The 51,184-nt window shown below is 59.9% G+C and carries 57 protein-coding genes and 2 tRNA genes; 21 read left to right on the top strand and 38 right to left on the bottom strand.

Going from position 1 to position 51,184, the window contains the following annotated elements; genetic code table 11:
- Nucleotides 1-149: 149 nt before the first annotated feature.
- Both ODQ19_RS26365 and ODQ19_RS26360 read right to left on the bottom strand, forming a co-directional pair.
- Entirely contained in the window at nt 150-386 is a 237-nt protein-coding gene (locus ODQ19_RS26365; RefSeq protein ID WP_186608458.1) for a hypothetical protein, read from the bottom strand.
- A gap of 449 nt (nt 387-835) precedes the next feature.
- A complete protein-coding gene (locus tag ODQ19_RS26360) occupies nt 836-1,645 on the bottom strand; it encodes an AraC family transcriptional regulator (RefSeq protein WP_116668069.1) in 810 nt (269 codons plus the stop codon).
- A 136-nt stretch (nt 1,646-1,781) separates the two neighbouring features.
- On the opposite strand from ODQ19_RS26360, the gene ODQ19_RS26355 reads away from it, so the two are divergent.
- Together ODQ19_RS26355 and ddlA are read left to right on the top strand one after the other, a co-directional pair.
- The gene (locus tag ODQ19_RS26355) at nt 1,782-2,420 is read left to right on the top strand and encodes a LysE family translocator (RefSeq protein WP_116668068.1); all 639 of its coding nucleotides are present in this window, start codon (nt 1,782-1,784) and stop codon (nt 2,418-2,420) included.
- 44 nt (nt 2,421-2,464) lie between these two features.
- On the top strand, nt 2,465-3,559 hold the full coding sequence (ddlA, locus tag ODQ19_RS26350; RefSeq protein WP_330211640.1) for a D-alanine--D-alanine ligase: 1,095 nt from the start codon (nt 2,465-2,467) through the stop codon (nt 3,557-3,559).
- A 158-nt stretch (nt 3,560-3,717) separates the two neighbouring features.
- Here the strand turns inward: ddlA and ODQ19_RS26345 are convergent, their stop codons facing one another.
- The 5 genes from ODQ19_RS26345 to ODQ19_RS26325 form a co-directional block, all read right to left on the bottom strand.
- Complete coding sequence (locus tag ODQ19_RS26345) at nt 3,718-4,434, bottom strand: polyphenol oxidase family protein (RefSeq protein ID WP_330211639.1); 717 nt, start codon at nt 4,432-4,434, stop codon at nt 3,718-3,720.
- 27 nt (nt 4,435-4,461) lie between these two features.
- On the bottom strand, nt 4,462-6,291 hold the full coding sequence (ggt, locus tag ODQ19_RS26340; protein WP_330211638.1) for a gamma-glutamyltransferase: 1,830 nt from the start codon (nt 6,289-6,291) through the stop codon (nt 4,462-4,464).
- Between the two features lie 36 nt (nt 6,292-6,327).
- Entirely contained in the window at nt 6,328-7,107 is a 780-nt protein-coding gene (locus ODQ19_RS26335; RefSeq protein ID WP_330211637.1) for a PhzF family phenazine biosynthesis protein, read from the bottom strand.
- A gap of 128 nt (nt 7,108-7,235) precedes the next feature.
- A tRNA-Met gene (locus tag ODQ19_RS26330) sits at nt 7,236-7,312 on the bottom strand.
- Between the two features lie 235 nt (nt 7,313-7,547).
- The gene (locus ODQ19_RS26325; RefSeq protein ID WP_116668063.1) at nt 7,548-8,099 is read right to left on the bottom strand and encodes an RNA polymerase sigma factor; all 552 of its coding nucleotides are present in this window, start codon (nt 8,097-8,099) and stop codon (nt 7,548-7,550) included.
- Between the two features lie 265 nt (nt 8,100-8,364).
- Here ODQ19_RS26325 and ODQ19_RS26320 point away from each other — a divergent pair, with 265 nt between their 5' ends.
- Genes ODQ19_RS26320 through sctU form a run of 11 tightly spaced genes read left to right on the top strand, consistent with a single transcriptional unit; the run spans nt 8,365 to nt 18,505 of the window.
- On the top strand, nt 8,365-9,426 hold the full coding sequence (locus ODQ19_RS26320; RefSeq protein WP_330211636.1) for a TyeA family type III secretion system gatekeeper subunit: 1,062 nt from the start codon (nt 8,365-8,367) through the stop codon (nt 9,424-9,426).
- Complete coding sequence (gene sctV, locus ODQ19_RS26315) at nt 9,423-11,516, top strand: type III secretion system export apparatus subunit SctV (protein ID WP_330211635.1); 2,094 nt, start codon at nt 9,423-9,425, stop codon at nt 11,514-11,516. The genes ODQ19_RS26320 and sctV overlap by 4 nt, the downstream gene beginning before the upstream one ends.
- A gap of 37 nt (nt 11,517-11,553) precedes the next feature.
- The gene (locus tag ODQ19_RS26310) at nt 11,554-12,453 is read left to right on the top strand and encodes an FHA domain-containing protein (RefSeq protein ID WP_330211642.1); all 900 of its coding nucleotides are present in this window, start codon (nt 11,554-11,556) and stop codon (nt 12,451-12,453) included.
- The gene (locus tag ODQ19_RS26305) at nt 12,450-13,808 is read left to right on the top strand and encodes a FliI/YscN family ATPase (RefSeq protein ID WP_330211634.1); all 1,359 of its coding nucleotides are present in this window, start codon (nt 12,450-12,452) and stop codon (nt 13,806-13,808) included. Before ODQ19_RS26310 ends, ODQ19_RS26305 begins: the two co-directional genes overlap by 4 nt.
- Nucleotides 13,795-14,223: a type III secretion system stalk subunit SctO gene (gene sctO / locus ODQ19_RS26300; RefSeq protein ID WP_116668059.1), complete on the top strand. Its 429-nt coding sequence runs from the start codon at nt 13,795-13,797 to the stop codon at nt 14,221-14,223. Before ODQ19_RS26305 ends, sctO begins: the two co-directional genes overlap by 14 nt.
- Nucleotides 14,220-14,678 carry a type III secretion system HrpP C-terminal domain-containing protein gene (locus tag ODQ19_RS26295; protein ID WP_116668058.1) on the top strand — a complete coding sequence of 153 codons (459 nt, stop codon included), beginning with the start codon at nt 14,220-14,222 and terminating at the stop codon, nt 14,676-14,678. Before sctO ends, ODQ19_RS26295 begins: the two co-directional genes overlap by 4 nt.
- Nucleotides 14,675-15,691 (top strand): FliM/FliN family flagellar motor switch protein, encoded by a 1,017-nt coding sequence (locus ODQ19_RS26290; RefSeq protein WP_116668057.1) that lies wholly within the window; start codon nt 14,675-14,677, stop codon nt 15,689-15,691. The genes ODQ19_RS26295 and ODQ19_RS26290 overlap by 4 nt, the downstream gene beginning before the upstream one ends.
- The gene (gene sctR / locus ODQ19_RS26285) at nt 15,688-16,341 is read left to right on the top strand and encodes a type III secretion system export apparatus subunit SctR (RefSeq protein ID WP_116668056.1); all 654 of its coding nucleotides are present in this window, start codon (nt 15,688-15,690) and stop codon (nt 16,339-16,341) included. Before ODQ19_RS26290 ends, sctR begins: the two co-directional genes overlap by 4 nt.
- A 7-nt stretch (nt 16,342-16,348) precedes the next feature.
- The gene (gene sctS, locus ODQ19_RS26280) at nt 16,349-16,612 is read left to right on the top strand and encodes a type III secretion system export apparatus subunit SctS (protein ID WP_116668055.1); all 264 of its coding nucleotides are present in this window, start codon (nt 16,349-16,351) and stop codon (nt 16,610-16,612) included.
- Nucleotides 16,613-16,622: 10 nt separating this feature from the next.
- Entirely contained in the window at nt 16,623-17,411 is a 789-nt protein-coding gene (gene sctT / locus ODQ19_RS26275; protein ID WP_116668054.1) for a type III secretion system export apparatus subunit SctT, read from the top strand.
- A complete protein-coding gene (gene sctU, locus ODQ19_RS26270; protein ID WP_330211633.1) occupies nt 17,408-18,505 on the top strand; it encodes a type III secretion system export apparatus subunit SctU in 1,098 nt (365 codons plus the stop codon). The genes sctT and sctU overlap by 4 nt, the downstream gene beginning before the upstream one ends.
- Here sctU and ODQ19_RS26265 read toward each other — a convergent pair whose 3' ends face one another.
- The 19 genes from ODQ19_RS26265 to ODQ19_RS26175 all read right to left on the bottom strand — a co-directional run bounded on the left by ODQ19_RS26265 (nt 18,506) and on the right by ODQ19_RS26175 (nt 32,890).
- Entirely contained in the window at nt 18,506-18,859 is a 354-nt protein-coding gene (locus tag ODQ19_RS26265; RefSeq protein ID WP_330211632.1) for a transcriptional regulator, read from the bottom strand.
- The gene (gene hrpT / locus ODQ19_RS26260) at nt 18,856-19,059 is read right to left on the bottom strand and encodes an HrpT family type III secretion system protein (RefSeq protein WP_116668052.1); all 204 of its coding nucleotides are present in this window, start codon (nt 19,057-19,059) and stop codon (nt 18,856-18,858) included. The genes ODQ19_RS26265 and hrpT overlap by 4 nt, the downstream gene beginning before the upstream one ends.
- On the bottom strand, nt 19,056-21,197 hold the full coding sequence (gene sctC / locus ODQ19_RS26255) for a type III secretion system outer membrane ring subunit SctC (RefSeq protein WP_330211631.1): 2,142 nt from the start codon (nt 21,195-21,197) through the stop codon (nt 19,056-19,058). Before sctC ends, hrpT begins: the two co-directional genes overlap by 4 nt.
- Nucleotides 21,198-21,211: 14 nt before the next feature.
- Nucleotides 21,212-21,604 (bottom strand): type III secretion protein, encoded by a 393-nt coding sequence (locus ODQ19_RS26250; RefSeq protein WP_330211630.1) that lies wholly within the window; start codon nt 21,602-21,604, stop codon nt 21,212-21,214.
- Entirely contained in the window at nt 21,605-21,820 is a 216-nt protein-coding gene (locus ODQ19_RS26245; RefSeq protein ID WP_330211629.1) for a hypothetical protein, read from the bottom strand. It lies immediately after the preceding gene.
- A gap of 62 nt (nt 21,821-21,882) precedes the next feature.
- Entirely contained in the window at nt 21,883-22,476 is a 594-nt protein-coding gene (sctL, locus tag ODQ19_RS26240) for a type III secretion system stator protein SctL (protein WP_330211628.1), read from the bottom strand.
- Nucleotides 22,477-22,487: 11 nt separating this feature from the next.
- The gene (locus ODQ19_RS26235; protein ID WP_116668093.1) at nt 22,488-23,036 is read right to left on the bottom strand and encodes a type III secretion protein; all 549 of its coding nucleotides are present in this window, start codon (nt 23,034-23,036) and stop codon (nt 22,488-22,490) included.
- Between the two features lie 13 nt (nt 23,037-23,049).
- Nucleotides 23,050-23,850, bottom strand: coding sequence for a type III secretion system inner membrane ring lipoprotein SctJ (sctJ, locus tag ODQ19_RS26230; protein WP_330211627.1), 801 nt, complete (start codon nt 23,848-23,850; stop codon nt 23,050-23,052).
- A gap of 5 nt (nt 23,851-23,855) precedes the next feature.
- Nucleotides 23,856-24,221 carry an EscI/YscI/HrpB family type III secretion system inner rod protein gene (locus ODQ19_RS26225; protein WP_330211626.1) on the bottom strand — a complete coding sequence of 122 codons (366 nt, stop codon included), beginning with the start codon at nt 24,219-24,221 and terminating at the stop codon, nt 23,856-23,858.
- A 113-nt stretch (nt 24,222-24,334) separates the two neighbouring features.
- Nucleotides 24,335-24,532, bottom strand: coding sequence for a hypothetical protein (locus tag ODQ19_RS26220; protein ID WP_330211625.1), 198 nt, complete (start codon nt 24,530-24,532; stop codon nt 24,335-24,337).
- A 184-nt stretch (nt 24,533-24,716) separates the two neighbouring features.
- The gene (locus ODQ19_RS26215) at nt 24,717-25,661 is read right to left on the bottom strand and encodes a sigma 54-interacting transcriptional regulator (RefSeq protein ID WP_330211624.1); all 945 of its coding nucleotides are present in this window, start codon (nt 25,659-25,661) and stop codon (nt 24,717-24,719) included.
- Nucleotides 25,662-25,981: 320 nt separating this feature from the next.
- Nucleotides 25,982-27,082 (bottom strand): redox-regulated ATPase YchF, encoded by a 1,101-nt coding sequence (gene ychF, locus ODQ19_RS26210; protein WP_014716830.1) that lies wholly within the window; start codon nt 27,080-27,082, stop codon nt 25,982-25,984.
- Nucleotides 27,083-27,104: 22 nt separating this feature from the next.
- Complete coding sequence (gene pth, locus ODQ19_RS26205) at nt 27,105-27,689, bottom strand: aminoacyl-tRNA hydrolase (RefSeq protein WP_330211623.1); 585 nt, start codon at nt 27,687-27,689, stop codon at nt 27,105-27,107.
- Nucleotides 27,690-27,856: 167 nt separating this feature from the next.
- Nucleotides 27,857-28,453, bottom strand: a complete 597-nt coding sequence (locus ODQ19_RS26200) for a 50S ribosomal protein L25/general stress protein Ctc (RefSeq protein WP_116668044.1) — start codon at nt 28,451-28,453, stop codon at nt 27,857-27,859.
- 137 nt (nt 28,454-28,590) lie between these two features.
- On the bottom strand, nt 28,591-29,532 hold the full coding sequence (locus tag ODQ19_RS26195) for a ribose-phosphate pyrophosphokinase (RefSeq protein WP_003171603.1): 942 nt from the start codon (nt 29,530-29,532) through the stop codon (nt 28,591-28,593).
- A gap of 46 nt (nt 29,533-29,578) precedes the next feature.
- A tRNA-Gln gene (locus tag ODQ19_RS26190) sits at nt 29,579-29,653 on the bottom strand.
- 37 nt (nt 29,654-29,690) lie between these two features.
- On the bottom strand, nt 29,691-30,494 hold the full coding sequence (gene ispE, locus ODQ19_RS26185; protein WP_330211641.1) for a 4-(cytidine 5'-diphospho)-2-C-methyl-D-erythritol kinase: 804 nt from the start codon (nt 30,492-30,494) through the stop codon (nt 29,691-29,693).
- Nucleotides 30,495-30,543: 49 nt separating this feature from the next.
- Nucleotides 30,544-31,161 (bottom strand): lipoprotein insertase outer membrane protein LolB, encoded by a 618-nt coding sequence (lolB, locus tag ODQ19_RS26180; RefSeq protein WP_032893661.1) that lies wholly within the window; start codon nt 31,159-31,161, stop codon nt 30,544-30,546.
- Nucleotides 31,162-31,165: 4 nt separating this feature from the next.
- On the bottom strand, nt 31,166-32,890 hold the full coding sequence (locus ODQ19_RS26175) for a tetratricopeptide repeat protein (RefSeq protein WP_330211622.1): 1,725 nt from the start codon (nt 32,888-32,890) through the stop codon (nt 31,166-31,168).
- A 316-nt stretch (nt 32,891-33,206) separates the two neighbouring features.
- Between ODQ19_RS26175 and hemA the strand changes: the two genes are divergently transcribed.
- The 6 genes from hemA to ODQ19_RS26140 all read left to right on the top strand — a co-directional run bounded on the left by hemA (nt 33,207) and on the right by ODQ19_RS26140 (nt 38,572).
- On the top strand, nt 33,207-34,496 hold the full coding sequence (hemA, locus tag ODQ19_RS26165) for a glutamyl-tRNA reductase (protein WP_003188356.1): 1,290 nt from the start codon (nt 33,207-33,209) through the stop codon (nt 34,494-34,496).
- On the top strand, nt 34,493-35,575 hold the full coding sequence (gene prfA / locus ODQ19_RS26160; protein ID WP_116668041.1) for a peptide chain release factor 1: 1,083 nt from the start codon (nt 34,493-34,495) through the stop codon (nt 35,573-35,575). The genes hemA and prfA overlap by 4 nt, the downstream gene beginning before the upstream one ends.
- On the top strand, nt 35,576-36,406 hold the full coding sequence (prmC, locus tag ODQ19_RS26155) for a peptide chain release factor N(5)-glutamine methyltransferase (protein ID WP_116668040.1): 831 nt from the start codon (nt 35,576-35,578) through the stop codon (nt 36,404-36,406).
- On the top strand, nt 36,400-37,155 hold the full coding sequence (locus tag ODQ19_RS26150; protein WP_116668039.1) for a molybdopterin-synthase adenylyltransferase MoeB: 756 nt from the start codon (nt 36,400-36,402) through the stop codon (nt 37,153-37,155). Before prmC ends, ODQ19_RS26150 begins: the two co-directional genes overlap by 7 nt.
- Entirely contained in the window at nt 37,148-37,942 is a 795-nt protein-coding gene (murI, locus tag ODQ19_RS26145; protein WP_330211621.1) for a glutamate racemase, read from the top strand. The genes ODQ19_RS26150 and murI overlap by 8 nt, the downstream gene beginning before the upstream one ends.
- Nucleotides 37,943-38,053: 111 nt before the next feature.
- The gene (locus ODQ19_RS26140; RefSeq protein ID WP_014716838.1) at nt 38,054-38,572 is read left to right on the top strand and encodes an acyloxyacyl hydrolase; all 519 of its coding nucleotides are present in this window, start codon (nt 38,054-38,056) and stop codon (nt 38,570-38,572) included.
- 141 nt (nt 38,573-38,713) lie between these two features.
- On the opposite strand, the gene ODQ19_RS26135 is transcribed toward ODQ19_RS26140, so the two are convergent.
- The 12 genes from ODQ19_RS26135 to ODQ19_RS26080 all read right to left on the bottom strand — a co-directional run bounded on the left by ODQ19_RS26135 (nt 38,714) and on the right by ODQ19_RS26080 (nt 48,703).
- Nucleotides 38,714-39,016 (bottom strand): YkgJ family cysteine cluster protein, encoded by a 303-nt coding sequence (locus ODQ19_RS26135; protein WP_003188364.1) that lies wholly within the window; start codon nt 39,014-39,016, stop codon nt 38,714-38,716.
- A gap of 54 nt (nt 39,017-39,070) precedes the next feature.
- Nucleotides 39,071-39,562 (bottom strand): DUF2878 domain-containing protein, encoded by a 492-nt coding sequence (locus ODQ19_RS26130; RefSeq protein ID WP_330211620.1) that lies wholly within the window; start codon nt 39,560-39,562, stop codon nt 39,071-39,073.
- Entirely contained in the window at nt 39,555-40,826 is a 1,272-nt protein-coding gene (locus ODQ19_RS26125; protein WP_116668035.1) for an SAM-dependent methyltransferase, read from the bottom strand. Before ODQ19_RS26125 ends, ODQ19_RS26130 begins: the two co-directional genes overlap by 8 nt.
- Complete coding sequence (locus ODQ19_RS26120; protein WP_330211619.1) at nt 40,813-41,622, bottom strand: DUF1365 domain-containing protein; 810 nt, start codon at nt 41,620-41,622, stop codon at nt 40,813-40,815. The genes ODQ19_RS26125 and ODQ19_RS26120 overlap by 14 nt, the downstream gene beginning before the upstream one ends.
- Complete coding sequence (locus tag ODQ19_RS26115) at nt 41,619-42,866, bottom strand: NAD(P)/FAD-dependent oxidoreductase (RefSeq protein ID WP_330211618.1); 1,248 nt, start codon at nt 42,864-42,866, stop codon at nt 41,619-41,621. Before ODQ19_RS26115 ends, ODQ19_RS26120 begins: the two co-directional genes overlap by 4 nt.
- Nucleotides 42,863-43,645 (bottom strand): SDR family NAD(P)-dependent oxidoreductase, encoded by a 783-nt coding sequence (locus ODQ19_RS26110; RefSeq protein ID WP_116668032.1) that lies wholly within the window; start codon nt 43,643-43,645, stop codon nt 42,863-42,865. Before ODQ19_RS26110 ends, ODQ19_RS26115 begins: the two co-directional genes overlap by 4 nt.
- The gene (locus tag ODQ19_RS26105; protein ID WP_330211617.1) at nt 43,642-44,064 is read right to left on the bottom strand and encodes a nuclear transport factor 2 family protein; all 423 of its coding nucleotides are present in this window, start codon (nt 44,062-44,064) and stop codon (nt 43,642-43,644) included. The genes ODQ19_RS26110 and ODQ19_RS26105 overlap by 4 nt, the downstream gene beginning before the upstream one ends.
- The gene (gene phrB / locus ODQ19_RS26100) at nt 44,057-45,499 is read right to left on the bottom strand and encodes a deoxyribodipyrimidine photo-lyase (protein WP_330211616.1); all 1,443 of its coding nucleotides are present in this window, start codon (nt 45,497-45,499) and stop codon (nt 44,057-44,059) included. The genes ODQ19_RS26105 and phrB overlap by 8 nt, the downstream gene beginning before the upstream one ends.
- A complete protein-coding gene (locus ODQ19_RS26095; RefSeq protein ID WP_116668029.1) occupies nt 45,500-46,429 on the bottom strand; it encodes a MerR family transcriptional regulator in 930 nt (309 codons plus the stop codon).
- Nucleotides 46,430-46,432: 3 nt separating this feature from the next.
- Nucleotides 46,433-47,392 carry a YbgA family protein gene (locus ODQ19_RS26090; RefSeq protein WP_330211615.1) on the bottom strand — a complete coding sequence of 320 codons (960 nt, stop codon included), beginning with the start codon at nt 47,390-47,392 and terminating at the stop codon, nt 46,433-46,435.
- Nucleotides 47,393-47,504: 112 nt separating this feature from the next.
- A complete protein-coding gene (locus ODQ19_RS26085) occupies nt 47,505-47,720 on the bottom strand; it encodes a TIGR02450 family Trp-rich protein (protein ID WP_116668027.1) in 216 nt (71 codons plus the stop codon).
- A complete protein-coding gene (locus tag ODQ19_RS26080) occupies nt 47,717-48,703 on the bottom strand; it encodes an NAD(P)/FAD-dependent oxidoreductase (RefSeq protein WP_330211614.1) in 987 nt (328 codons plus the stop codon). The genes ODQ19_RS26085 and ODQ19_RS26080 overlap by 4 nt, the downstream gene beginning before the upstream one ends.
- Nucleotides 48,704-48,915: 212 nt before the next feature.
- On the opposite strand from ODQ19_RS26080, the gene ODQ19_RS26075 reads away from it, so the two are divergent.
- Together ODQ19_RS26075 and hemH are read left to right on the top strand one after the other, a co-directional pair.
- Entirely contained in the window at nt 48,916-49,815 is a 900-nt protein-coding gene (locus ODQ19_RS26075) for a TIGR01777 family oxidoreductase (protein WP_014716850.1), read from the top strand.
- 14 nt (nt 49,816-49,829) lie between these two features.
- A complete protein-coding gene (gene hemH / locus ODQ19_RS26070; RefSeq protein WP_116668025.1) occupies nt 49,830-50,855 on the top strand; it encodes a ferrochelatase in 1,026 nt (341 codons plus the stop codon).
- The last annotated feature ends 329 nt before the right edge of the window (nt 50,856-51,184 follow it).

Raw genomic sequence — 51,184 nt, 5'->3', positions numbered from 1 at the left:
TTGAGATCAAGAGCAGATCAAGAGCGGCTCGCTTCGCATCGTGGTTACTGTTGACGGCTACAGTGCGACGGCATCAACGGGGTGTGTCTGATACACCGCGGTGTCTGCATCGCAGGCAAGCCAGCTCCCACATGGGTTTTGTAGTGTCTTCAGGTTCGTGGCATGCACTCGATGGTGCGGTTTACCACGGTCTTGGCCATCTCCAGCAAGTGCCATGCGGCATGGATTCGGGCGCGGTCGTGGGGTTGCAGGTGATCGCAACAGTCCCACACCGTGGCTGATGCGCTGTTGATCAGATGGGAAATATAGAGTTGAGCGTCTTCGAAGCTGAGCTCTTCGTTGACGACTAGGCAATCCATGAGGGGATCGGGAAGTGCTTTGGTCATGGTGTAACTCCTATTGAGCAAGGGAGCGACCACCTACGCTGCTAAACGTAAGGTGGCAGCTGTACGCGGGTTAGCAGACCGGTCAATAGGAAAACCGGCGCACCCGAAAGTGCCCCGCGCACAGCTACCATAAACGTATAGGTGAACCTGTGCCTATTGAGTTCGGGCTGCTAAACCCGATCACTGAAATCCAGTGACGGACCGAAGACTAGCCATCGATTCCAACAGGCACAAGGCGGCAGGGATTGTCTCGGAAACGTCCTGCAATTTAAAGGGATACGGCTTGCTGGCCCTTTACAAACCATGACCAAATGCCAGCAACACGACCTCATCCAACTGTGGGAGCTGGCTTGCCTGCGATGGCATCAATAGGGTGTGCCTGATACACCGAGGTGTCTGCATCGCAGGCAAGCCAGCTCCCACAGTTTGAACGTATTCCAACCCAGCACTCAGCGTCCGAGCATCTTCACCCAACGCGACGGCGGCATGCCGTAGGTGCTGCGAAATTGGCGGGTCATGTGGCTTTGGTCGGTGAAGCCTGCGGTCATCGCCGCATCCACCAACGATTGGCCCTGGGCTAACAAGTGGCGCACCAGGTCCAGCCGGCGCATGGTCAGGTAGCGGTAGGGGCTGGTGCCGAACAACAAACGAAAGTCCCGCGATAAGGCCCAGCGGTCACGGTCGGCGTGGTCGGCTATTTCATCCAGGGTGATGCTACGGCCCAGGGCGCTGTGGATGAATTCACGGGCGCGTTCGGCGGCCACGTAGTCGAAGGATTTACGGCTGACGATGGCACCGGATGCCTCGCTCAGCGCCTGGGCCAGGTCGAACATGGCGTCTTGCTCTTGCATCGGGTCAATCGGGCAATCCAGGCTTTGCAGCAGCACTTCGCTGGCGCGGTGTAGCCGTGGGTCGGTGGACAAACCGCCGGGAATGAAAGGCAAGGGTTTGCCGCCGAGGATCTGCTGGATCAGCGCCGGCTCCACATAAATCATCCGGTACTTGAAGCCTTCATCGCTGCCGGCGCGGCCGTCATGGGTTTCATCCGGGTGGATCACCATGGTGGTGCCGGGCAGGCTATGGGTCGTGCCGCCACGATAATGAAAACTCTGCACGCCGAACAACGTGCGCCCGATGGCGTAGGTGTCATGGCGATGGGGGTCGAAGGCAAAGCCGGCGAAGTACGCCTCGATACGGTCCAAGCCGCTGGCGTGCGGGGCGCGGTGCAGCCAGTCGAGGGAGTGGGTGGGTTTGCCCATGGTGACTTGTCACAGAAGGAGGTGGAAACACGTTAACCGAGTCTGCCGCGGTTGTCTGCCTGGGGTCTTGTACGATTGTGCAGGCGTCTGCCGGGGCCTATGATCGCTGTTCGTCTACTGCGCTGGTGAACCCTCCATGGATGTTTTCAACCCTGCCTATGTGGCGCCGCTGGTCTCGCTCGCCCTGCTGTGGACGGTTGCCGTGGTGACCCCCGGCCCCAACTTCTTCAATACGGCGCAGTTGGCCGCCCGTTGTTCGCGGCGCCACGGCGTGGTGGCGTCGGCGGGTGTGGCGACGGGCACGATTATCTGGGGGCTGGCGGGTGGCCTGGGCATCAAGTCGCTGTTTACCGCCGCGCCCATGCTGTACCTGGCGTTCAAGATCATCGGCGGCTGTTACCTGATCTATCTTGGGCTGAAACTGTTCAAGCGCTCGGCGCCGACCACAGGGCAGACGGTGTTGCCCGATGAGCCGCGACGTTCATTGTTTTCCGCGTGGCGTTTCGGTTTATTGGGCAACTTGTCCAACCCCAAGGCCGCTCTGTTCGTCGCCACAGCCTTCGCCTCGACCATGCCGCCGTCACCATCGCCAGCGCTGCTGACCCTGGCGGTCATCACCATGGCAACCTTGTCGTTCAGTTGGTACTCCAGCGTAGCCCTGGTGTTTTCCAGCGAGCGCATGGCCAACCTGTACAGCCGTTCGCGCAAGTGGCTCGACCGCTTTGCCGGAAGCTGCTACCTGTTATTCGGTGCACATCTGGTAGCGAATCGCTGACCGCACGTGGTAAGAAGCCTTACTTTCAACAGTGAGGCCGGGTCATGAGCAAGGTGCGGGTAGGTATTATTTTTGGTGGCCGTTCGGCTGAGCATGAGGTCTCGCTGCAATCGGCACGCAACATTGTCGATGCCCTTGATCGTTCACGCTTCGAGCCGGTTTTGATCGGTATCGACAAGGCCGGTCACTGGCACCTCAATGACACCTCGAACTTCCTGCTCAACCAGGAAAACCCGGCACTCATCGCCCTCAACCAGTCCAACCGTGAATTGGCGGTGGTGCCCGGCAAGGCCAGCCAGCAAGTGGTGGAAACCTCCGGCCAGGGCGTGCTGGAACACATCGACGTAATCTTCCCGATTGTCCACGGCACCCTCGGTGAAGACGGTTGCCTGCAAGGCTTGCTGCGCATGGCGGACTTGCCCTTCGTCGGCTCCGACGTGCTCGGCTCGGCAGTGTGCATGGACAAAGACATCAGCAAGCGCCTGCTGCGCGACGCGGGTATTGCTGTCACTCCGTTCATCACCCTTACACGTCGCAACGCCGTGCGCACCTCCTTTGAAACGGCAGCGAACAAGCTAGGTTTGCCGATGTTCGTCAAACCCGCGAACCAGGGTTCCTCTGTGGGCGTGAGCAAAGTCGGCAACGAAGCCGAGTACCGCGCCGCGGTTGAACTGGCGCTGGGCTTTGATGAAAAAGTGCTGCTGGAGTCCGCCGTCCAGGGCCGTGAAATCGAATGCGCCGTTCTGGGTAATGACCAGCCCATCGCCAGCGGTTGTGGCGAGATCGTGGTGAGCAGTGGCTTCTATTCCTACGACAGCAAATACATCGATGCCCAGGCCGCCCAGGTGGTGGTGCCGGCGGATATCAGCCATGAAGCCAGCGAGCGCATTCGCCGCCTGGCCATCGAAGCGTTTGAGGTGTTGGGCTGCGCCGGGCTGGCGCGGGTGGATGTGTTCCTGACGCAGGACGGCGAAGTGCTGATCAACGAGATCAACTCCCTGCCCGGTTTTACTCGCATCAGCATGTACCCCAAGCTGTGGCAGGCGACGGGCATGAGCTACAGCGAGCTTGTCAGCCGGTTGATCGAGCTGGCGCTGGAGCGGCATGCGGGGCGCAAGGGGTTGAAGATCAGTCGCTGATTGTTGGGTGCGCTCGACTCAACGGCCGGTGAGCAACTGTGGCGAGGGAGCTTGCTCCCGTTGGGGCGCCAAGCGTCCCCAGTCATATTGAGGCGATGCTTTAGTTCAAAGATGGGGATGCTGCGCAGCCCAGCGGGAGCAAGAGTAAGGTCTGATCGTTAGTTTGTACGAGCAATCCACGAATAGATCAATGTCTTCGGCTCTTCCGAGTGATGCGTCCTCCTGCGATAGCTGGCAAACGTCGGCGAGGTACAGTAGGTACACACGTCACTCACCTCGATATACTCGCGCTTGACCCCTGCCGCGTGCAGCAACAGCAGCCCATACCCACTCAGATCAAACCAGGCACTTCCCGTTTGCCTGGCGTGGGGCGGTGTGATGAACGGGGGCTGTAGAGGCGCCGGCTGCTCGACGCTCCAGGGCGCTTGGCCGTGCTGCCACATATGGCCTTGATCGGTCTGGAGCTCGGCTATAAACGTTGCGCTCACTTCATAGCAGCAAGGCTTGATCGAAGGCCCAATCGCCACCCGCAACTGCTCTGCAGCAATGCCTTTGTCGATAAAGCGCTGCACGGCATTACCGATAATTCCGCGTTGTAAGCCCTTCCAGCCGCCATGAATGGCGGCCACCCGATCACCGCCTGCAATCAGGATGGGCAAACAATCGGCCGTAATGACTGCAATCGGTTGCCGGCTCCGGGTGAACACCCCGTCCGCCTCAACCGTATTGGCCACCTGGCCCGCCTCCCACTCAATCACCGACGCGCTATGCACCTGTTTGCAGATGAACACATCCTGGGGGAGCAGCGGGTCATCAATTGAGCAAAAACCGTGGTCGACTCCGGCGAGGGCGTCGAGGTGATGAGCTTTATGCACTGTGCATCCTCCGTTAATCAAAACACCTCAGTCACCCAACGCCTCACCTTCACGCCGAGGGTCAGCACCGCCACTGAGCGTCACCTTGCCCTGGGCATTCCGTGTGCGCACGATGGCCTGCACGCCGCTGGTCATCTCGATCTCGCTCAGGGCGTGGCCCTTGTCCTTGAGCGCCTGTTTCAGCGCCGGGCTGAACAGCCCTGCTTCCAACTCGGTAGCACCATTGCGGCTGCCGAAGTTGGGCAGGCTGATGGCTGCCTGCGGGTCGAGCTTCCAGTCGAGCATGGCCACCAGGGATTTACTCACGTACTCGATGATTTGCGAGCCGCCGGGGGAGCCGACGGTGGCCAGCAGTTCGCCCGTGTTGCGGTCGAACACTAAGGTCGGGGCCATGGCCGAGCGTGGGCGTTTGCCCGGTTGTACGCGGTTGGCTACCGGCTGGCCGTTTTCTTCGGGGATGAATGAGAAGTCGGTCATCTGGTTGTTGAGCAAAAAGCCCTGGACCATCACGTGGGAGCCGAACGCTGCTTCCACCGTGGTGGTCATCGACACGGCGCCGCCCTGGTCGTCCACCGCCACCACCTGTGAAGTGGAGATGCGCAGGGGCGAGCGGTCTGGCGCATACGCCACCCGAATACCGGCGGGTTGGCCGGGCTTGGCGACGCCCATGCTGCGCTCGCCGATCAGCGTGGCGCGCTGCGCCAGGTAACCGGGTGCGACGAGACCGGCGACCGGGACGGGGGTGAAGTCTGCATCGGCCACGTAGAGCGCGCGGTCGGCAAAGGCCAGGCGCCCGGCTTCGGCGAGCAGGTGCACCGCCTCGGGTGTCGGCTCAAGCCCGGCCGGTGAGACACTCTTGAGCGGTGTCATGGGGGCGATGGCCAGGCGCGGGTCGCGGGTTTCCAGCGCCTGCAGTGTCCCCAGGATCTGCGCCACGGCAATCCCGCCCGAGGAGGGCGGTGGCATGCCGCAGACCTTCCATTGTTTGTAGTCGGTGCACAGCGGTGCGCGTTGCTTGGCGGTGTAGCCCTTGAGGTCGGCCTGGGACAGGCTGCCGGCATTGCGATGGCCCTGTACCTTGCGTGCGATCTCGTCGGCAATCGGGCCTTGGTATAGCGCATCCGGCCCTTCCTTGGCGATGCGCTTGAACACTGCGGCCAGTGGCGGGTTTCTCAATAGTGTACCGGTGGCTTTTGGCGAGCCATCGGCATTCAGGAAGTACGCCGCCATGTCGGGCGATTGCGCGATAAAGCGGTCAGCCGCGATCAAGCTGTGCAAGCGCGGGGAAATGGCGAAGCCTTGCTCCGACAGGCGAATCGCCGGCTCGAACAGCTTGGCCCATTGCAGGTGGCCACTCTTTTTGTGCGCCATCTCCAAGGCGCGCAGTACGCCCGGCGTGCCCACCGAGCGCCCGCCAATCTGCGCATCCGTGAACGCCATCGGCTTACCGTCGGCCGTCAGGAACAGACGCTCTGTCGCCCCGGCCGGTGCTGTTTCGCGGCCGTCATAAGCCTGCACCTGTTGTCCATCCCATAGCATGATGAATGCACCGCCGCCAATGCCGGACGACTGTGGTTCCACCAAGGTCAATACCGCTTGCATGGCGATCGCCGCATCAATGGCCGAACCGCCCTGGCGCAGTATTTCACGCCCGGCTTCAGCGGCCAGTGGGTTGGCGGCCGCCGCCATATGGCGCTCGGCGTGGCGGGTGCTGAGGTCGGTGCGATAGCCCGAACCCAGCTCTGGCGCCGGTGGCTGTTCGTTGACGGGCGTGTGGCAGGCTGCGAGTGCCAGGGTTGCGGCGATGACTGTCAGGCTGCGGCGGGAAATCAAAAACACGCGCTGAACTCCGTTCATGTTGAGAAGGTGCTGTTGCCCTTGGGGTACTGCGTTCTACAGGTAAATCGTGCCTTGCATGTACAGCACGGCCTTGCCGGAAATAATCACCCGGTCACCCTGGAGTTCACAGCGCAATTGGCCTTTTCGCTGGCCACCTTGCTCGGCGCTCAATTGCGATTTGCCCAGGCGCTCGGCCCAGAACGGTGCCAGCGAGGTGTGCGCCGAGCCAGTAACCGGGTCTTCATTGACGCCCACATTCGGGCCGAACCAGCGCGAGACAAAATCAAACCGAGTGCTTTTGGCAGTTACCGCAATCCCACGTTTAGGCAGGCCCTTGAGTCGCGCAAAGTCCGGTTCCAGGGCCGCCACCTGCGCTTCATCCTCCACCAGCACAATGTAGTCGTCGGTGCCAAACACCTCGGCGGTTTCAAGCCCCAGGGCGCTCAACATGCCGTGGGGCGGCTCGCAGCGTTCGGGGTTCTTGGCTGGAAAATCCATCGCCAGTTCATCGCCGTTGCGCGTTACCCGCAACTCGCCGCTACGGGTGGCAAAGCGCAGAACCTGCGGGGCGTCCGCCAACTTGTGGATCAATACCCACGCGGCTGCCAACGTGGCATGGCCGCACAGGTCCACCTCAACTTCCGGGGTGAGCCAGCGCAACTCATAGAACTCGCCACGAGGTACAAAAAACGCGGTTTCCGAGAGGTTATTTTCAGCCGCAATCTGCTGCAGTTGCGCGTCGGGCAGCCACTCAGTGAGCGGGCACACCGCCGCCGGGTTGCCGCCGAAGGGATGGTGGCTGAAAGCGTCGACTTGGTAGATGTCCAGTTGCATCGGGGCACTCCGTGTTTAGGGGAGGCTGGACACTAACAGTGGGGTTGGGGGGCGTCAAAATACAGTTGGGGAGTTTTTTTGCGCGCATAAAAAAACGGCCTACCTTTCGGTAAGCCGTTTTTAGTACTTGGTGGCTACACAGGGACTTGAACCCCGGACCCCAGCATTATGAATGCTATGCTCTAACCAACTGAGCTATGTAGCCAAGTGGCGCGCATTATTCGCTTGGAACGGCAATGCGTCAAGCGTTTTTGTTGAAAATTTTTCTACGCTTTCAACTGTTTAAGCCAAAGCGCTGGTTTTGGCGACGGGCGGTGGCGAATGCACCGTGGATGAGGGGAGCGCAAGCGCTGAGCGTCTTCGAAGGTCTACTCACGGGCCAAGTCCGACAGTGTTGGGCAGATATCCCTGTCGCCCAACGCTTGACTGGCTAATTCAACTTATTGATGCAGTGGGGTGTGGGTGACGCGCTTGAGCTGTTCGCGTGCCCGTGACAGGCGCGAGCGCACGGTGCCGATAGGAATGTCCAGTACGTCGGCGGTGTCCTGGTAACTGCCGTCGGTTTCCAGGGAGGCGTACAGTGTTCTGCGCATCTCTGTGGGCAAGTGATCAATCGCGCTCAGGGTATTTTCCAGGCGTCGGTTGACCTCGAACTCCCAGTCCAGGCTGTGGCTTTCTTCATGGCCATGCCACAGCGACTCGTCGAATTCGCAATGAGAGGGCTTGGCATACAGGCGCCGGAAGTGATTGCGGATCAGGTTCTGCGCGATGCCGCACATCCAGGTGCTGAGCGTCGCGGTACCACTGAAGCGCTCGCGATTGCGCCAGGCTTCCAAGTAAGTCAGTTGCAATAGATCATCCGCGTCTTCCGGGTTGAGTACCCGTTTGTGAATGAAGCGTCGCAGTTTTTTCTGTTGATCGTCTGTCAGATGGAGCATGAATTGAGGCGAATTGCCACCAAGGTGAACTAAGGCTTCAATAGGGATATTCATGATTTTTTCCTTAAGGTAGACGCAGTCGAAAACGTATCGACAGGAACCCGATTGCACTGCGTGTGCCAAATGGAAAAAGTCGTTTAACTATTTGATTTATATGTAAAAATATTTTGAATATAAGATTTTTTACGCAGGCTGTTGCGCGTGGGAAATGGTGGCATGTGCAAGTATTTTCAAACTCGTCATGGTCTCGAATTTCAATGGAACCGTATGGTTAGGCCTCGCCACACAGGGAAAACACTCTTCCTGAAATGGCCTGTCCATGAAAGTCGAATCTCGCAACGATGTGCAAACGGTCCAACGCCTGGATCAACCCGTTATTCATACGACCTCCGAGCCTGCACCTGCGAAGGGTGTGGACGAACTGGCCCATCTGTTCAATCAGGAAGTGGAGCTCAATAAACTTTCGCTGGGCCAGCGGCAGATGGGCGTGCGCGTACCGCCGACCGAGCAACTGGTGCAGCTTTATGATCAGCTGGGTCATCCGGCTCAGGCGAGCATGGCCTCGGTTTCGCGTCGAATCAGGATGCAATTGCTGCAAAACGTCGGCGTCGAAAAACTGCTCGACGTTGCGGGCGGCGACCCGGCGCGTGCATTCGTGGTGCTCAAGCATGTGGCGAGTGAGGCGGACACCGAAGGCCGTAAATCCGAGGCTGCCTTGGCACATGCAGCCATCGCCAAGCTGGAGGCTCGTTTCAAGGGAGAAATCCAGGCTGGCCTGAACATTGCCGTGGTATTGCAAGCGGCCAGCGTGGACCCCGAGGAACGTCAGGCGCTACGTTCGCTCTACTACGCCAGCGTGGTCACGCGCCAATCCCTGGCAACGATGATGCAAGCTTTGCTGGGTGTATACGGCGGCGACCGGTTTCAAGAAGGGCTTAACGTGATGCGTAAAGCCCTGGCGGACGATATTGCCGCCTTGGTTTCCTCGATGCCTACGCCGTTGCTGCGCTCATTGCTGGTGGGCCTGCGAAGCTGCGGGCAGTTGAGCGCAGTGCTGGCCGGTTGCGTGGAGTGCAAGCAGCGCCTGCATATGGAGGATGAGGCCGTTACGCTGTTGCAGCGCCTGTTGGGCTACGCCAGCAGCGGTATCGCCGCCAGTGAAATCCTGCGGCTGGGGGACGACCTTGGGGGCGGGGCGACCGCCCGGCAACTGGTTGCGCTCAACGCGCTCTATCCCCTCATCCAGCAATTGCCCCTGGCCTTGTGGCCTGACAGCCGGGTCCGGCAGGAAACCCTGATCAGCTTTGTGGCGGTGATGGACGAGCTGAATCGGATCGATGGCGGCACCAAGCGTGCCGGTCTGGCGGGGATCATGACGTGACCGTGCTATCGGCCATCAATGGGTTGCTGCTCAAGACGGCACAGCGAGCAGAAGTACTGGGCGCCGTGGTGGTCATGGCCATCGTCTTTATCTTTATCGTGCCACTGCCCACCTGGCTGGTGGATATTCTGATCGCGTTGAATATCTGCATTTCGTGCCTGTTGATCGTGCTGGCGCTCTACTTGCCAGGGCCCTTGGCGTTCTCGTCGTTCCCGTCGATTCTGTTGCTCACGACCATGTTTCGATTGGCACTGTCGATTGCGACCACGCGTTTGATCCTGCTGGAGCAGGACGCCGGGGACATCGTCGAAGCCTTCGGCAATTTCGTGGTAGGGGGAAACCTGGCGGTCGGGATGGTGATCTTCCTGATCCTGACCCTGGTCAACTTCCTGGTCATCACCAAGGGCTCGGAGCGGGTCGCTGAAGTGGCCGCCAGATTCAGCCTGGACGCAATGCCCGGCAAACAGATGTCCATCGACAGCGACCTGCGTGCCGGGCTGATTGACGGCATGCAAGCGCGGGACAAGCGCGATCAACTGTCGCGTGAAAGCCAGCTGTTCGGGGCCATGGACGGCGCCATGAAATTCGTCAAGGGCGACGCTATCGCCGGGTTGATCATCGTCGTGGTCAACCTTCTGGGTGGTTTCTCCACGGGTATGTTCCAGCACGGGTTGAGCGCCGCCGACTCGATGGCGCTGTATTCGGTACTGACGATCGGGGATGGCCTGATCGCACAGATTCCCGCGCTGCTGATCTCGCTGACCGCCGGCATGATCATCACCCGCGTGGCACCGGATGGGCGCAAAGGCGTCAGTAACATGGGGGTCGAAATTGCCCGACAAATGACCAGTGAGCCCAAGAGCTGGGTAATTGCCTCGGTGGGAATGCTTGCGTTCGCTGCAGTACCTGGCATGCCTACCCTGGTCTTTATCTTTATTGCGCTGATCACCGGCAGCGTGGGTTATTACCTGGTACGCCAGCGTCAACGGCAGGCAGCGCCTGCCAACGAAGCCGCTGAAGTGGTCCGCCCTGAAGAGAACGGTAAAGAGGACTTGCGCGGATTTGATCCGTCGCGCCCTTACCTGTTGCAGTTTTCCCCCGTTCTGCGCGGAACGCCTGAGGTGACGGACCTGATTCATGGGATTCGCCAGGCGCGAAACTCGCTGGTCGCCAATATTGGCCTGACATTGCCTCCGTTCGAGGTTGAACTCGATGACTCCCTGGCCGCCGATGAAATGCGCTTTTGCGTACATGAAGTCCCCATGGTCAGGGCGTCAGTGGTCAACCAGGTGGCTGTTGAGCGCAAGGCGCTGACGGTTGAGCCTGCACACGCCATACCGGGGCTGGCTGAGCGCGATGAACAGAATTGGCTCTGGCTGCCCCCTGATGATCCGCTGCTGGAGGACCCAGAGCTGGAGCGCTTCACGGCTACGCACCTGATTCTGGAACGCATGAGGCAGGCGATGATGCTCAGCGGGCCGCAGTTCCTGGGGATTCAGGAGAGCAAGTCGATCTTGAGTTGGCTTGAGCATAACCAGCCGGAACTGGTGCAGGAACTGCAGCGCATCATGCCGCTCTCGCGTTTTTCGGCGGTGTTGCAACGCCTGGCCAGTGAAGGCGTACCGCTGCGAGCGGTGCGGCTGATTGTCGAGTCGCTGATCGAGTACGGGCAGCATGAGCGTGAGCCAGAAGCCCTGGCCGACTATGCGCGCATTGCCCTCAAGGCACAGATCTACCACCAGTACAGCGAGGCCGATGGCCTGCATGCCTGGCTGTTATCTCCGCAGAGCGAAAACATCCTGCGCGAGGCGCTGCGCCAGACCCAGACCGGCGTGTTCTTCGCGCTGGACGAGAACCACAGCGCGGCCTTTATCAGCCTGCTCAACCAGGCCTTTGTTCTAAGGGCCAAGAGCAAAAGTGTGATGTTGGTGGCGCAAGACTTGCGCAGCCCGTTGCGGACCTTGCTGCTGGAAGAGTTCAACCATGTACCGGTGCTGTCTTTCGCTGAGTTGGGAAGCACATCCAAGGTCAAGGTCCTTGGGCGCATAGACCTGGGCCAGGAAGCCTTGGTGCGGGGGGCTGCGGCATGAGCCTCCGGCCATGGTCACTACAAAGGAGGGCTCGATGATGTATGAGTTACGGGTGCTTGATGGCCAGCGCCAGGGCGCTGCGTTGCCGTTGTTCGGCGAACAATGGAGCATCGGCGCCCAGGCAGACGCTGATTTGGTGCTGAACGACCCGGGGGTCGCCGAGCATCATGCGTTGCTGCGCTTTTCTGAGGTTAACTGGTCGGTGCAGGCCCAGGCGGAGCTGTTGTACGGGGCTGCTGGACAGGCCATGGCGCAGATCCCGAATCTGGCATTGAACGTGCCCTTTCTAGTGGGCAGCGTAAGGTTATGCGTCACCCTGGCGGATCACCCGTGGCCCGAGCCTGTGGCGCCGACAGCCGCAGCGGTGCCATCGCCGGATGAACCCGCGCAGGCACTGAAGTTGTCCTCCATTGCGCCCTCGCAGCAAAAGCGCTTGATCAGCCTGGTGCTGGTGATGGCGATCATCATCGCGGTAGTGGGCATGGTCTCGACAGGGGAGCATGAGGCCCAGGCTTCGCTGATGCCTGCGGTGGCTGGCAAACAGGAACTGGCCTCACCGATTGATGTGCGCCAACAGTTGGTGAAGATGCTTGGTGAGCGTGAGTTGAGCCCGCGCATCGGCTTGCAGGTGATCAACGGCCAAGTCGTGCTGAGCGGGGATGTTTCCCAGGAGGATGTGGAGTTGGTGTCGCGGATGCTCAGCCGTTTTGGTGAGCAATTCGACAGTGCGGTGCCGGTGATCAGTCGTGTACGTGTGCGCGATGAGGCCTTGCCGTTCAGGATTGTGCAGATAGTGGGCGGACCGAACGGCCACGTGGTTCTGGAAGAGGGTAGCCGGCTTTTTCTGGGGGATCAGGTAGACGGCCTGCGCCTGGTGTTGATCGACAACAGCAAGGTGGTTTTCGACGGCGCGCAGCGTTATGAGGTGCTTTGGTGAGTATGCAATTGCAAGCGCGTCTCGACGCCTGGCAACAGCGGCAGGCCCAGGCGCTGAGCAGCTTTGCGCCAGTGGCGATGCGTGGTCGCATCCAGCGCGTCAATGGCATGTTGCTTCAATGCCGACTGCCTCAGGCGCGCATCGGCGACTTGTGCCAAGTGGAAAAAGGCCCGGGCGATTTCATGCTCGCCGAAATCATCGGCTTTGATCAGCAGGATGCAGTACTCAGTGCTCTGGGTAATCTGGAAGGCGTACGAGTGGGCGCTGGCGTTGAGCGCCTGGGCGTTTCGCATCGTGTTCAGGTCAGCGAGGCGCTGTTGGGCCAAGTGCTGGATGGCTTCGGGCGACCGATTGCGGGGCAGGGCGCCAGTGCGTTTGTCGAAGCTGAACTGCCCGACACCAGTGCGGTGCTGTGTGAAGCGCCGTTACCCACCGAGCGGCCGCGGATCAACCGTGCCCTGGCCACCGGGGTGCGTTCCATTGATGGCTTGATGACGCTGGGTGAAGGCCAGCGCGTCGGTCTGTTCGCCGGGGCCGGTTGCGGCAAGACGACCTTGTTGGCCGAGATCGCCCGTAACGTCGAATGCGACGTCATCGTGTTCGGCCTGATCGGCGAGCGGGGCCGCGAGTTGCGTGAGTTTCTCGACCATGAGCTGGATGAGCAACTACGCGCCAAAGCGGTACTGGTGTGTGCTACGTCTGATCGCTCCAGCATGGAGCGCGCCCGCGCCGCATTCACCGCCACGGCATTGGCCGAAGGTTTTCGGCGCAAGGGCCAACGCGTGTTGCTGCTGATTGACTCCCTGACCCGTTTCGCCAGGGCCCAGCGTGAAATTGGCTTGGCTGCCGGCGAACCGTTGGGGCGCGGTGGCCTGCCACCGTCGGTGTACAGCTTGCTGCCGCGCCTGGTGGAGCGCGCCGGGTTGACCCGTGACGGTGTGATCACCGCGATTTACACGGTGTTGATCGAGCAGGACTCCATGAACGACCCGGTGGCCGATGAGGTGCGTTCGTTGCTCGACGGCCATATCGTGCTGTCGCGCAAATTGGCCGAGCGGGGGCACTATCCGGCGGTGGATGTGCTGGCGAGCCTTTCTCGAATACTGAGCAACGTCGCGGCCCCGGAAGATATCCAGGCGGGCACGGCGTTGCGACGTTTGCTCTCGGCGTACCAGCAGATCGAGTTGATGCTCAAGCTGGGGGAGTACCAGCCTGGCAGCGATGCGCTGACTGACCTGGCCGTGAACAGTCGTCAAGCGGTGGATGGTTTCTTGCGCCAGGATTTGCGTGAACCCTCACCGATGGCCGTCACGCTTGAGCAACTCAAGGAGCTGACCACCCATGTCCCATTCTGACGTACTGCTCGGTGAGGTGGAGACGCTGCGGCGCCTGCGCAGGCACCGGGCCGATCGGGCCGAGCGTGCCCTGCGTGAGGCCAAGCGGGCGCAGCAGGCCCTGCTTGCGCACATCCAGCAGGCCCAGGAGGCACTGGAACAGACTCGGCAGGAGGAGGCCCGGCAAAGTGCGCTGTTGCTCAGCCAGCACCAGGGCCAGGTCCTGACCTTGCAAGGCCTTAAATCCTGGAGTGCACAGGAGCGCTCTTTATCTGCCAGCACCCAGCGCGGTGAGGGGCAGCTTGAGGCATTGCGCAACCAACGACAAGAGAAGGAAAGCCGCGTTGGCAGTGCGCAGAGGCAAGCCACCGAATGCCTGCGGCAGGTGGAAAAGCTTCAGGAGCTATCCCTTTTACTGACACAGGAGCCGATATGACTCAGGTTGCAAATAAGCCCGTTGAACGTTCGCGCTTGCGCGAACCGAGGGAGGAACGTGAACCAGGCACCGCGGGCATAGTGCCATGGGAGCAAGGGCGATTGTTTGCGCAGCTGTTTGCTCATGATGGGGAGGGCGACGGGACGGGAGCTTCCTTATCGGGAAAAAAGTCCGTGGCCGGCACCGCCATGATCGAGGCGCTGGCCGAACAGCTGGCACCTCGGGCGTTGGCCGGTACGCAGTGGCCGTTGCAGGCGGTGTTGTACTTGCCACGCCTGGGGCGGATCAACGCCAGCGTACGGCGAGAACAGAGCGCCTGGGCGATTGAACTGGAAGCGGAGCACGATGCCACGGCGCGCTGGCTCAGTGGTGTACGGCAACAATGTGAGGACCGATTTACGCAAGCGTTGGGGCTTCCAGTGAGCCTCAGCCTGCCCAACGTCGGCTGCGCATGATAGTGCCGATACTGACATTACCTAAGCTGCGACACGACACCGTTGCCGCACGCCGTCGATTGGGCCGCGGGCTGCGCCTTGAGTTTCAGGTCTCAGGTCAGCGCGGTGAGCTGCGGCTTGAACCTGGGCGTTCTCCTACTGGGGTCGATTCTCTTGGTCTGGAGACGGCGTGCGGTGCGCTGGTGCTCGCTGAGGCGGGACCGTTGCTCAGCCTGCTCGGCGAGTGCCCGGTGCCGTTGGCCCAATTCGGCAATGACCCTGATTCCTGGTTCTGGGACCTGTTCCATTATCACCTGAGCCCCCAGGTCAAGGCGTTGCTAGGCAGTGTGCGCCTCTTGGAAGAAGTGGACCGAGCCACGGGTTTTGGCTGCCGCCTCAGCGCGACCCTGGGCTCGTCTCGGGTGGATGGCTATGTGTGGCTGGCCCCCGAAACCTTCCTGGCGTTGTGCGATGCCGGGCCCTGGCGTACCACGTCCGCGCCGCTCACTACATCGTTTCAATTGGCAATTGCCGTGACCCTTGGGCGTGTGCAGCTACCTGTTGCGCAAGCACGCAGCCTGCGCGCGGGTGATGTCGTGGTGCTTGAGCAGACCTGCTTTCAAGCCCAGGGCAGCGGTTATGTACAGGTTGGCAAACAGCGGCTGCATGGTTGCATTGACGATGTCACCGGGTCGGTTTGCCTGACCCTAACTTCTATCGAGGACACATCCATGGATGAAAATTTTGCAGCCCCCCACTACGCGGGGAGTGAGGAAGATATGCCGGTGGTGGATGTCTTCGGCAGTGAGCCATTCGATGAGTTGAGCATGGCACTGAGCGTACGCTGCGGAACACTCAACCTTACGCTGGGTGAACTGCGCAACCTGGCGGCCGGCTCGGTGCTGGGTATTGCCGGTTACGGCCCCGGTATGGCTGGCCTCTATTATGGCGATCGGCCTATTGCTCAAGGGCAGTTGGTAGAAGTCGACGGGCGCCTGGGCCTTCAGCTGTCCCGCGTGATGTTCGCTCGATGACAATCCAGGGGCTCGACCCCCTTATTCTGGCAGTCTTTCTTGGGGCATTGTCATTGATGCCCATGCTGTTGGTGGTCTGTACAGCGTTTTTGAAAATCGTGATTGTGCTGATGATCACCCGCAACGCCATCGGTGTGCAGCAGGTACCGCCGGGCATGGCCATCAACGGTATCGCACTGGCGGCAACGCTGTTCATCATGGCACCGGTAGGTTACGAGATCGCCGAGAACGTCAAGGCATCGCCCCTGGACATGAGCAACGTGCACACGTTCCTGCAGACCGGGAATGAGGCCATCCAACCCTTGCGAGCTTTCATGCTGCGCAACGTCGACCCCGATGTACTGACTCATCTGCTGGAAAACACCTCGCGCCTGTGGCCTGTGCAAATGGCCCAGGAGGTGCAGCGCGAAGACTTGATCCTGCTGATTCCGGCGTTCGTATTGTCGCAGTTGCAGGCGGGGTTCGAGATCGGCTTTTTGATCTACATTCCCTTCATTGTGATTGACCTGATTGTGTCCAATCTGCTGCTGGCGCTGGGGATGCAAATGGTCTCGCCCATGACTATTTCCCTGCCGCTCAAACTGTTGTTGTTCGTGCTGGTGTCCGGCTGGTCGCGATTGCTCGACAGCCTGTTCCTTTCCTATCTCTGAGTCGCCTATGGAACCGATCGTGCTGTTCAAGCAGGGGATGTTGCTGGTGGTCGTGCTGTCGGCACCCCCGTTGATTGTGGCGGTGGTGGTCGGCGTGCTGACGTCCCTGGTGCAAGCGCTGATGCAGGTACAAGACCAGACGCTGCCGTTTGGCATCAAGCTGGTTGCAGTGGGGGTCACGTTGATCCTGACAGGGCGCTGGATTGGCGTTGAGTTGATCCAGTTGATCAACCTGACCTTTGAAATGATCGGCCGTTCGGCCCTGAACTGAGACCCTGCCTGTGCTGCTGTATCTCGATTTGCTGCCCAGCCTGATGCTCGGCATGGCACGTATATACCCCTGCGGCATCCTGGTGGCGGCGTTCTGTTTTCAGCATATACGCGGCATGCCCCGGCATACCCTTGTGATGGTCATGGCGTTGATGCCCGCGCCGGCCATTCATGCGGCATTGCAAGGCCAGGAATTCTCGGGGCTCATGCTCGCTGGCCTGGCGCTGAAGGAGCTGGCCCTTGGGTTGCTGCTGGGGGTGTTGTTGTCGATGCCGTTCTGGCTGTTCGAATCGGTGGGAGCGCTGCTGGATAACCAGCGCGGCGCCTTGGCCGGTGGCCAGCTCAACCCCTCGCTGGGGCCGGACGCGACGCCGATCGGGCATCTGTTCAAGCAACTGGCGATTTTTTTGCTGATGGCTGTGCTGGGGCTGGGCGCGCTGACCCAGGTGATCTGGGACAGCTACCTGATCTGGCCGCCTACGGTGTGGTTCCCGCTTCCGGCAGAAAATGGCATGAGTCTGTTTGTCGACCTGTTGGGCGATACGTTCACGCACATGATGCTATACGCCGCTCCCTTCATTGCGGTGCTGTTGTTGCTGGAGTTCGGGGTCGCACTGCTGGGGGTGTACAGCCAGCAGTTACAGGTGAGTACGCTGGCGCCACCGGTCAAGTGCCTGGCGGGTATCGGCATTTTGCTGTTGTACTTTGCATTACTGCAGGACCTGATCGTTGGACGCCTGAGCCAGCTGGGCGATCTTAAACATATATTGGGGCTGTTGTTCCAGGGCTCGCCGCCATGAGCGACTCGGGGGAAAAGAAGCATCCCGCGTCAGCCAAGAAGCTGCGCGATCAACGTAAGAAAGGCCAGGTCGCCCAAAGCCAGGACGTGAGCAAGTTGCTGGCGCTGGCGGCCATCAGCGAGATTGCGCTGTTTACCGCCGAGACCAGCATGCAGCGCTTCCAGCAAATGATGGTGTTGCCGATGTCCCGCGTGGGCCAGCCGTTTGCACGATCGCTGGAAGAAGTATTGGTGGACGGACTGACCGTGTTTTTTTCGTTTTCCCTGCTGATGGCCGCCCTGGCGATTGCCTCGAAGCTGATCGGCAGTTGGATGCAGTTCGGGTTGCTGTTTGCCCCGCAGACCCTGAAGCTGGATTTCAACCGCCTCAACCCCCTGAGCCAACTCAAGCAAATGTTTTCTGCCCAGTCGGTGATCAATCTGTTGTTGAGCATCGCCAAGGCGTTTCTTTTGGGAATGATTGTGTACGTGGTGGTCTGGCCCTCCGTGGGGACGCTGATCAACCTGGCAAACAGTGACCTGCAAAGTTACATCCTGGCGCTGATTGCTCTGTTTCGTTATTTGCTGCACGCCTGCCTTGGGCTGTTACTGGTACTGGCGCTTATCGACATGACCATGCAGAAGTACTTCTTTGCCAAGCGCATGCGGATGACGCAAGTCGAGGTCGTCAAAGAGTACAAGGACATGGAAGGCGACCCCCATGTGAAAGGCCAGCGCCGTCAGTTGGCGCAGCAATTGGCCCAGGAGGAGCCGAAGGTCAAACTGCCCAAGCTGGAGGAGGCGGACATGCTGGTGGTCAACCCGACGCACTTTGCGGTCGCCCTGTATTACCGTCCTGGCAAGACGCCTCTGCCCCTGTTGATCAGCAAAGGCACGGACGACGAGGCGCGAAAACTAATCGCGCGCGCGAAGGCCGCCGAGGTCCCGGTGATTCAGTGTGTGTGGTTGGCACGGACGATCTATACCAAAAAGCTGGGAGCCAGCATTCCTCGCGAAACCCTGCAGGCCGTGGCGTTGATCTATCGCACCTTGCGCGAGCTGGATGATGACGCCAAACGCGAGACCCTGGAGCTCCCGGAGCTTGACCAGCGCTGATCAGCGATCCAGGACGCTAAGACCGGCCAGCGAGAGCATCCGGCTCAGCGCCCTGTCCAGATTGCCGGGCGGTGTTGGCAGCCCGTGCCAGATCACCATGGTGCCCTGGGCATCAAGGTAGACAAAGCACCCCTCGAAGATCAGGGCCTGCTCAAAGCGGCGCTGTAATATCCGTTGCAATTGCCCGGCTTGCAACGCTTCGCGAGCGACATGCAGAGCCAGCCCCGGGCGACTGCCCGCCTGCAATGTGCACACTTTGATACCGGGCGCGAGAGACAGGTGAGCGGCAGCGCCGCTCACCAAGTCGTTCAGCATTACCTGGGGTTGGTTGTCGGGCATTTGCGTCGTGCTCATCGCTCCAGCGATACCGTCTGGTAGTCCGCTCGCTCCCCGGACGGTCCAGGCTGGACGCGCATGTGCGAGGGCCACCAGATCACCATCTTCTGCGCGGTCGACTGTGGGCGTGAGCAGGAGTCGCCTTTGCATGTAGGGGTGCAAGCGCTGACGAGCAGCGCCGCGCCGATAAGGGTGACGCACAACAATTGATGTCTCATGGTCGGACCTTCTTAACAGGAGTAATCAAAGTAGGGCGCGGTACGCTGAGGTGTTCATCCTTCACCACAGGGCGCATGGCGATGAAGACCTCCGCTTCCTCTCCAGGCTTCAGCCAGGCGCGTGGCCATACGGTGACGGCCAGGGTCTGCGAATTGCTGCATTCTTTTTCATCGATGCGCACATTGCGGTTGAACTGGTTGCGCATCACGACGATCGCGACGTTGTATTCAGGGCCTGCATACCATTGGCTGCGCTCGGTGCTCAGCGCGAGCAAGTCGCGGGGACTGCACAATGTGTTCAACCCCAGGGGCATGGGCGCCAACTTGAAAGCCTTGGGCACCTGCCCTGTCACCAGGTGCGCCAGGGTGCTGATGATGTCGCTACGCTTGATCTCGGGCTGGTGAGGGGCGTTGCGCCTGGCCAAGGGCGCCAGGGCCGTCTGCAACTCGGCTTGGTCTGCCTGGGGCAAGTAGCGGGATGGGTCGGCCTGGTCGCCGATGACGCGCGGGGTGATGATGAACAGGCGTTCACGTCGATTGTTCTGCCGTTCGCTTGAAGAGAACAACGCCTTGCCCAGCAGAGGGATATCGCCCAGCAGCGGCACCTTCTTGTGCTTGTCGGCGCTTTCCGTGACGTGGAATCCGCCAATCACCATTGAGCGCTTTTCCGCCATGACCGCCTGGGTGCTGACGTTACCGCGGCGCACATCGAGGTCTTTGAGGTCACGATTGGGGTTGGACTCATCGAACGTACCGTCCTCGATATCCACGACCAAGTGAATCTGATGGCTGCCTCGGCTGGTGATGACGCGGGGCACGACCTGGACGCTGGTACCCACGGTGACCGGCAAGATGGTTGCGTTCTGACGACCCGGTGTCAGGTATTGAGTGCGGTTGAAGTCGATTACCGCCGGCTGGTTTTCCAAGGTGAGTACGGAGGGGTTGGACACCATGGTTGCCAGGCCCTTGGCTTCCAGGGCGCGTATGTCAGCATAGAAACGGTCGCGATTCTCGATCGACAACTGTTGCGATGTGCCGGGCGCCATATTTGCACCGCCACGGAAGCGGCTGTTCTGAAACCCCCAGTTCACTCCAAACTCACGCAATTGCGTGCGCTCGATATCCAGAATGATCGTATCGATTTCCACCAGTTTGCGCGCCACATCCAGTTGAGCGATCAACTCGCGGTACATGGCCTGGCGCTCTGGCAGGTCATAGATGAGCACCGCGTTGTTGCGCATATCGGCTTCGACGCGAATGCGGCTGGCAGGTGCCGACGCGCGTGGGGTGAGCGTGGCGCCAATATCCATCGGCATGGGAGTGCCGTTTGTACCGAGCATCTGCCCCAGCAACGGGTTGCTCAAGCGGGGAACGTTGGGCACGAGAGGGGCAGGCTGTGAAGCGGGGCGCTGGGCCAACGCCGGGGTTGTCGGATTGGAGCGTGGCTCCAGTAAGCCCCGCACAATGCTGGAAACCCCCGTAATGGTGAGCTTCTCGCCACGATAATCCACCTGGCGATCCGCCGCATTGGCGAACTTCAGCGGGAAACTCAACACGCTCTGTTTTTCATCCACTGAGCGGCGCTGGCTGCTGAACTGCTTGATTTGTTCGATATAGCGCCGAGGCCCTGAGACCAACACGATGCCATCCTCGGGCAGCTCACCCCAGCCGAAGCGGCTATCGAGCAGGCCGATATCAGTGAGGGCCTGCTTGAGGTCGGCAATGGTCTCGGAGGAGACCTCCAGGCGCGCAGACTCTTGCTGGTCCAGAGTACTGATGTAGAGCGTGTTGTTGTACAGGTACCATTGGAAGCGATGTTCTACCCCCAGGCGGTCGAGCAATGACTGCGGGGTGTTAGCGCGTATCTTGCCGTTGACGATGCCTTCCAGCAGGCCCTCGATCTGCAGTTGTGTACCGAAGGTCTGGGCGAAATCTTCGAGTACCTCGCGCACCGGCTTATGCTCGGCTTCATAAGCGTAGGCAGTATTTTTCCATTCCGAAGGGATGGCGGCGAGCGCGCTGTGTGTTGAAACCAGCAGCCAGGAAAACAGGAACACGTTCCGCCACTGGGCTCTTTTGGATGAAACACCAGGCGAGTCAAGGCACAAGCGGTTGCCCTTATGGGTCTTGTTAGGCATAGACAGTTCTCTGATTAGTACGAGCGTGAACGCAGCGGGGTGGGTTTGAGGTTCTGGCTTGGACGAGCAAGGCGCGCAACGATGGCGCGCCATGTATCGCGTTGGTTGAGCAGAGCCTCGAGGCAACCGAGCACGTGGGCTTCTCCACGATCGGTGTGCAGGCTTTGAATCAACCACAGCGCGCCCGTGTCAGCTTTTTGAGCCAGTGCACCCTGGAAATGGTTCAAGCTGGCGGCGCCCAGACGCATCCACTGCTCCAGTGCCGGGTGCTCTGATGTAAGCGAGCTTAGATAGGCCCCCAGTAATAAGGTGTCGCCCTGGGATCGCAGAGTGATTTCGTCATCGCCTTCCAGCAACGAAAGCGGTTCTTGACGGTTTTTCCACCATTTACTGACGAGCACTTTCATTTACTGAAAGCTCTCGAATACGTTCTTTATCATCAGGTGGTTGGCGCGGTTGTGTTCCAGATACGCCATTTGGGTGGTGGTCGCCTTTACGGCCAGGTCAAAGAACAAGTTTGTATCTTCGATGCTGTCCATCTCATCCGATGTTTTTTTATAGAGTTTATTGGCGCTACTGCTGTTTTTTAACAGCTGCCGGGAGAGGTCGTTATAAAAGTCCATGATGTTTCCTCTTGGGTTTTGTGAAGACGTGTGGATGAATCAGTTGTGCCAGGTGAGCAGGGTTAGCTATTTATCTTGTGTTCTTTGTTGGGGTTGAAAAACGTCGCGAGCATGGCGTTCCAACTGATACGAAAGTCGCCCTCGTCGGTTTTCAGTACAAGTGTCTGCGGCTCAAGTGTTTCGTCGGCCTGGAGTTTCCAGAAAGCACTCTTGTGATGAGCGAGGCGTTGTTTTATCGCCTCAAGGTCCAGTGGGTGACAAAACAGCGTCGCGTCGATTTCCTGGACCTGGTTGGCCAGCAGCTGTTTGAGCAACGCTGCCAACCGTTGGGGGGGGACTGTTTCGTCAAGCAGGTGACGAATAGCCTGCTGGGTGATCGATGTCGCGTAGCGTTCCAGGCTGTCGCACATCGCCTGGCGATCGCGCTCCCAGCGTTTGAACTGAGCATCCGCCCGCTGCCAGACGTCCAGCGAGGCTTGTTCCAGCAGGGCTTCACATTTTTTTTCTGCCAGGCTTATCCTTTCATCGGCCTGGGCAATAGCGCGGCTCAATAGCGCCTCGCCCTGTTCCCAGCTCGCAAGCTCTTCTCGGGGGATCAGAGTGCGCCGCAGCCCAGGTGCGTCCTTGAGTAACTCAATCGCGTATCGGCATAACATCGCTGATCTCCTTACTCGTTTGCGCCAAGCGGCTGCGGTTCACTGGCCAGTGTCGTCACGCGCCAGACGACCGCCTGCCATAGCGTTTTCAGTCGGCTGTTGGTGGTTTCGAACTTGCGGTTTGTCTTCTCAACCGCCAAGACGTGTTCGCGGATAAAGCGCAACCGCAGGCGCTGCCAGGTAGCGGGTTCTACCCAGCTATAAAGCGACTGCAAGGGCTCTGCGTCGCAGGAGAGCATGTCTGGGGGCAGCGCCTTGGAAAGGCGCATGCACCACAGGTGATGGTTGTCGCTCAAGGAGCCCGCGGCTTCAGGGTTGAAGGTGTCATGGACCAGCCTGAGTGCCAGGTCCAGTTGTTCCGTTGACGCAAGGGCCAGGCGAAGCACAGTCGGTTGTGGAGGCGCAGGCAGGCAGGTCACCACGCCCGTAAGCTCGGCTGGCACTATCTTGCGGCTTCGATACAGCGCTTGAATGACGGAGTACTTGTCACTTTTCCAGTCTTCATGGGCGTAGTCCCACGGGAACGCCCACCACTGGGCCCAGGCCAGGTTTTCGCGCATGGGATGGTTCAACTCAGGCGTCATGAGCTGGGGTGATCGGTTTGCCTGCCACCGCCGGCTCCAGTACAAGGCGCTGACGGCGATTGTGCAGGAACAGAACGGCACCCACGGATGCCACCAGCCCAAACAGCGAAATGATCAGGCTGTTTCGCCAAAAACCAAGGTCGCCGTTTGGCACCAGGAAAGGACCGAAATACACCAGGCGTTGCTGTTCCTGATAAGTGGTGGCAGGTACGAATATCACGGTGAGTTTCTGTGGGTTGTCCACTGCCGTGGTCATGCCCGGAATGCTGCTGGACACCATCCTGCGAACGCGTGCGCGGATGCTGTCAGGGTCCAGACGTGGGTCGTGCTTGATAAATACCGAGGCGGAGGCAGGTTGTACCGGCTCCCCTGGAGCGATGCGTTCTGGCAGCACCACATGCACGCGGGCAACGATAACGCCGTCGATGTTGGACAGCGTAGCCTCAAGCTCCTGGGACAGGGCGTAGATGTAGCGTGCCCGCTCTTCCAGTGGTGTGGAAATCACCCCTTCCTTACGAAAGGTATCGCCCAACGTGGCTCTCGCCACCCGGGGTAAGCCTGCAGCTTCAAGAGTACGTACAGCGCGCCCGATGTCCGTGGCGTCCACCGCCACCACAACGCCGTCCTTGGCCGGAATTTTTTGCGCGCGAATATGTTTATCCGCCAACTCTGCTACTACCTCATTTGCCTCTTGCTCGGAGAGTTGGCGATGAAGTTCCACGCGATCGCTGCAAGCGCTTAACAGGAGGGTCGCCGTCAGGAGCAGAGCGGCAGATAGAAAGTTTTTCATAGTCACTATTGCAGGTTGCTGAGTTTGTCGATGCACTGGGTGGTCTTGCCCAGGCATTTAACGAGTAATTGCGAGGTCAGGACCGCTTTGGAAAGTTCACGTGGGTACTCTGTGAATGCCTCCATCTCAGTGCCCTTACTTGAAGATTTGAGCAGGCGTACCAAGTTGTTCTCGGTATGCTTGAGTTGTTGTGCCGCCTGCGCCAGTACCGTCGGCGCGCCTTCTTTGCGCGTGACAGCCGCCGGGGGGGGTGTTTGTCCAAGCATTGACGAGAAAAAACTGGCATCTATGTTGGACGATGACGGCTCACGTGATTTATAAGCGTCTTCAAGCCGGTGATTGCCGGAGGTATAAAAGTTATCTATTTGCATAGGTGACCTGCGATAAAGAGAGCGGCAGACTTCATTGATTGCCAATGACACTATTTGTAGTGCGCGCTGCGTAGAAGACCTCCCCGGTGGTTAAACCGGGGAGGTCGATCGAGTTATCGAACTTCTTTGGCCGCCGCATACTTGTTAGTAATTTGCTTTGCCTTCAGGCTGAGTTCGAAACCTTCACGTGCGATGGCCTCTGCTTTCCCAAGCAATTCTTCATTGCTCTTACCGCCTGAATCGCCCGAACTACTCGCTGATGCAGAGGTGTTTACGCTGCTTGAAGAGGGGCTGCCGCCAATACCATTCATAATAAGACTCCACTTTCGATTTTAAACTGATGGATTAACATTGCTTAAGTGTTGCCGAGGCTTAAGTTTTTTTACAACTTTAGCTTGGCTCTGAATGAGTGGTTTGTCCGAGTAAAGCGTTCCAAATGTTTCCAAGGCTAAATGTTTCTGTATGTTTTTATTCGTTTTTCATATCGAACATGCATCATGTAAGGCCCGATCCACTCTGTGCCAGCGAGATGTCTAGTTGTTTCATTCTGTAATAGAGCGTGCGTTTTGGTAGCCCCAGTTCAACCGCCACGGTATCGACGCAATGTTGGTGGCGGTACATTGACTCTTCAATTAGTGCTTTTTCAATTTGCTGGAGACGCGCCTTCAGGCCTGTTTGATGAGGTTGTTGGCTGCGCACTGGCGTTGAGAGCGGTGGCAACCCCAGCACGAACCGCTTCGCTGTCGAACGTAGCTCCCGCACATTCCCCAGCCAGGGGTGGCAGAGCAACTGATGCAGCAGGCCGTCAGAGGGCGTTGGGGGAGTGCATTTGAACTGGTCCGCTTCCTCCTGGATCATTTGCAGAAACAGCGGGATGATCCGTTCGCGTCGATCTCGCAGGGCCGGGAGTTCGATGCTCACGACATTCAGCCGAAAGTAGAGATCACGTCTGAAGGCGCCTTGTTCGACCATGATTTGCAGAGATTGCTGGGCCGATGCAATGACGCGCATGTCCACGGAAATCAACCGAGTCGAGCCAAGGCGCTCCACCCCGCGGCACTCCAGCACACGCAGCAGCTTGGCTTGCAGGCTCAAGGGCATGCTGTCGATTTCATCCAGGTACAGGGTGCCCAAGTGGGCTGCCTCGACGAATCCAGCCCTTGATTGTATGGCCCCGGTATAGGCACCGCTGTTGACACCGAACAACTGGCTTTCCGCCAGGCTTTCAGGGATAGCCGCACAGTTCACCGCAACGAAATTACCGCTGCGGCCGGATAAGCGATGAATCCGTTGTGCCAAGGTATCTTTGCCGGTGCCGGTCTCTCCCAATAACAGGATGTCAATGTTAAGAGCGGCAGTGTTGTTAAGCGTGGTTTCAAGTTCCTGACCCTCGATGAGTGAAACGTCTGTTTTATTATCCTTCTGGACGTAGGCCGACATCGATTGATACTCCCTGTTCGCTATGACTTCACTGTTGGAAGACGGTGTGAAAGCGCCAGCTCAGTAGAGCGCAGATTATAAAAGTTGTCACCCGGTGCAGTGGTAGTTATAGGCCGGAATACTGTAGGAAAATGATTGTAAGTTTGCATTTTAAAATGGTTTTGGTTTTGTGGGTGTAATGGGTTGGGAGGTAAATAGGACGTTTCTGAGAGGTCGGAGTATTTTGAGGTAAGTGGGCGGTTGTTTATTAAGCTTGCGGCCACAAAAAAGCCGATGCAATGCATCGGCTTTTAGTCTGGAACTAAGTTTACAGGTGGCGATTACACATTAAAGCGGAAGTGCATCACATCGCCATCTTTGACAATGTAGTCCTTGCCTTCCAGGCGCCATTTACCAGCTTCCTTGGCACCGGCTTCGCCCTTGAACTGGATGAAGTCGTTGTAGGCGATCACTTCGGCGCGGATGAAGCCTTTTTCGAAGTCGGTGTGGATCACGCCGGCGGCCTGTGGCGCGGTGGCACCGACCTTGACAGTCCAGGCGCGGACTTCTTCGACGCCGGCGGTGAAGTAGGTCTGCAGGTTGAGCATTTCGTAGCCGGCGCGGATCACGCGGTTCAGGCCTGGCTCTTCCAGGCCCAGGGCCTCGAGGAACATGTCCTTTTCTTCGCCGTCATCGAGCTCGGCGATTTCCGCTTCGATCTTGTTGCACACCGGAACAACGATGGCGCCTTCTTCGTCTGCAATGGCCTTGACCACGTCGAGCAGTGGGTTGTTCTCGAAGCCGTCTTCGGCAACGTTGGCGATGTACATCACAGGCTTGGTGGTCAGCAGGTGGAAGCCCTTGATCACGGCCTTCTCATCGGCACCCATGTTCTTCATCAGGCTGCGCGCCGGCTTGCCTTCGGTGAAGTGCGCGATCAGTTGCTCCAGCAGGCCCTTCTGGACCACTGCATCCTTGTCGCCGCCCTTGGCGTTACGCGCGACTTTCTGCAGTTGCTTTTCGCAGCTGTCGAGGTCGGCGAAGATCAGTTCCAGGTCGATGATCTCGATGTCGCGCTTGGGGTCGACGCTGTTGGAGACGTGAATCACGTTCTCGTCTTCAAAGCAGCGGACCACGTGGGCGATGGCATCGGTTTCGCGGATGTTGGCCAGGAACTTGTTGCCCAGGCCTTCACCTTTCGAGGCGCCGGCGACCAGGCCCGCGATGTCGACGAACTCCATGGTGGTCGGCAGGATGCGCTTGGGATTGACGATGGCCGCCAGCGCGTCAAGGCGCGGGTCGGGCATCGGCACAATACCGCTGTTGGGTTCGATGGTGCAGAAGGGGAAGTTCTCCGCCGCAATACCGGACTTGGTCAGGGCGTTGAACAGGGTGGACTTGCCGACGTTGGGCAGGCCGACGATGCCGCAATTGAATCCCATGGTGTTTCCCCTCGGATAAGAGTCAGGCCTTCTGGCTGTGCAGGTTTTTCATCGCGCGGTTCCATTCACCGGCGAAGATATCCGGCAGCACGCCGAGGGCAAAATCGATGCTGGCATCGAGTTTTTCCTGTTCGGCGCGTGGCGCACGACCCAGGACGAAATTTGAAACCATACTGGCAACGCCTGGGTGGCCAATGCCGAGCCGCAGACGGTAAAAATTATTCTGATTGCCCAACTGCGCGATGATGTCGCGCAGGCCGTTGTGCCCACCATGCCCGCCGCCGAGCTTGAGCTTGGCTACGCCGGGTGGTAGGTCCAGTTCGTCATGGGCCACCAGGATTTCTTCGGGTTTGATCCGGAAGAAGCCCGCAAGCGCCGCGACAGCCTGGCCGCTGCGGTTCATGTAGGTGGTGGGAATCAGTAGACGAACATCCTGACCCTGGTGCGAGAAGCGCCCGATCAGGCCAAAATATTTGCGATCGGCCACCAGGTTGACGCCTTGGGCGTGGGCGATGCGCTCAACAAAAAGGGCCCCCGCGTTATGCCGGGTCTGTTCGTATTCGGCGCCTGGATTTCCCAGGCCAACGATCAGTTTAATGGCAGTCACGACAGGGGCCCTTCCTTTGGAGTTGTGGATAACATCGCCGTACCTATGTGCGGCGAAAGTGGACGACACTACATCATTTACTCAAGAGTAAACGCCGCGTTATCGCCCGCTTTCTCGCTACGTTTCGGTCCGCGATGTTTCCTCAAGCTCCGGCAATACAGAGTGAATTACTCTGCAGCGCCTTCTTCAGCTTCTGGAGCAACGCGTGGAGCGTGAACGTTGGCAACAGCTTTGTCATCACCGTGAGCCAGTGCGACAAACTCAACGCCTTTAGGGGCCTTGAGGTCGGACAGGTGAACGATGGCGCCGATTTCCAGAGCCGACAGGTCGACTTCGATGAACTCAGGCAGGTCTTTCGGCAGGCAGGTCACTTCGATTTCGTTCAGGACGTGAGAGATCTCGCCGCCTTTCTTGACCGGAGCTTCTTCACCCACAAAGTGCACAGGCACGATGGCGGTCAGTTTCTGGCCAGCTACAACGCGAACGAAGTCAGCGTGCATGATGAACTGCTTGGAAGGGTGACGCTGCATCGCTTTAACGATGACGTTCTGCTTGGCGCCGTCGACGTTCAGCTCGATAACGTGGCTGTAGGCAGCTTCGTTTTCGAACAGCTTGGCGATTTCCTTGGCCAGGATGGTCACGGATTCAGCAGGCTTGTTACCACCGTAGACAACGGCTGGGATGTTGGCGGCGTGACGCAGGCGGCGGCTCGCACCTTTCCCCAGGTCAGTACGCGCTTGGGCGTTCAGAGTAAATTCGTTCATGTTGTATCTCCAAAATAGCCATCATCGAGGGGCGTTTGCGACCAGCGCCGAACTCGATATGGGCAAAAAAGCCCCGCCCCAGCGGAATGCTGGGGCGGGGCGCTTTTCGTCAGTGAGGTGATCCGTTGGTTTGACCCTTAACGGAACATCGCGCTGATCGATTCTTCATTGCTGATGCGGCGAACCGCTTCGGCAACGACCGGTGCAATATCCAGTTGACGGATACGTGCACAGGCTTGGGCTGCGGCGGACAACGGGATGGTGTTGGTCACCACCAGTTCGTCCAGCACGGAGTTCTCGATGTTCTCGATCGCTCGGCCCGACAGCACAGGGTGTGTGCAGTAGGCGAAGACTTTTGCTGCACCGTGCTCTTTCAAGGCTTTAGCCGCGTGGCACAGGGTGCCGGCGGTGTCGACCATGTCATCAACCAGAATACAGGTACGCCCTTCGACATCACCGATGATATGCATCACTTCAGAGTGATTGGCTTTCTCGCGGCGTTTGTCGATGATCCCGAGGTCCACGCCCAGGGATTTGGCAACAGCCCGTGCACGCACGACGCCACCAATGTCCGGGGACACGATCATCAGGTTTTCAAAGCGCTGGTCTTCGATGTCATCCACCAGGACGGGGGAGCCGTAGATGTTATCTACCGGAATATCGAAGAACCCCTGGATTTGGTCAGCGTGCAGGTCAACCGTGAGCACACGGTCGATACCTACCACGGTCAGCATGTCAGCAACGACTTTCGCGCTGATAGCTACACGTGCGGAGCGCGGACGGCGATCCTGACGGGCATAACCAAAGTAAGGGATTACAGCTGTGATTCGAGTCGCTGAGGAGCGGCGGAAGGCATCAGCCATCACGACGAGTTCCATCAGGTTATCGTTGGTCGGAGCGCAGGTCGGCTGAATAATGAAGACGTCTTTACCGCGGACATTTTCATTGATCTCGGCTGTAATTTCGCCGTCGGAGAATTTACCGACAGAGATGTCACCGAGAGGGATATGCAGCTGACGTACGACACGTCGAGCCAGATCGGGGTTGGCATTCCCCGTAAAGACCATCATCTTGGACACGCGCAGTACCTAGAGGCTGAGGGTAACCTGGATGAGTATTAGAAAATGGCAGGGGCGGCTGGATTCGAACCAACGCATGGCAGGATCAAAACCTGCTGCCTTACCGCTTGGCGACGCCCCTGTATCTGTTGCAACGAGTGCCTAACACTCGGTTCCTTTTAGAGCAGACTTTGCAGCTTGCGATGCAACATCGAAACGTTGCTTCCCTTTGCTACAAACCCTGTAAGGGTCTCTGTAAGAAGGGCCGAGACTTTATCAGCTTCAGCTTTGCTTGGGAAGCCCCCAAACACACAACTTCCAGTGCCGGTTAATTTTGCTTCGGTAAATTTACCTAACAAATTCAAAGCGTTACGTACCTCTGGATAACGCCTTGCTACAACCGGTAAGCAGTCATTTCGACTGTTTCCCTTGGGAACGGGGCGCACTTTAATGGGAGAAGAGTTACGTGTCAACAACGGATCTGAAAAAATTTCTGCTGTACTTACAGATACTTGCGGCACCAGCACGACATACCAGGGTTCTTCGGGCTCCACAGGGGTGAGTTTCTCCCCGACGCCCTCAGCAAATGCGGCGTGCCCCCGCACGAAAACCGGGACGTCGGCGCCCAGCGTGAGGCCCAGCGCAGCAAGGCGATCGTGGTCCCAGCCCAGTTGCCATAAGTGATTGAGGCCCAACAAAGTGGTCGCGGCATTTGAGCTGCCGCCACCGATACCACCGCCCATGGGCAGGATTTTGTCGATCCAGATATCAATGCCAAGTGTGCAGCCGGAGTTTTCCTGAAGTTTTTTGGCCGCCCGCACAATCAGATTGCTGTCGTGGGGCACACCGTCGAATTCGGTGTGCAGTTGAATCACGCCATCGTCACGTACGGCAAAGGTCAGCTCATCGCCGTAGTCGAGAAACTGAAACAGCGTCTGCAACTCGTGGTAGCCATCTTCACGACGGCCAAGGATGTGCAGCATCAGGTTGAGCTTGGCCGGGGAGGGCAGGGTCAATTTTTGTGCGGACACGTTATTGCCCCAGCTTGCGCGGTTGCCAGTCCTTGATCACCAGCGTGACATCAAGGTCGGTGCCATGCAGCTTGATACGCTCGGGAAGCCAATAGCCGCTTTGCTCCACGTAGCTCAAATATTCGACCTGCCATCCATCCTGCTCCAGGGTGGCGAGGCGACTGTCGCCATTGAGGCTCAGACGGCTCTTGCTGTCAGGTGCCGGCAGGCCGCGCACCCACCAGACCAAATGCGAGACGGGCAACTTCCAGCCAATCTGCTGCTCCAGCAGTTCTTCCGGGGAGGTTGCCTCATAGCGGCCCTGATTGGCCACTTCCAGGCTGACTTGCCCCGGCCGGCCAGTCAGGCGGGCTGCGCCACGACCCAGGGGGCCCGAGAGGCGAATGTCGTAATAGTCCTGGCGTTGCAGCCAGAACAGGGTGCCGCTGCCGGAATCTTTCGGCGCACGCACCCCGACCTTGCCCTCGATCTGCCAGCCATCGATGCTGCTGAGCTGGTCCTTGTGTTGTTTCCATTGTGCCGGGTTGCCCTGGCCTTCAACGGATTCACGGCTGCCGATGCCCGCGCAACCGGCGAGCAGGGCGATGAAGCTGAAAACGATAACGTGGCGCAAGAACATAAGCTTAAAGGGTCTCGGATCCGGTCAGGCGCTTGATGGTGCTGCGCAGGATGGGGCTGTCGGGTTGTTCCTTGAGGAATTTTTCCCAGATTTGTCGGGCTTCGCGCTGCTTGCCATTGGCCCAGAGCACTTCGCCCAGGTGTGCGGCAACTTCTTGGTCCGGGAAACGCTCAAGTGCCTGGCGCAGCAAGCGCTCGGCCTCGTCGAGGTTGCCCAGTCGGTAATTCACCCAGCCCAGGCTGTCGAGTACGGCCGGGTCTTCCGGGTTGAGCGCGTGGGCTTGTTCGATCAGCGCCTTGGCTTCAACGTAGCGCGTTGTGCGGTCGGACAAGGTGTAGCCCAGGGCGTTAAGGGCCATGGCGTTGTCCGGGTCACGCTTGATGATCAGGCGCAGGTCTTTTTCCAACTGCGCCAGGTCATTGCGTTTTTCCGCCTGCATGGCGCGGGTGTACAGCAGGTTCAAATCGTCGGGGTATTGCAGCAACGCCTGTTGCAATAACTTCCAGGCGCGTTCGCCCTGCTTGTTGGCCGATAAGGTCTCGGCCTGGATCAGGTACAGCTGGATGGCATAGTCCGGCTCGGCATCGCGGGCTGCGGCCAGGCGTTTTTCCGCTTCGTCGGTGCGGCCATTGCTCATCAGGATGTCGGCCTGGCGCAACTGGGCGGGCAGGTAGTCATTGCCGGGGCCGACCTGGGCATACTCAAGCAGGGCCGCCTGCGGGTCGTTACGCTCTTCAGCGATGCGGCCCAGGTTCAGGTGCGCCGAGTCCACGTGGCTGTCACGTTCGATCAGTTCTTGCAGGTAGCCCTTGGCCTCGTCCCAGGCCTTGGCTTCCAGGCACACCAGTGCAAGGGAATAACGCAGTTCGTCGTCGTCCGGGTATTGCTGGACCAGGTTGGCGAACTGCACTTTGGCGTCTTCCATACGATCCTGCTCAACCAGCATGCGTGCATAGGTCAGGAGCAGGCGCTTGTCGCCTGGGTATTTCTTGATGCTTTTTTCCAGCAGCGGAATCGCTTCCTTGCCGCGGTTAAGGCTTTGCAGCAGGCGTGCACGTAACAGGATCGGCGCGATTTCGCCTTCTTCCGGCGGGTTCTGTTCCAGGAGTTTGAGCGCGGCGTCGGCTTCATCGTCCTGTTGCAGCAGCAGGGCCTTGCCGAAAATCAACTGGCTGTTCTTCGGGTGCTTTTGCAGCAGGCGATCGAAACTCTTCATCAGGCCATTGCGCGTGTCCTGGTCGGTGTCGGCGGCCGACAGCGCAAGAAAGTCAAAATGCGTGTCGCCCTTGCCCTGCAAAACCTTCTCCATATAGACCATGGAGTCGTCATAGCGCCCGGCACGCGCCAGTTGCACGGCTGCGGCGCGCTGTGCTTCCAGGTCATCCGGGGCGTTTTTGGCCCAGATCAGCGAGGTGTCCAGCGCTGCCTGGTCGGCGCCCAGGTATTCGGCGATGCGAAACGCTCGCTCGGAAATCCCCGGGTCCTGGGTATTGATGGCCTGGGTCACGTAATTATCCAGCGCAATATCGAAGCGATTGCGCTGGCCGGCCAGTTCAGCGGTCAGCAGGCTGTAGATCGTTTCTTCACTGAACGAGGAATAAACCTTGGGCTTTTCAGGGGCGGGAGTGCTGTCTTCCACCGGCGACGTAGCGTCCGGCGACACGGGTGCCATGGCCTGGCAGCCGCTGAGGAAGACAAAAGCGAGGAGCAACGCGGAAGATCTATTCATATAGGAAGAGGACGACTAACCTGCGGTCGGATCATCATGACACAAGCCTTCGGCCAAACATAACCGGGGCACTCGGAATACGACTATTGCTGCCTTTTGCCTTTCCTTTGTAGGAGCGAGCTTGCTCGCGAAAAACCTGAGAGCGCCGCTGGGCGCCAGGCTTACCGCGTTATCGTTGACGATTTTCGCGAGCAAGCTCGCTTCTACAAAAGTGCATTGATAGGCATAAGGTATAGGGACAATAGACGACGGTGGTTGTTCTGGATCTTTCGAAGTAGGACAATTGTCGGCTTCCCGACATCATCAGCGATATTGAATGGCCTTCCTCGCACTCGGTATTAACCACAAGACTGCCTCCGTAGACGTGCGCGAGCGCGTGGCGTTTACGCCAGAGCAGTTGGTTGAGGCCCTGCAGCAGCTCTGCCGGCTCACCGACAGCCGCGAAGCTGCGATCCTTTCGACCTGCAATCGCAGCGAGCTCTATATAGAGCAGGAACATCTCTCGGCGGATGTGGTGCTGCGCTGGCTGGCCGATTATCACCATTTGAGCCTCGATGACCTGCGCGCCAGCGCTTATGTGCATGAAGAGGATGCGGCAGTTCGTCACATGATGCGTGTGGCGGCCGGTCTCGATTCGCTGGTGTTGGGTGAACCGCAGATTCTCGGCCAGATGAAGTCCGCCTACGCCGTGGCGCGTGAGGCCGGCACCGTCGGCCCGTTGCTGGGCCGCCTGTTCCAGGCCACCTTTAATTCCGCCAAGCAAGTGCGTACCGATACGGCCATCGGCGAAAACCCGGTGTCCGTGGCCTTTGCCGCTGTGAGCCTGGCCAAGCAGATTTTCAGCGACTTGCAGCGCAGCCAGGCCCTGCTGATCGGCGCTGGGGAAACCATCACCCTGGTGGCCCGTCACCTGCACGACCTTGGCGTAAAGCGCATCGTGGTCGCCAACCGCACCCTGGAGCGCGCCAGCATTCTGGCTGAGCAGTTCGGTGCGCATGCGGTGCTGCTGTCGGACATTCCCGCTGAACTGGTACGCAGTGATATCGTCATCAGTTCCACCGCCAGCCAATTGCCGATTCTGGGCAAGGGCGCGGTCGAGAGCGCGTTGAAGCTGCGCAAGCACAAGCCGATCTTCATGGTGGATATCGCCGTTCCCCGGGATATCGAGCCCGAAGTCGGCGAGTTGGACGACGTTTACCTCTATAGCGTCGATGATCTGCATGAAGTGGTCGCTGAAAACCTCAAGAGCCGTCAGGGGGCCGCCCAGGCCGCCGAGGAAATGGTCAGCACCGGCGCCGAAGATTTCATGGTGCGCCTGCGTGAACTGGCGGCAGTGGATGTGCTCAAGGCGTATCGTCAGCAGGGTGAACGCCTGCGTGATGAAGAGTTGCTCAAGGCCCAGCGCATGCTGGCCAATGGCAGCGGCGCCGAAGAGGTGCTGATGCAATTGGCCCGTGGCCTGACCAACAAACTGCTTCACGCGCCCAGCGTCCAGTTGAAAAAGCTTACCGCCGAAGGCCGCCTCGATGCGCTGGCCATGGCCCAGGAACTCTTTGCCCTCGGTGAGGGCGCGTCAGACAGCTCTTCGGATAAAAAACCGCAATGAAAGCGTCACTGCTCAATAAACTGGACGTGCTCCAGGACCGTTTCGAAGAACTGACCGCCTTGCTCGGCGATGGCGAGGTCATTTCCGATCAAACCAAATTCCGTGCCTATTCCAAGGAATACGCCGAAGTTGAGCCCATTGTGGCCACCTATAAAAACCTGCTGAAAGTCCAGGTCGACCTCGAAGGCGCCCAGGCCCTGCTCAAGGACAGCGACCCGGACATGCGCGAAATGGCCGTGGAAGAAGTCCGCGAAGCCAAGGAAAAACTCGCCGAGCTTGAGGGTGACCTGCAACGCATGTTGCTGCCCAAGGACCCTAACGACGGACGCAACGTGTTCCTCGAAATCCGCGCCGGTACCGGTGGCGACGAAGCGGCGATTTTTTCCGGCGACCTGTTCCGCATGTATTCGCGTTATGCCGAGCGTCGCGGTTGGCGCGTGGAGATCCTCTCCGAGAACGAAGGCGAGCACGGCGGCTATAAAGAAGTCATCGCCCGGGTTGAAGGCGACAACGTCTACGGCAAGCTGAAGTTCGAGTCCGGTGCGCACCGCGTACAGCGGGTGCCGGCGACAGAATCCCAAGGCCGTATCCACACCTCGGCGTGCACCGTCGCGGTGTTGCCTGAGCCGGACGAACAGGAAACGATCGAGATCAACCCGGCGGACCTGCGCGTCGACACCTACCGCTCATCCGGCGCGGGTGGCCAGCACGTTAACAAGACCGACTCGGCGATCCGTATCACCCACTTGCCGTCTGGCATTGTGGTGGAGTGCCAGGAAGAACGTTCCCAGCACAAGAACCGTGCACGGGCCATGTCCTGGTTGTCGGCCAAGTTGAACGACCAGCAGACCAGCGCCGCGGCCAACGCAATTGCCAGCGAACGCAAGCTGCTGGTGGGCTCCGGCGACCGCTCCGAGCGTATCCGCACCTACAACTTTGCCCAAGGCCGGGTTACCGACCATCGGGTCAACCTCACCCTGTACTCCCTCGACGACATTCTCGCCGGTGGCGTGGATGCGGTGATAGAGCCGTTGCTCGCCGAATATCAGGCCGATCAACTGGCGGCGATAGGTGACTAAATGACCATCATTGCCAGCCTGCTGCGCGCCGCTGACCTGCCCGACTCGCCGACGGCGCGCCTGGACGTGGAGTTGCTGCTGGCCGCTGCCCTGGGCAAATCGCGCAGCTACCTGCATACCTGGCCGGAAAAGATCGTCAGCAGCGAAGACGCCCTGACCTTTGCCGGCTACCTGCAGCGCCGCCGCAGCGGCGAGCCGGTGGCGTATATCCTCGGCCAGCAAGGCTTCTGGAAACTCGACCTGGAAGTAGCACCGCACACCCTGATCCCGCGCCCGGAAACTGAATTGCTGGTGGAAGCTGCCCTGCAATTGCTGCCCGCCACGCCCGCCCAGGTCCTGGACCTGGGCACCGGTAGCGGCGCCATCGCCTTGGCCCTGGCCAGCGAACGTCCGGCCTGGCAGGTCACGGCGGTCGACCGTGTGCTGGAGGCCGTGGCCCTGGCCGAGCGCAATCGTCAACGCCTGCACCTCACTAACGCGACGGTGCTCAACAGCCATTGGTTCAGCGCCCTGCAAGGCCACCGCTTCGACCTGATCATCAGCAACCCGCCCTATATTGCCGACAATGACCCGCACCTGGTGGCTGGCGATGTGCGCTTCGAACCGGCCAGTGCGCTGGTGGCGGGGCACGATGGTCTGGACGACTTGCGCCTGATCATTGCAGAGTCTCCTGGCCACCTGAACGACGGGGGCTGGCTGTTACTCGAGCACGGTTACGACCAGGCCCAGGCCGTGCGTGAATTGTTGCTGAACCAGGGTTTCGAAGGCGTACATAGCCGCATTGACCTCGGCGGTCACGAACGCATCACCTTGGGGCGCCGCCCGTGCTGACCGACCAGGAGCTGTTGCGCTATAGCCGGCAGATTCTGTTGCAGCCTGTCGACATCGACGGCCAATTACGCCTGAAGCAAAGCCGCGCGTTGATTGTCGGCCTGGGTGGCCTGGGCGCTCCGGTGGCGCTTTACCTGGCCGCTGCTGGGGTGGGCGAATTGCACCTGGCGGATTTCGATACAGTCGATTTGACCAACCTGCAACGCCAGATCATCCATGACACTAACAGCGTGGGGCAGACCAAGGTCGATTCGGCCATGGGGCGTCTGAGGGCGATCAACCCTGAAGTCACCCTGGTCGCCCATCGCGCTGCGCTGGATGCCGACTCGCTGGCTGCTGCGGTGAACGCAGTGGACCTGGTGCTCGATTGCAGCGACAACTTCTCTACCCGCGAGGCGGTCAACGCGGCCTGCGTCGCCGCTGGCAAACCGTTGGTCAGTGGCGCGGCCATTCGCCTTGAGGGGCAGTTGTCGGTATTCGACCCCCGTCGCGCCGACAGCCCCTGTTACCACTGTTTGTACGGGCACGGCAGCGACACTGAACTGACCTGCAGCGAAGCCGGCGTCGTCGGGCCGTTGGTGGGGGTCGTTGGCAGCCTGCAAGCGTTGGAAGCCTTGAAGCTGCTGGCCGGTTTTGGTGAGCCGTTGGTGGGGCGCCTGTTGCTGATCGATGCGCTGACCACGCGTTTTCGCGAGTTGCGCGTCAAGCGCGACCCCGGTTGCAGCGTCTGCGGGACACAGCATGGTTAAGGGCGCGCCTATTGGTGTGTTCGATTCCGGCATCGGCGGCCTCACGGTGCTGGAAGAAATCCAGCACTTATTGCCCCACGAGTCACTGCTGTACGTGGCGGACTGCGGGCACATTCCCTATGGCGAGAAAACCCCGGCGTTCATTCTTGAACGTTCTCGCTCGGTCGCTGAGTTTTTCCGCGAGCGGGGCGCCAAGGCCTTTGTGATTGCCTGCAACACGGCGACGGTCGCCGCGGTGGCCGATCTGCGCCAGGACTACCCCGACTGGCCACTGGTAGGCATGGAGCCTGCGGTCAAACCTGCTGCCGCGGCCACGCGCAGTGGCGTGGTGGGTGTGCTTGCCACTACGGGCACACTGCAAAGCGCCAAGTTCGCCGCCTTGCTCGACCGTTTTGCCACCGATGTGCGGGTGATTACCCAGCCGTGCCCGGGCCTGGTGGAGCTGATTGAAGCCGGCGACCTCAACAGCCCCGCCTTGCACACCCTGCTGCAAGGCTATATTGAGCCGCTGCTTAGCGCCGGTTGCGACACCATCATCCTGGGTTGCACTCATTACCCCTTCCTCAAGCCACTCCTGGCGCAGATGCTGCCCCCCAGCATCATCCTCATTGATACCGGCGCCGCCGTGGCGCGCCAGCTCAAGCGCTTGCTGGGTGAGCGCGACCTGCTGGCCGTTGGCGAACCTGAACCTGCACAGTTCTGGACCAGCGGCGATCTGTGTCACCTAAGAAATATCCTACCGACACTTTGGAAACATCCTGGAGTTGTGCGAAGCTTTGGCTCGTGAAAATTTCGTGAAATAACACTGAAAAAAGCTGAACTTCTGGCTATGCGTCGGCTTCTATAGCCCGTTAGCCTGTACATAACCCAATTATTCCGTTTGCAAAGGACGTTTCACATGAAGCGCTTGTTCTGTTTGGCTGCGATTGCGGCCGCTATGTTGGGACACTCTGTTTCAGCCCAGGCCGCCGGCCTGGAGTTCGGCTTGGGGAGCACCAGCGATTCGACGCTGACCTACCGCCTGGGCCTGACCTCCGATTGGGACAAAAGCTGGATGCAGAGCAATGTCGGCCGACTGACCGGCTACTGGAGCGGCGCCTATACCTATTGGGAAGGGGACGACCGTGCAGGCGCCAGCAGCCTGTCGTTCTCGCCGGTATTTGTGTATGAGTTTGCCGGCGAGTCGGTCAAGCCCTACATCGAAGCCGGTATCGGCGTGGCGTTGTTCTCCCGCACTCGGCTGGAAGACAACAACATCGGCCAGTCCTTTCAGTTCGAAGACCGCCTGGGTTTCGGCCTGCGGTTCAACGGCGGACATGAAGTGGGCATTCGTGCCACGCATTATTCCAATGCTGGCATCAGCAGCAATAACGATGGGGTAGAGAGCTACTCGCTGCACTACACCATGCCGCTCTAATCTCAAGAACACTTGGCCCCCCTGTGGGAGCGGGCTTGCTCGCGAAAGCGGTGTATCAGCTAGCACATGCCTAGACTGCCCCACCGCCTTCGCGAGCAAGCCCGCTCCCACACAAGCCCGTGATCATCACGGAGTTCGGGGTCAGCGGTAGGCCGTGGTAATACCCTCGCGCTCTTCAAGGCATTCCGGCGCACCCATCTCGAACTCCCGGCAAATCAACGGCCGAAGCTCATAGATCGTGCACATCATCGTGTCGCGGTCCAGCGCTGCGCACCAGCCGTCGTCCAGGCGCAGCATCACCTCACCTCCCCAATCGTCGGTATCGATAAAGCGTTGCGGCACGCCGGTGTCGGTGATCAGCATGACTTCCAGTTGGCAGCAACAGGCCGCGCACGTCGAGCAGGTGACGGGTTCGGTGATTTGAATGTGAGGGATGTTGGTCATAGGCGCGCAGTGTAAGGCAAGTGCGCTAGACGCGTATGAATGCTCGGACGGGCGTCAGTGTTCCAGCCTCTGCGCAACCCCGTGCAACAGCGGAAAGAGCATGGCCCATAACAGCGCCAGGCCGATCAATGTTGGGGTGGTGCCGTACGCAAAACTCACGCCTGCCAATTGACTGCCGGCGTAATAAGACAACGGCCCGCCCACCGCGCCTAGCAGGCTGGCCAGCCACCAGGGGTGTGCGCTCCAGGCCAGGCAGTGCAGCAAGGTGGTGGCCAGCAAGGCCCATAACAGTATCAGCCACAGCGGAATCAATGGCCCCGGTGTATTGAACTCAAACACGCCGAGCCCGCGCAGTGCCGTATCGACCAGGGTGCCCAGCACCGTCACGGCCAGAATCACTTGCCCCTCTCTGGTCCATGAACTTATCCACAGAAGATGGACGCCCAGCGCCGCGATACCAATTAGCAGCCAACGGCTATCGCCGCCGAGCACGCAGGCAAACCAGCCGCACTGAAACAGCACGGCATTGGCCAGGGGTTTAAGCACTGAAACGCCCGAGCAGCGGCGGATTGATTGCCGCCGGTTTGGCCAGCAGCAACTGTGCGGTGCCGATGGTGCGCTCCATGAAGCCGCCTTCGCAGTAGCACAGGTAAAACTCCCACAGGCGCAGGAAGTATTCGTCATAACCCAGTTCCGCAAGACGGCCATGGGCGCGGCGAAAGTTCTCATGCCACAGGCGCAGGGTGCGGGCGTAGTGCAGGCCGAAGTCTTCCATGTGCAGCAGGTTCATGTCGGTGTCGCGGCTGACGATCTGCAGCATGTTTTGCACACAGGGCAGCGCGCCGCCGGGGAAGATGTAGCGCTGGATAAAGTCGACGCTGCGCTTGGCCTGTTCAAAGCGCTGTTCACGAATGGTGATGGCTTGCAGCAGCATCAGGCCGTCGGGCTTGAGCAACTGGGCACACTGTTTGAAATAGGTGGGCAGGAAACGATGGCCCACCGCTTCAATCATTTCGATCGACACCAGCTTGTCGTACTCGCCGCAGAGGTCGCGGTAATCGCGCAGCAGCACGGTCACTTGTTCTTGCAGGCCCAGTGCCTCGATACGCTGGGCGGTGTAGGCGAACTGTTCCTTGGACAAGGTCGTGGTGGTGACCCGACAGCCGTAATGCTGCGCGGCATACAACGCCATGCTGCCCCAGCCGGTGCCGATTTCCAGCAGGTGGTCGCTGGGCTTGAGCGCCAGTTTCTGGCAGATGCGCGCCAACTTGTTCAGCTGTGCTTGCTCCAGGGTGTCATCAGGCGTGAGGAACTGTGCCGCCGAGTACATCATGGTGGGGTCGAGAAATTCTTCGAACAAGTCGTTGCCCAGGTCGTAATGGGCAGCGATGTTTTTTTGCGAGCCTTTACGTGTGTTGCGGTTGAGCCAGTGCAGGCCCTGAGTAAACGGCCGGGCCAGGCGAGCCAGGCCACCCTCCATGGCGTCGAGCACCTCCAGGTTGCTGACCATCACCCGCACCACGGCGGTGAGGTCGGGGCTGGTCCAGTAACCATGGATAAACGCTTCGCCGGCGCCGATCGAGCCATTGGCCGCCACCAGCCCCCATACCGCCGCATCGAGAATCTGGATCTCGCCCAGCAGGTGCGCTTCCCGTGCGCCGAAGACTTGCCGCTCGCCATCCTCAATGATCACCAACTGGCCATGGCGCAATTGGCTGAGCTGGCGCAAAACGCCTTTGCGCAATAGCGCAGCGGTCATGCCGTTGACGTTCAGGCGGTTAGCCTTGACCGATAAGCTAGGGGATTTCATGGTGGCGATCCTTGGTATACCCGACTGCGGTGCGAGAGGCGCCATCGGCGCCCTGGTGGGAAAAAATCGGTGTGCGTTTGAGCAGCAGGCGCAAGGCTTGCCAGTAGATCGCAAGGCCGGTCTTGGCGGTCATCCAGGGAAAGTGCCACAAATAGCGATGCAGGCTGGCGCGGCTCAGTGCCTGTTTTTCCAGGCTCAAGGTGGCGTCGAAGACTTTTTGCGTGCCCTGCCAATCGGCCATGTGCACGCCGAGCCTGGCGGCGGGCGGACTGAAACTCATGCGGTATTCCAGGTCGCGAGGCAAAAACGGCGACACATGGAAGGCCTTCGCCACGGCGAAATGCTGGTGCTCATCGGCGCCCAGTGCCTGGGCAGGCAGCACGTAGTGATAGCGCTCGCGCCATGGGGTGTTGGTCACTTCACACAGGATCGCGGCCAGTTGCCCGTCAGCCTCGAAGCAGTAGAAGAAACTCACCGGGTTAAAAGCCAGGCCCCAACTGCGGGCCTGGGTCAGCAGGCAGATAGCGCCCTGGGGTGTATGCCCCAGGGCCTTGCCGACTTCGTAGCGCACAGCATCGCTCAAGCTCATGCCGTGGCGCGTGAGTTCACGCAGGTAATCCTGCTGGCGAAAACCGAAAGGCGCCAGGCGACCCGTGCCGGCCAGCGGCGAGAGCCCCAGTACGTCATCCTCTTCGCTGAGGTCCAGGTACAACAGGCCGATGCGGTAGCGAAAGGCGTGGGCCTTGGGCGTAAACCGGCGATGGGCGATCCAGCCGCTGTACAGAGCGCTGTTCACAGGGTTTCCCCAAAAGCCTGGGCCACGCGCAGAGCGCTGACCACGCCATCTTCGTGAAAACCGTTGGCCCAGTAGGCCCCGCAGTAAAAGGTATTGCGCACGCCGTTCAATTCTTCCCAGCGTGCCTGTGCGGCGACTGCGGCCAGGCTGTATTGCGGATGGGCGTAGGTGTAGCGCGCCAGGATCTTCAGCGGATTGATCGTCGGCGTCTGGTTGAGGCTGACGCAAAAGGTAGTGGCGCTGTCGATGCCTTGCAGGATGTTCATGTCATAGGTGACGGCGGCTTGTTGTTGCGTGTTGCCCGTCAGCCGATAGTTCCAGCTGGCCCAGGCCAGTTTGCGGTCGGGGAGCAGGCGTGTGTCGGTGTGCAGCACCACGTCGTTGTCGGCGTAGGGCAGGGCACCGAGGATCTGCTGTTCGGCCTGGCTGGGGTCGTCGAGCAAGGCCAGGGCCTGATCGCTGTGGCAGGCGAACACCACGCGGTCGAAGGTTTCGCTGCCGGCCGGGCTGTGGATAACCACGCCCTCTTCGCTGCGTTGCACCTTATGCACAGGGCAGTTGAGCCGTATCTGTTCGCGAAAGCTGCGGGTCAGGGGCTCGATATAACGGCTGGAGCCGCCTTCGATCACACACCATTGCGGGCGGTTGCTCACCGAGAGCAAGCCGTGGTTCTTGAAGAAACGCACAAAAAACTGCAGCGGAAACTTGAGCATATCGGCCAGGGACATCGACCAGATGGCCGCGCCCATCGGCACGATGTAATGCCGGATAAACCGCGGCCCATAGCCGCCGGCGGTGAGGTAATCGCCCAAGGTCATGTCGGCGCTGATGCGCTGCTCTTGCAAGTCCAGGGGCGCCTGGCGATTGAAGCGCAGGATATCGCGCAACATGCCCCAGAACCCCGGCGACAGGATATTGCGGCGCTGGGCAAACAGGCTGTTGAGGTTGTTGCCGTTGTACTCAAAGCCAGTGCTTTGGTCACACACCGAAAAGCTCATCTCGGTGGGTTTGAACCTGACCCCGATCTGCTCCAGCAGACGGATGAAGTTCGGGTAGGTCCAGTCGTTGAACACAATGAAGCCCGTGTCTACCGCATAGCTTTTGCCGTCGACCGTCACGTTGGCCGTATGGGTATGCCCGCCAATGCAGTCACTGGCCTCAAACAGCGTAATGTCATGGCGACGGCTGAGCAGGTAGGCGCTGGTCAGGCCGGCGATGCCGCTGCCGATAATGGCGATCTTCACAGGTCGTCCTTCCTCGGCGGCGGGCTGCGCAGCATGCGTTTGCCGATGATCAGTTGCGCGCGGTTGGGCAGCTTCGACAGCGGCCATAAAGTGGCGATGAACAAGGCCGGAAAGGCGATTTCCAGCGGGCGTTTTTCCAGCTTGGCGAAGATGTGTTTCGCGGCTTTGTCGGCCGGCCAGCTCAGGGGCATCGGGAAATCATTGCGCTCGGTCAGCGGCGTGTCGACGAAGCCTGGGCTGATCACAGTGACATCGATGCTTTCCGGCGACAGGCCGATACGCAGGGATTCGAACAGGTAACGCAGGCCGGCCTTGGACGCGCCGTAGGCTTCGGCGCGGGGCATGGGCAGGTAGGTCACGGCACTGGCCACGCCCACTAGATGCGGGGTACGCCCGGCGCGCAACAACGGCAGCGCGGCCTCGATGCAATAGCTGCTGGCCAGCAGGTTGGTACGCACCACGTGCTCGATGATCGAGGCATCAAATTGCCGGGCGTCCACGTATTCACAGGTGCCGGCGTTGAGGATCACCGTGTCCAGCGAACCCCAGACCTCGCTGATACGCTCACCGATCTCGCGCACGGTCTGGCTGTTGGTCAGATCGCCGGCCACCACCAGCACCTGGCCTGGATATCGAAGGGCGAGGGCATCCAGCGGGCCTTGGGTGCGGGAACTGAGGGCCACGTGGGCGCCGCTGGCGAGCAACTCCACGGCCAGCGCCGCACCGATACCACTGCTGGCGCCGGTCAGCCAATAACGACGGGGCGGTGTAAGGCTCATCCCATTCTCCTTTTCAGCCAACGAATAACGCGACCCAGTAGGGGGACATGTTCATAGAGCAGGGCGCCGGCATCGAAATAGTCGCGATGGCGGTAAACCTTGTCGTGCCACATCAAATGGGAACAGCCTGGCACCTCGATCATCTGGCCGCCGGCCAGGCGTGGGTGACGAAAACGCATACTCCAGCGCAGGTAGCCCTCGCCTTCGGCCACGGTATCGAAGCCGTGGAAGTCAAAATGCAGCTCGCTGACGTTGCTGTACAAGTCGGCAAAGTAACGCCGCAACGCTGGCAGGCCCTGGACTTCATGCAGGGGGTCGGCAAAGGCGATGTCCTCGCTGTACAGGCTGCCGAGCAGGTGCAGGTTGTGCTTATCCAGCGTGGCGAAGATGTGGGCGAATTGGCGCAGGAAGTCACTCATGTTCGGCCATCTCCTGGCGCGAAGGCAGCCGGCGAAATGCGGCCAAGGCGCGCTCGCGAGACTGTTTCAAATCGACGATGGCACGCGGGTAATCCGCCACGCCGAACAGGCCGCCCACCGCTTCGGGGTTGTGCACTTGTTTTTTATTCAGCGTGGCCAGCTCCGGTAGCCAGCGTTTGATGAACACGCCGTCGCCGTCGAATTTTTCCGATTGGCTCAGCGGGCTGAATATCCGGAAATACGGCGCCGAGTCGGTGCCGGTGGACGAACTCCACTGCCAGCCGCCGTTGTTGGCCGCCAGATCCCCGTCGATCAGGTGGCGCATAAAGAAGCGCTCGCCTTCGCGCCAGTCGATCAGCAGGTTTTTGGTCAGGAACATCGCCACCACCATGCGCAGGCGGTTGTGCATCCAGCCGGTTTCCAGCAGTTGGCGCATGGCCGCGTCGATGATCGGCAAGCCGGTGCGCGCCTGTTGCCAGGCGGCCAGGTCTTCGGGCGCCTTGCGCCAGGCCAGCGCTTCGGTTTCCGGGCGAAACGCGCGGTGGCGGGAAACCCGTGGGTAGCCGACCAGGATGTGTTTGTAGAACTCGCGCCACAGCAGCTCGTTGATCCAGGTGATGGCGCCGATGTCGCCGCTTTCGAACTCGCCCTGGTTGGTTTGCAGCGCGGCGTGCAAGCACTGGCGCGGCGAAACCACTCCGGCGGCCAGGTAGGCAGAAAGCTGACTGGTGCCGGGCTTGGCCGGGAAGTCGCGTTCATCCTTGTAATAGCTGATCTGCTGATCGGCGAAGGCATCGAGGCGACGGCGCGCCTCGTCTTCGCCAGCGGGCCAGAGGGCACGCAAGGTTTCGCTGGGTGTTGGGAACCCTTCGACTGCCCTCGGCACAGGGTCGCTCTTCACGCCAAGTCCGGCCTGGGCCTTTGGCGTCGGCACCACGCGGGGCAGGGCGCTGTGCAGGCGGCTGTAGCAGACCTTGCGGAACTGGCTGAACACCTGGAAGTAGGTCCCGGTCTTGGTCAGCACACTACCCGGCTGGAAAAACAGTTGGTCCAGGTAGCTGTGGAAGGTCACGCCGTCTGCTTCCAGGGCCTGGGCCACGGCGCTGTCGCGGCGGGTTTCGTGAATGCCGTACTCCTCGTTGACGTGTACCGACTCCACCGACAGCTCGCGGCACAGTTGGCTCAGTACCGTCGGCACCTGGTCCCAGGTCGCGGCGTGGCGGATTAACAGCGGGATGTTGAGGTTGCCCAGTGCCTGGCTCAGGTGCTGCAAGTTGCGCAGCCAGAAATCGACTTTGCACGGCGCGTCATCATGCGCCTGCCATTGCTCGGGCGTGATCAGGTAAACAGCCGCGACGGGGCCGCGCTGGCTCGCGGCTGCCAGGGCAGTGTTGTCGTGCAGGCGCAAGTCGGTGCGCAGCCAGATCAGATGCATTCAGACAATTCCACGCTGGATCAATAATTGATGGGCCGCCAACAGGTCCTCGGCCACGGACAACTCAGGGATGTCCTGGGTTAATACGCCCAACTCGGCGTGGTGGATGCACACCGTTGGTCCGGCAATCACGGTTGGGCAACGGATGCCGCCCAGCAGTTTGCTGAGTGCCGGCACCTGCAACGCCTTGCTCGAATACAGCAGCACCGCACGTGGTTGCAGGTGTTCCACCGCCAGGGCGAGTTCGCCGACCGGCAGTGGCCAATCGAACACTTCCACCGGGCAATCGGCACTGCTGGCCAGCCAGGCGCTGAGCCACAGGTGGGGTTCCAGGGGCAGGTCGGAATGATTGACCAGCAACAGCGGTGCGCCGTGCAGTTGACGATTGTTGTGATAGATCCGTGCGCCGAACTTGCTGCGCAGCCAGGACAGGAAGAACACCCGCTCCATCTGCGCCCCGAACTGGCCCTGCCAGCGTTGTTCCAGCTCGTTGAGCAGCGGCAGCATCAATTGCTCGCACAAGGTGCGTGGCGGGTAGAGCGCCATGGCCTGGTTGAACGCGTCATCGACACGGCGCTCGGCCAGTTCACTGATGGCACTCACCAAGTGCTGGCGCAGGCTCTGCCATTCGTTTTCCATCGGCGCCGTGCTGCCTTGGGCGGAGTCGATCAGGCCTTTGACCTGGCTGACCGGCACGCCGCGATTGAGCCAGGTGAGGATAGCCTGGATGCGTTGCACGTGTTCGGCGCTGAACAACCGATGCCCCTTGGGCGTGCGCTGGGGCACGATGAGGCCGTAGCGGCGCTCCCACGCGCGCAGCGTCACCGCATTCACGCCGGTCTGGCGCGCCACCTCGCGGATTGGCAGCCAGCCGTTTTCCAGGGCGTGGGCGATGTCTTCGCCGGGTTCGTCGAGCAGGGCAGGTTTCATGGGTTAGATCGCATTACGCAGGCTGAGGTTTTCCGGGTGCGGTTGCAGGTAGGCCTGCTGCGCGATGTAGCGGTCCGGGTGTTGGCGAAAGTGGTGCTTGAGCAGGGTCAGCGGCACCACCAGCGGCACGATGCCGTGGCGGTATTGGCCGATGACGGTCTGCATTTCCTGTTTGTCATCGGCACTGATGGCCTGCTTGAGGTAGCCACTGATGTGTTGCAGCACATTGGTATGGGTACCGCGAGTCGCGCATTTTTTCAGGCCCGCCATCAGTTCGCTGAAATAGCCGTCGGCCAGGGCTTGCAGGTCAATGCCCTGGCCCATGCTGCCGAGCAAGTGGCCCAGGCTTTTGTAATGCGCCGGGCTATGGGCCATCAGCAGGTACTTGTAGCGCGAGTGAAACGTCAGCAAGCGGTGACGGGTAAGGCCGTCGGCCAACAGTTGCTGCCAACTGGCGTACACGAATACGCGGGTGAGGAAGTTTTCCCGCAGCACCGGGTCGTTCAGGCGACCGTCTTCTTCCACCGGCAGGTTAGGGTGACGCGCACAAAACGCCTGGGCGTAAATACCGCGCCCGCCACCGTCGACGGGCGTGCCGTTGTCGCGGTACACCTTGACCCGCTCCAGGCCGCACGACGGTGATTTCTGCATAAAGATGTAGCCGCACAGGTCAGTGTGTTCCCGGGCCATTTGCTGGCCGTAGTCGTCCAGTGGCTGAGTGACATTGAGCGCAGGGTTTACGCTGCCCACGGCCTGCGGTTGGTTGGGGTCGCCGACCAGGCGGATCGCTTGCCGAGGAATGCCCAGGCCGATGGCAACTTCAGGGCACAACGGGACAAAATCGAAATAGTCACTGAGGGTCTGGCTGCATAGCAGGGACTGTTTATGACCGCCATTGAAGCGCACGTTCTCACCCAGAAGGCAGGCGCTGATGGCGATCTTCGGTTTCACGTGGCTGGACATAAGCAAACCTCTGCAAGAATCCTGTACAAGCTAAAAATCTTGTACAACTAAATCTCATCATAGGCTCGATGTTGTACAAGTCAAATAATTTGTACAGGTTTGTGCGGTTGCGTTATTTCCAGCCGATTTGCCAGTCCTCAGCGTTTTTCAGGGTCTGCCAGGGCAGGCGTTCGGCGCGCCGGGTGAGGATGGCCTGCAGTTCGATGTCCAGCACCGTGCCCTCTTCGTCACGGAACAATTCGGTGACCAGGAAGTGTTTTTCCTTGTGGCGAGGATGAGCTGCCGTCCATTTTGACAGCAGCAGTTTGGCAGGGTTGATGCGGTTCATTGCAGGTGCTCGATCAAGCGTCGCGCCGCTTCCTGGCCACTCAACCAGGCACCTTCCACCCGGCCGGAGAGGCACCAGTCGCCACAGACGAACAAGCCCAGGTCGGCGTCGGCCAGCACGCCGAATTCATGGCTGTTCGATGGGCGTGCGTAGAGCCAGCGATGCGCCAGGCTGAACGACGGCGCGGGCATGGCGCTGTGCAGCAATTCGGCAAAGGCGCCGTGCAGGTGTTCGATCACCGCTTCCTTGGGCAGGTCCAGGTGGGCCTTGCTCCAGGCGCTGGTGGCGTGCAGCACCCAGGTGTCGAGGGTGGTGTCGCGCCCGGGCTTGCTGCGGTTGCGCGCCAGCCAGTCGAGGGGGCTGTCTTGCACGAAGCAGCCCTCCATCGGCGTACCCAGGGGCTTGTCGAACGCCAGGGCGATGGCCCAGGTCGGGTCCATTTTCACCCCGGCCGCAGCGCTCGCCAGCTTGGGCGCGGCGGCCAGCAGGGCGGTGGCTTGGGGAGCCGGCGTGGCGATGATCACATGGCTGAAAGGGCCGTGATTGCCGCCGTCCGCGTCGAGCAGGTTCCAGTGCTGCGTACCCTGGAAGACTTCGGTGATGCGGCAACCGAACTCCACCGGTAAGTCGTCGAGCAGGGCGCGAGTGATGGCGCTCATGCGCGGCGTACCGACCCAGCGGATCTGCTCATCGGGGGAGGGCGTCAGTTGGCCGGACTTGAAGTTATACAACTGCGGCTTCCACTGCTCGGCCCAGCCGTTGCTCTGCCAGCGCTGCACTTCGTTGACGAAGCGCCGGTCGCGGGCGGTGAAATATTGCGCACCCATGTCCAGCGCGCCGGCATCGCTGCGCTTGCTGGACATGCGGCCACCGCTGCCGCGGCTTTTATCGAAGAGTTGTACTGCGTGCCCGGCGTCTTGTAACGCTCGGGCGGCGGAGAGACCGGCGATGCCGGTACCAATGATCGCGATGGGAACAGTCATGGAAGGCCTCGTTTTACCGTTGGGTACAGACTACGCCGACACCAATAGCTGTACAATATTGTTTTTTGGTATAAGTTTTGGCGTGCCTGATTGCGTGGCGTGACCTATGGTTAAGCTAAGGCTTGAACCCTCGTCACGCTCAATTATCAAATTGATCCCTGCTTATAAAATAGACCAGTGAGCGGCGGCGAACGTTACATGAGGAGAGTCCCATGCATATTTTGCTGACCGGCGGTACCGGCTTGATCGGTCGCCAACTCTGCAAGCACTGGCTCGCACAAGGCCATCGCCTGACGGTGTGGAGCCGGCAACCGGAAACGGTCGCCCAGGTCTGCGGTGCGCAGGTGCTCGGGGTGGCTCGCCTACAAGAGGTGATTGGCGCGGTGGACGCGGTGGTCAACCTGGCAGGCGCGCCTATTGCCGACCGGCCTTGGACCCACAAGCGCAAGGCGTTGCTGTGGAACAGTCGCATTCACCTCACCGAAACCTTGCTGGCCTGGATGGAAAGCCTGGAGCAAAAACCGGCGGTGCTGATCTCCGGTTCTGCGGTGGGTTGGTACGGCGACGGCGGCGAGCGCGAACTGACCGAAGCCAGCGGCCCGGTACTGGATGATTTCCCCAGCCAGTTGTGTATCGCCTGGGAGGAAACCGCCCAGCGTGCCGAAGCCTTGGGCATTCGCGTGGTGCTGGTGCGTACGGGGTTGGTGCTGTCTGCCGAGGGCGGCTTTTTGTCGCGCCTGCTGCTGCCGTTCAAACTGGCGCTGGGCGGGCCGATTGGCAATGGACGGCAGTGGATGCCCTGGGTACATATCAAGGATCAAATCGCCCTGATTGATTTTCTTCTGCACAAGCAAGACGCCAACGGTCCTTATAATGCCTGCGCGCCACACCCGGTGCGTAACCGCGAATTTGCCAAGACCCTGGGCCAGGTGCTGCACCGCCCGGCGTTCATGCCGATGCCGGCATTTGCGTTGAAGGTTGGCCTGGGTGAGTTGTCCGGCTTGTTGCTGGGCGGGCAAAAGGCTTTGCCTGAACGGCTGCAGGCCGCAGGTTTCACTTTCCAGTTCACTGAGTTGCGTGCGGCTCTGGACGACTTGTCCAGCCGCCTCTAAAGATAGGATGTTGCATGACCGATCACGCGTTGTTACTGGTCAACCTGGGTTCGCCAAAGTCCACTTCAGTGGCCGACGTGCGCAGCTACCTCAATCAGTTCCTGATGGACCCTTATGTGATCGACTTGCCGTGGCCGGTGCGGCGCTTGCTGGTGTCGCTGATCCTGATCAAGCGCCCCGAGCAATCGGCCCATGCCTATGCGTCGATCTGGTGGGACGAGGGTTCGCCGCTGGTGGTGCTGAGCCGCCGCCTGCAACAGCAAATGACCGCGCAGTGGACCCAGGGCCCGGTGGAACTGGCGATGCGTTACGGCGAGCCGTCCCTGGAAACGGTCCTGACGCGCCTGGCCGCCCAGGGTATTCAAAAAATTACACTGGCGCCGTTGTACCCGCAGTTTGCCGACAGCACTGTCACCACGGTGATAGAGGAAGCCAAGCGGGTGGTGCGCGACAAGCAACTGAATGTGCAGTTTTCGATCCTGCAACCGTTCTACGATCAGCCTGAGTACCTCGATGCGCTGGCGGCGAGTGTGCGCGCTTATGTGGAGCAGGATTACGATCACTTGCTGCTCAGTTTCCATGGCTTGCCTGAGCGTCACCTGACCAAGCTCGACCCTACCGGCCAGCACTGCTTCAAGGACGCTGACTGTTGCAAGAACGCATCCCCTGAAGTGCTTGCCACCTGTTATCGCGCGCAGTGCTTCAGCGTGGCGCGGGACGTGGCCGAGCGGCTGGGCTTGCCGGAGGGTAAATGGTCGGTGGCGTTCCAGTCCCGCCTGGGCCGGGCCAAGTGGATCGAACCCTACACCGAGGCGCGCCTTGAGGCATTGGCCCAGCAAGGCGTGAAGAAGCTGCTGGTGATGTGCCCGGCGTTTGTCGCCGATTGCATTGAGACGTTGGAGGAAATTGGCGATCGCGGTCGCGAGCAATTTCGTGAAGCGGGGGGCGAGGAGTTGGTGTTGGTGCCTTGCCTGAATGATGAGCCGCACTGGGCGGCGGCCCTTAATACCCTGTGCGAACGGGCGCCGGTTGCCTTGTAATCGAGGCCTGGGGTGATCCAATTGTGGGAGCTGGCTTGCCTGCGATGGCGGCCTGCCAACCGACGCTTCTCTACCTGACCCCCCGCGATCAACCTGTGGGAGCGGGCTTGCTCGCGAAGGCGGCCTGGCAGTCAACACAGTTGGATTGTGTACATATCCATTGCTGCGGTAACGGCCACCTAGGGTTCCGCTCAACAGCGGGTCACTTTTGGAAGGACCCAAAAGTAACCAAAAGGTCCTCGCCCCACCACTCGGCACCTCGCCTAGGCTCGGTGTGCCCGAACGCAGGCTTGAATCCGTGGGCCGCCGCCACGCGCCATCCATGGCGC

This window comes from Pseudomonas sp. AM4(2022) (genome assembly GCF_036346515.1).
Taxonomy (GTDB): Bacteria; Pseudomonadota; Gammaproteobacteria; order Pseudomonadales; family Pseudomonadaceae; genus Aquipseudomonas; species Aquipseudomonas paracarnis.
This window is presented reverse-complemented; position numbering and strand designations above follow the sequence as displayed.

What these genes read in the sequence shown, in the direction of transcription:
- ODQ19_RS26365 (WP_186608458.1), bottom strand. Translation starts at nt 386, where the DNA reads ATGACCAAAGCACTTCCCGATCCCCTCATGGATTGCCTAGTCGTCAAC.
- ODQ19_RS26360 (WP_116668069.1), bottom strand. Translation starts at nt 1,645, where the DNA reads ATGGGCAAACCCACCCACTCCCTCGACTGGCTGCACCGCGCCCCGCAC.
- ODQ19_RS26355 (WP_116668068.1), top strand. Translation starts at nt 1,782, where the DNA reads ATGGATGTTTTCAACCCTGCCTATGTGGCGCCGCTGGTCTCGCTCGCC.
- ddlA (WP_330211640.1), top strand. Translation starts at nt 2,465, where the DNA reads ATGAGCAAGGTGCGGGTAGGTATTATTTTTGGTGGCCGTTCGGCTGAG.
- ggt (WP_330211638.1), bottom strand. Translation starts at nt 6,291, where the DNA reads ATGAACGGAGTTCAGCGCGTGTTTTTGATTTCCCGCCGCAGCCTGACA.
- ODQ19_RS26335 (WP_330211637.1), bottom strand. Translation starts at nt 7,107, where the DNA reads ATGCAACTGGACATCTACCAAGTCGACGCTTTCAGCCACCATCCCTTC.
- ODQ19_RS26325 (WP_116668063.1), bottom strand. Translation starts at nt 8,099, where the DNA reads ATGAATATCCCTATTGAAGCCTTAGTTCACCTTGGTGGCAATTCGCCT.
- ODQ19_RS26320 (WP_330211636.1), top strand. Translation starts at nt 8,365, where the DNA reads ATGAAAGTCGAATCTCGCAACGATGTGCAAACGGTCCAACGCCTGGAT.
- ODQ19_RS26310 (WP_330211642.1), top strand. Translation starts at nt 11,554, where the DNA reads ATGTATGAGTTACGGGTGCTTGATGGCCAGCGCCAGGGCGCTGCGTTG.
- sctO (WP_116668059.1), top strand. Translation starts at nt 13,795, where the DNA reads ATGTCCCATTCTGACGTACTGCTCGGTGAGGTGGAGACGCTGCGGCGC.
- ODQ19_RS26295 (WP_116668058.1), top strand. Translation starts at nt 14,220, where the DNA reads ATGACTCAGGTTGCAAATAAGCCCGTTGAACGTTCGCGCTTGCGCGAA.
- ODQ19_RS26290 (WP_116668057.1), top strand. Translation starts at nt 14,675, where the DNA reads ATGATAGTGCCGATACTGACATTACCTAAGCTGCGACACGACACCGTT.
- sctR (WP_116668056.1), top strand. Translation starts at nt 15,688, where the DNA reads ATGACAATCCAGGGGCTCGACCCCCTTATTCTGGCAGTCTTTCTTGGG.
- sctS (WP_116668055.1), top strand. Translation starts at nt 16,349, where the DNA reads ATGGAACCGATCGTGCTGTTCAAGCAGGGGATGTTGCTGGTGGTCGTG.
- sctU (WP_330211633.1), top strand. Translation starts at nt 17,408, where the DNA reads ATGAGCGACTCGGGGGAAAAGAAGCATCCCGCGTCAGCCAAGAAGCTG.
- ODQ19_RS26265 (WP_330211632.1), bottom strand. Translation starts at nt 18,859, where the DNA reads ATGAGCACGACGCAAATGCCCGACAACCAACCCCAGGTAATGCTGAAC.
- hrpT (WP_116668052.1), bottom strand. Translation starts at nt 19,059, where the DNA reads ATGAGACATCAATTGTTGTGCGTCACCCTTATCGGCGCGGCGCTGCTC.
- sctC (WP_330211631.1), bottom strand. Translation starts at nt 21,197, where the DNA reads ATGCCTAACAAGACCCATAAGGGCAACCGCTTGTGCCTTGACTCGCCT.
- ODQ19_RS26250 (WP_330211630.1), bottom strand. Translation starts at nt 21,604, where the DNA reads ATGAAAGTGCTCGTCAGTAAATGGTGGAAAAACCGTCAAGAACCGCTT.
- ODQ19_RS26245 (WP_330211629.1), bottom strand. Translation starts at nt 21,820, where the DNA reads ATGGACTTTTATAACGACCTCTCCCGGCAGCTGTTAAAAAACAGCAGT.
- sctL (WP_330211628.1), bottom strand. Translation starts at nt 22,476, where the DNA reads ATGTTATGCCGATACGCGATTGAGTTACTCAAGGACGCACCTGGGCTG.
- ODQ19_RS26235 (WP_116668093.1), bottom strand. Translation starts at nt 23,036, where the DNA reads ATGCGCGAAAACCTGGCCTGGGCCCAGTGGTGGGCGTTCCCGTGGGAC.
- sctJ (WP_330211627.1), bottom strand. Translation starts at nt 23,850, where the DNA reads ATGAAAAACTTTCTATCTGCCGCTCTGCTCCTGACGGCGACCCTCCTG.
- ODQ19_RS26225 (WP_330211626.1), bottom strand. Translation starts at nt 24,221, where the DNA reads ATGCAAATAGATAACTTTTATACCTCCGGCAATCACCGGCTTGAAGAC.
- ODQ19_RS26220 (WP_330211625.1), bottom strand. Translation starts at nt 24,532, where the DNA reads ATGAATGGTATTGGCGGCAGCCCCTCTTCAAGCAGCGTAAACACCTCT.
- ODQ19_RS26215 (WP_330211624.1), bottom strand. Translation starts at nt 25,661, where the DNA reads ATGTCGGCCTACGTCCAGAAGGATAATAAAACAGACGTTTCACTCATC.
- ychF (WP_014716830.1), bottom strand. Translation starts at nt 27,082, where the DNA reads ATGGGATTCAATTGCGGCATCGTCGGCCTGCCCAACGTCGGCAAGTCC.
- ODQ19_RS26200 (WP_116668044.1), bottom strand. Translation starts at nt 28,453, where the DNA reads ATGAACGAATTTACTCTGAACGCCCAAGCGCGTACTGACCTGGGGAAA.
- ispE (WP_330211641.1), bottom strand. Translation starts at nt 30,494, where the DNA reads ATGCTGCACATCCTTGGCCGTCGTGAAGATGGCTACCACGAGTTGCAG.
- lolB (WP_032893661.1), bottom strand. Translation starts at nt 31,161, where the DNA reads ATGTTCTTGCGCCACGTTATCGTTTTCAGCTTCATCGCCCTGCTCGCC.
- ODQ19_RS26175 (WP_330211622.1), bottom strand. Translation starts at nt 32,890, where the DNA reads ATGAATAGATCTTCCGCGTTGCTCCTCGCTTTTGTCTTCCTCAGCGGC.
- hemA (WP_003188356.1), top strand. Translation starts at nt 33,207, where the DNA reads ATGGCCTTCCTCGCACTCGGTATTAACCACAAGACTGCCTCCGTAGAC.
- prfA (WP_116668041.1), top strand. Translation starts at nt 34,493, where the DNA reads ATGAAAGCGTCACTGCTCAATAAACTGGACGTGCTCCAGGACCGTTTC.
- prmC (WP_116668040.1), top strand. Translation starts at nt 35,576, where the DNA reads ATGACCATCATTGCCAGCCTGCTGCGCGCCGCTGACCTGCCCGACTCG.
- murI (WP_330211621.1), top strand. Translation starts at nt 37,148, where the DNA reads ATGGTTAAGGGCGCGCCTATTGGTGTGTTCGATTCCGGCATCGGCGGC.
- ODQ19_RS26140 (WP_014716838.1), top strand. Translation starts at nt 38,054, where the DNA reads ATGAAGCGCTTGTTCTGTTTGGCTGCGATTGCGGCCGCTATGTTGGGA.
- ODQ19_RS26135 (WP_003188364.1), bottom strand. Translation starts at nt 39,016, where the DNA reads ATGACCAACATCCCTCACATTCAAATCACCGAACCCGTCACCTGCTCG.
- ODQ19_RS26125 (WP_116668035.1), bottom strand. Translation starts at nt 40,826, where the DNA reads ATGAAATCCCCTAGCTTATCGGTCAAGGCTAACCGCCTGAACGTCAAC.
- ODQ19_RS26110 (WP_116668032.1), bottom strand. Translation starts at nt 43,645, where the DNA reads ATGAGCCTTACACCGCCCCGTCGTTATTGGCTGACCGGCGCCAGCAGT.
- ODQ19_RS26105 (WP_330211617.1), bottom strand. Translation starts at nt 44,064, where the DNA reads ATGAGTGACTTCCTGCGCCAATTCGCCCACATCTTCGCCACGCTGGAT.
- phrB (WP_330211616.1), bottom strand. Translation starts at nt 45,499, where the DNA reads ATGCATCTGATCTGGCTGCGCACCGACTTGCGCCTGCACGACAACACT.
- ODQ19_RS26095 (WP_116668029.1), bottom strand. Translation starts at nt 46,429, where the DNA reads ATGAAACCTGCCCTGCTCGACGAACCCGGCGAAGACATCGCCCACGCC.
- ODQ19_RS26090 (WP_330211615.1), bottom strand. Translation starts at nt 47,392, where the DNA reads ATGTCCAGCCACGTGAAACCGAAGATCGCCATCAGCGCCTGCCTTCTG.
- ODQ19_RS26085 (WP_116668027.1), bottom strand. Translation starts at nt 47,720, where the DNA reads ATGAACCGCATCAACCCTGCCAAACTGCTGCTGTCAAAATGGACGGCA.
- ODQ19_RS26080 (WP_330211614.1), bottom strand. Translation starts at nt 48,703, where the DNA reads ATGACTGTTCCCATCGCGATCATTGGTACCGGCATCGCCGGTCTCTCC.
- ODQ19_RS26075 (WP_014716850.1), top strand. Translation starts at nt 48,916, where the DNA reads ATGCATATTTTGCTGACCGGCGGTACCGGCTTGATCGGTCGCCAACTC.
- hemH (WP_116668025.1), top strand. Translation starts at nt 49,830, where the DNA reads ATGACCGATCACGCGTTGTTACTGGTCAACCTGGGTTCGCCAAAGTCC.